Genomic DNA, 57,498 nt, shown 5'->3' with positions numbered 1-57,498 from the left:
CGGACGTTCTCGTAGACGCGCTTCGGCGCCCGGAATCCGCGAGTCACCCCCCTGTAGCCATCGTTCTTGAGCGTGAACTTGACCGTGTAGGTACGGCCGGGGCAGTAGGTCGTCTTCGTCGTCTTCGTCGTCGACGACGAGTTCTTAGCGAGCCCGTCGCCGATGCCGGTGAGGGCGTAGTACTTCAGCCCGTTGTCCGAGAAATCGGCAAGCGCGGCGGCCGGAACGACCGCACCAGCGACTGTGGCTGCAGTGATCACAATCGTCAGAGCGCGGTGGCGAGGTCGACGCGCCCTCCGTCCTGTCCGCATGTTGAGTTTCAAATCAGAGCGCGGCATTGAGCGCCAGACTCTGCTGGGGTTCGCCTCACGCGTCGAGGTTCACCTTTCGGGGAGGGCCGGCGAGACGAACGAGCCCGTCGATTTCCACGATGAACGCGGGACGCCAGCGGCCCGCCCATCCCTTGACGACAGGCAGCCCCGGTCGCCGCGTCTCGCGAGCAGAACCGAGTTCGTCCACCCCGTCCACTCACGGCGGCGGCACAAGCCCGACGCGGATCGCCCAAGCGACGAGCTGCGGCGTGGTGCGCACGCCAACGCGATCTCGCGCGACGCGGAGGTGCCGGCGGATCTGCTGAGGCCCCATCTGAAGGCAGGCAGCGATCTCGAGATCGGTGAGCCCCTCGCAGCGCAACGCGATGACCTCCATCTGTCGGCTGTTGAGGCCGGCATCGTCGAGGTTCGGGGCCTCGCTGTCTGCATCGTGCTCGGCGTCGTCGACCGCCGCACGCCGCAGGTCGTCGCCGGACTGCGCACCGGCCACAGCGTCGGGGGGATCCGGAGTCGTCCACGCCTGCACCCGGACCGGTGGCGGGTCGACGGGATCGACGGTGAGTGCGTGGTGCAGGCGCAGCATGTAGCGCGCGAGCTGCTCGATGATCAGCCAGAACACGACGGGGATCACGACCGCGGCGATCACGTCGGCGTTGAGCCAGTTGCCGTCCAGTGCCCGGGGTAGACCGAGACCGATCGCGGCGATCACGGCGGCGACGGCGGTCCATCGCAAAGGGACCGCCACGCTCAGGACGCCGAAGAGCAGCGTCAGCGCGTAGAACATCTGCTGGTTGTGCACGCCCATCAGGCCACAGCCCACCGCGAACCCGACCGCGGGGAGCAGCACCAGCGGCGGCCGCAGCCGCAGGGCGCGATAGACCGCCACCCGGTGGCGGACGGCCACCAGCTCGCCGATCAGCACCGCGACGCAGACCCCGACCGAGACGCCACGGTGGCCCCCGGACTGCAGAGCCACGAGCAGCAGCGCGTAGCCGGCGGTGCCTGTGGCAACCACCAGGCCGACGCCGAAGACGCCGCGGTAGACCAGCTCGGCCAGCTCGACGAGCTCCGCCGGACGACGGATCTCCAGCCGACGCGCCTCGGCCGGCCTCGTGACGACGGGAGCCACGGACTGGTCGTTCACGTCGGCTGCCGCCAGGACCGCACGATCAGGTGCTCGATGGTTCTCGCCCCGACCCGCTTCTTGGCGTTGGCGATGTGCTCGTAGACCGTGTCGTTGGCACGACCGGTCAGCAGCGCGATCTGCTGGGGCGTGTGGCCGTCAGCCAGCAACGAGACGACGACGCGCTGGGCCGGCGTCAGCGGATCCGGGTCAGGACGGGGACCGGGGAGCTCCAGGACACGACGGCCGGCCACCAGCGCGCGCAACCCCGGGGTCGCGGCGCCGTCGCCGTGGCGCATCCGCCACAGCGCGCCCCCGGCATCGACGAGCACCGACCGAAAGACGCCGGCCAGCGCCAGCGCCGCCATGACGACCACCAAGGGGTTCAGGACGTCCGTGACCAACGTGTAGCGATCCGGGCCCGCCACGACGTCGTGCAGCGTCGTGTCGGCGATCAGCATCCCGGCGAGCACCGAGGCGCAGAGCACCGCCGCCATCGCCAGGACCGAGACGGCACCGACGGTCACCGTCAGTGCCCAGCCCAACCAGCTGGCCTCGGTCCGCAGCGGGCTCTCCGTGCCGCCCGTGATCGCGGTCGTGATCGCACTGGCCAACGCCACCGCGAGCACGACCTGCCACGGACGTCGGCGCAACAGGCGCACCGTGACCGGCGCAACCACGAACGCTGTCACCCACACGCTGACCCATGCGAAAGCCAGCGCCACGGTCCCGACATTCCGGAACGGGACGAGCGTGACGACGAGCGACACCACCGAGCTGGCGCAGCCGAACGACAACGTCAAGCGCAGCAGCCGGATCGTGGCCGTCTCGACGACCGTCTGGTGTCGATCCGATGATCGGTCTGGCGCACCCATGCGGCGGCGAGTATACGGACGACGCACCCCGCTTTCCCGTGCAAACGACCCGATTCAGTCCCTGGAACGAGCCCTCCCCGAAAGGTGAACCTCGACGAAAGACACCGGTCCCGCGAGTCTCCAGCACAGATGCGGCGCCACGTCTTCCGTCCGATGACCGAACGGCCGGGGCGCATCCGTTGATCCCGTCCCGCCGACCGACTTCCTCATGCTAATCCGGCATGACCGGCGATCGTCCGACATGCAACGTCGAGACACCGTACGCGACGCCGCCGCGCCACGAATCCGAAAGACCTTGATGCTTCGCCCACTCTCCGCGCTCAGCGCCAAGCGCCGAAACGACGCGCCAGCCCGCCGCTTGACGGCAGCCGTCTTTACGATCGCCGCGTTCGTGTCGACGGCGTCCGCTGCGGCCGCCGCCCCTCCGACGCCGGAGTTCACGGCCACGTGGGAGCATGCCGACCGGCTGCTCGCCCAGTCAGACCTGTTGGGTGCCGAGGCGACGATCGAACCACTGCTGTCTCAAGCGGCAACGCTGGACGCCGAGCCAACCCGCCTCTGGTTCGACCTCTCCGCGACGCGGATCCTGGCCGTCACGGGCCGGTACTCCGAAGCAAAGCGCTTCGCAGCCGACGCCCTCGCCCAGCAGAAGCTGGCGATTCAGCAGTACGCCGTGCCCGACGACGGTGACCTGCCCGCCAATTTCGCCCCTCTCGGCACCGCCGAGGAGTTCGGTGCGTCGAACAGCCGGTGCGACAGAGGGTTCAAGCTCTCCGGCGGAGTGGACGGGTGGGTTGGCTTCTTCGGGTATGCCGGCGACTTCGGCGGCCAGTCGGCCTCGAGTCTCGCGACCGGCCAAGGTGTGAAGAAGATCGTCAACACATACACCGCGGCCATCAAGACCGGGCCGCTCGACTTCAGCGGGCCTCCTGTCGAGGGCGGCGGGACCCTGATGCCGTCCTATTTCGGCGGCGTCACGCCGTACCGTGCCTACTTCCACCAGCACGGGAGCCCGGCAACATCGTGCGGCTTGTTGCAGGTGCGAGGCAGCGGCGCCCCGTTTCGCAAACTCTCGTACACCCTCCACGGAAACACGATCACCAAGACCGAGCAGCCCTCTCCGTACGTCGCGGCGATTCCGGCAACCACCCCGATCGTTGCCAAGCGCCGGATCCCGGCGCGAGGCCGCTTTGCCGTGCAGGTGCTCAATGCTGAGGGCAAGCGCGTCACCGCCACCTGGACCCTGATCGGCAAGCGCAAGACGACGCGCCGGACCACCGGCACGGTACGCCACAAGCTGGCCACGATCCGGGCGCCCCGCCAGCGCGGCCGCTACGACGTCAAGTTCACGGTCGCTCACGACCAACGCGTAGTCACGTTCGTCGGCTCCGTCGGCGTCGGCACGTCGGCCCCGAAGTCCGCGACGACCCTCAGCCCGGGCCAGGGGCCCCGCGGCTAACACCAGAGACATCGTCGGGTGATCCCAGAGCATCGTTTGCGAACAGTGGTGCACTGTGGCCGAATGACGACTCTGCCTGGTGCCCACGCCCACGGCCGCCGTGCCCGCCCAAGGCGACACCGTGTCTGACGCCGAAGCCCTGACTCGAGTCGCTCGATGAAACGGCGAGGTCTCAGCGACCGAGGTAAGCGAGTCGGGCTTGCGGGCAGCGTGGCGCGGATCCCAGATGGTCACGCCGTGACCCCGTCGCTCATCGCGGCGATGAAGCTGCTGGACGGCTCGCTCTCGTGGGCGTGCCGCTGCCAGCCCCCGACGTTTGTGAGGCTCTGTCCCACGATCCAGAGCACCGGCCGCGGATCGCTGCGGCGCTCTATCCCAGCCTGCCGAACGCCCGGACCGAGACGCAAGCACGACGCTCAGGCTGATCAGCCGCCGCACGTCTGCGTTCCCCTCCGGCGACGCGATATCCGCGACAGGCCTGCCCAGACTCGGAGGCCTCTGCCCACCATCTCCGGGGTGCTGAACCCCCGACGATCCACCCACAACGTCGCCAGGAGCCCCGCTTTCCCGTGCAAACGAACCGATTCAGCCGCTGAAACGGGCCCTCCCCGAAAGGTGAACCTCGACGCAAGACGCCGCCCCGGCGAGTCTCAAAAACGATGCGGCGCCACGTCTTCCGTCCGAGGGCCGAACGGCGGTGACGCATCCCTCCGTCCCGCTGACCGCGACCCCCGTCCCAATCCGACATGAACCGTCCATCGTCCGACACGCGTCCCCGAGACGCTGCAGGCGACGCCGCCGCGCCACGAATCCGAAAGACCTTGATGCTTCGCCCAACCCGTCCTGCGCCCGTCCGTACCCGGTCCCTCCTGCTCGTCATCGGACTCCTTCTCGCGTTCGTGTCGGTGGGCGGCTCACCGCCGGCCGCATCCGCAGATGGCGCGCCGACGAAGCTCTTCTGGTCCGACGCCGCCGCCGGCACGATCGGCAGCGCGAACACTGACGGCACGAACGTCGACGACACGTTCGCCGACACGGGGGCCTACCAGCCGGATGCCGTCACCTCGGACGGGACGCACCTGTTCTGGCTCGATGGCGCCGCAGGCACGATCGGCCGCGCCAACGTCGACGGGACGAACGTCCAGCGGCGGTTCATCGAGTTGTCCCCCGACTCACGGCGCCGCTCGTACTACTCCCTCACCAACGACGGCACCCACCTGTATTGGAGCGTCGCCAGCCGCCACTCGATCGGTCGCGCCAATCTGGACGGCACCGACGTCGACAACGACTTCGTCACCGAAAGCGACGGCGGCACGTACTGGCCCACGAGCCTCGCAGTCACCGCGAACCACCTCTACTGGGCGGAGTCCGACGGCGACGCCTCGATCAGCCGCATCTCCTTGGCCACCCGAGAGGTCGACGCCAACCTCGTCACCACTCCCAGCAACATCGGTGGCATCGCCATCCAGGGAGACCACCTCTACTGGACCAGCGCCACGGCCGTCGGCCGCGCCAACCTCGACGGCAGCAGCCCCGAGCCCGCCTTCATCACCGGCGCCGACCAGAACCCGGGCGAGATCCGCGCCACGCCGACGCACCTCTACTGGCAGAACGGCAGGACCGTCGCTCGCGCCAACCTCGACGGCACGAGCGTCCAGCAGCAGTTCGCCGCGACGGGCTCCAGCCCGCGAGGTCCGCTCGCCCTGGACGCCGGACACCTCTACTGGACCGACTACGTCACCGGCCTCGGCCGCATGGCGATCGACGGCAGCGACGTCACGCCCCACTTCCTCGGAGTCCTCCAGCAGACCGGTGGCCTGGCCGCGGCCTCCAGCACGACCTACTGGGGAACGAGCCAAGCGTACGGCGCGATCGGGCGGCTCAACGCCGACGGCAGCAACCTGACGCCGAACCTCATCACCCCGACCCCGCTCGCCGGGGCGGTCCCCGAGATCGCCGAGGACATCCACCAGGACATCGCAACAGACGGCAAGCACGTCTTCTGGTGGTCCTTCTACGGCATCAACCGCGCCAACCTCGACGGCACCGGCGCCACGCGGTGGGTGGTAGGCACCGACGGCGGCGGCGAAGCACCGACGCTCGCCGCGACCGACCGCTTTCTCTTCTGGGGCGGCGCCGACGGCGACAACCGAGAGATCGGCCGCGCGAACATCGACGGCACCGACGTCCGCAACAGCCTCCTGACGGCCGGGCACCGCATCGAAGCCCTCGCCGCCAACGACCACTACGTCTTTTGGACCGAAAAGGGCGTCGACGCGATCCACCGCGCCAACCTCGACGGCACCGGTACCCGCGACGACCTCGTCACGGGCATTCACCCCACCCAGCTGACCGCTGACGCCGCCCACGTCTACTGGACCGACGAGGCAGCCGGCCGAATCGGCCGAGCGACGACCGACGGCGCGACCGTCCAGGACAGCTTCATCACCGGCCTCCGCGATCCCTCCGCGATCACCGTCGCCACGGAGCCGATCCCCCTCGACACGACGCCGCCCACGATCAGCATCACCACACCGGCCCAAGGCCAGGTCTTCACCGCCGGACAAGCCGTCGCGAGCATCTATGCCTGCAACGACGAGACCGACGGCAGCGCCGTCGCACACTGCAGCGGCCCCGCGACCGTCGACACGACCACACCGGGAACGAAGACGTTCACCGTCACCGCCACCGACGCTGCGGGCAACACCAGCACCACATCCACGACCTACAGCGTCCAAGCGCTTCCCTCCGACACCTCGCCGCCGCCGACGACGACTTCCGCGACGCCGCCGCCGTCCAACCCTCCGCCGTCGAACCCGCTGCCCGGCACGAAGCCGCCGGTCAAGGTCGTCCCCGTCGCCAGCGCCAAGCTCGCCGCGAAGTCCGTCAAGCACGGCAAGAAGCTCACCCTGAAGCTCAAGAACGTGCCCAACAAGGCCAAGCTGGCCATCAGCTGGAAGCCCAGGCGGGGCAAGACGATCCGCGGCACCGTTCGCGCGAAGCCGAACGCTGCACGCTTCACGGCACCGAAGAAGAAGGGCGCGTACCGCCTGACCGTGCGCTACGGAAGCAAGACCCTCCTGAACAACAAGAAGGTCACGGTCCGGTGAACCACGTAGGTCGGCTGCGGCGCAGCATCACGAAGCGGGTATGGCGCCGGACGCCGGTCATGGCGCTGACCTTCGTCGCGGGACTGCTCGCCTTTTCGCACGCAGCACAAGCCGACGCCCCGCGGTGGTCCGCGCCAGTCAAGATCGCGACGGTGACCAGTCCGGTCGGCGACGCAAGCGTGATCGCGCCGCGCGTGGCGACAGGCCCCGATGGCACCTCAGCGATCGCGTGGTTCGAGTACGTCGCGGTGTCTGCGGATCCGTCGGCTCTCGGTCGCATTCGCGTGATGCTCTCATCGGTCTCACCGACCGGCACCGTTCGAGCGCCGATCGAGCTCGACAGCGGCTATTCGCCAACCAGCGCCCCATCACCCGATCTCCCGACCGTGTCGTTGGGCGGTTCGCCACAGATCGCCGTTGGACCGGGAGGTGCCATCTCAGCTTCATGGCAAACCGCCGCGACCGGCTGCGAACCTGGTGCCTGCGCCCAGCGCGTCAAGCTCGCCCAAATCGGTGCCGACGGCTCGCTGCGGCGCGAGACGACCGTCACGAATCGCGGCATCATCACCGTGGACGGACCCGCGCCAGCAATCGCCATCGATGGAGCGTCCCGAACCTGGCTCGCGTGGAACTCCGTCGATCCGGGTTCGTCGGAAGACCCAAGCTTGCACGCCACAGGCGTGACCGCCGATGGTGAACGCCTGGACGACATCTCGCTTGGCACCCTCCCGAATGGAATAGTCGGCACGCCGACGATCCGCGCGCTCGAGGACGGCAACGTCGGTGTTGCTTGGGCCAACATCCCTGCCCAATCAACGTCGCTGGTGGCGCATTTTCGCCGAATCTCCGCCGCCGGCATCGCTGGCCCAGATCTCCTCACCAGCAGCGTGCCGAGTTGGAGCGAGACGGCCCAACTCGCTATCGGTGGCGATGGATCGCTCGTTGGGGCCAGCAACGATTACGCCTTCGGCGAGATCCAACGCATGGCACCCGACGGCACCGTCTCAGCACCGATCCGCTACTCATCGTCCCTCTACAACCTCGATATGAGGACTACCGTGGATCGCGTCGGGCGTGTCTGCACCGCGACAATGATCGGAAGCCTCTACGCCAACGGTGTCTACATCGACCGACTTGACCCTGCCGGCTTCCCGCAGCCTCGCGTCGCGATGCCGGCCTCGTCGCAGAGCCTCACCTACGCGCAACCAGGCGGCGTCGCCCAACTTAGCGATGGCTCCTGCGCCTTCTCCTACACGGCCTCCACGGGAGCTATCGACTCGTCCAGCAGCGAGACGCTACGCACCGGTCTGGCCCTGGCGATCGCGACCGGAGCCGGAGAGGTCACGGATGTCACCCGCCTCGTAGATCCCGCCGGAATGACGAAACGCGACTTCGTTATATCCGGCAGCCAACCGATCGATGCGTCCCCGGACAACGTCGTCACGACAGCGTGGACTACGGGGAGTTGGACGGAAACCTCGGACGGCAGAAAGCAGGGCCCGCGAGACATCTGGGTGTCGCGGCACTTGCCTGCCGGAGCAGGGTCCGGCGTGCGCGCCGACCCGATTGGGGCGCCACTCGAGGACTCCGCTGAAGGCCCCTCCCGGGGCCCCTCAGGCCCACTCAACGGCAATCCGTACTGTCAGGGTCTTTCGAGTGCCTTGTGCCTTCAGCGCCCCACGTATGCGACTAGCTCAAACCCCGGAGCGCCGCGCAAAGCGTGCGACCCCGGTGATGACGCCGGCTGGATCAATGTCTCTGGTACGACGATCGCCTGCATCTTCACCGGGGACATTTGGGACGACCCGAAACTGCTCTCCGCCAAACAGAAGTGCATTTTCAACATTTCAATCGATGCCGTCGCCTTCACCCGGCTTCTCAAGGCGAAGAAGTACGTGACGGCTATCGAGACGGCGAAGAACTCGCTCAGCAAGGCCGTGGCTCAGATCGGCAAGGTCGCATACCCAGGAAAGACAACGAGGGATGCGAAGGTCGTTGACGACCTCAAGACGAGCCTGTCCATCATCCACTCACCAAACGACGCCCTTCTGACCGTCGTATCCTCGCGCAGAGTGCTCGATGCGCTCATCCTCAAGCTCGGCAGCAGTAGCGCGGCGGCACTCAAGCTGGCACGGGGACTTGCCGCCATCGAGGAAGCTATCGGGCTCGCGATCGACACCGTCACTGGTGTTCAAGACCTCAAGGACTGCGCCGTAGCCTTCGCCGGACCGTAGGTATTGCGTAGATTCCGGAAATGCCACATACCAGTTGCAGATCATGACCGTATTTACCCATCCACTACCAACCACCCGTAGCGCACGAGTTAGCCTTGTGGCGCTCGTCATCGTAGCGATCGTTGGCCTCGGTGTTGTCGCGATCTCTGACGCGGCGCCGCGCAAGCCGCTCAAGTACAAAGCTTGGGTCGCTGCCAGCGCAAAGTCATCAGGCTGTCTGGGACGCCCCGGCGTCTACGCCGACCTCGACACCGTCGTTAAGCCCCGTATCAAGTTGGCCGATGAGAAGAGGCTGGCAAAGCGCAACAAACCCACCGGCGTACGTCTTGCAATCGGATCCAAGACCTACCGCATGAAGCTCGACACAGCAACTTCGGTCGTCAGCTATGGACGGATTATTTGGGGCCTCAAGCCCGTACACCTGAAACCGAAGCAAGCAAAAGCGCTTATGGGAGAGCGCGCGTCCGTCTCTTACAAGTTGGGGGATAAGACATACCGCACGAATGGGATCAAGGTCGTGGACGGTGACTGCAAGCCAGTGTTCTGAGTCACAGGCACTCGTGTCCCCAGTCTAGTCTCGAGATCCAAGACTCGCGCTGCTGACTCCACAGGACGCGACCTCCATTGGCAGGCCAACAGCAGCCATACATGGCTGGGCTGCCATGTGTAGCACGTTGACCCTCGCCCGCGGCACGCTTCGTTCTCCTTGGATGCTGTGGAAGACGCATCCTTTGAACGCCACTACGCCCGCTCCCGGTACCAGTCCGCCACCCGGTACCCGTCCTCGTCGATCAACGCGATGAACTCCTCACCCGCCTGCAGCCAGTGGCCGCAGGCGCTTCTTGGGTTCTCCGGCGCTGCTTGGGTGAACGCCCGAGGCGGCTTTCGTCGTTCTGCCGTAGCTGGATTGCCCAGGCGTTGCCGGTCGCGTCGACCTGGTCGTCAGTGAGCTGCGCACTGGCCCAGAAGATCCAGACGCACTTGAGCGCCTCCCAGCGCTCGCTGTCGGGGACTAGTGCATTGCCCGGCAGGCCTACTGCCGAGCCAAGGCCCAGGTCCGCCGCCTCTTCAACCAGGCGCACTTCGAACGGATCGAGATCGACAACGAACGCGTCCGCCGGGCGCCGCTCAAGGCCCCGTTCTCCGCCTATTTGCAGCGCCCAGACGGCTCCGACAGCCCGACTCGCGCCCGCAACACCCCGGAAGCCGTCCTGGGTCGCATGAACGCCGAGAACGGCCGCGAAACGCAAACCGGCGCCCCCTTCTTCGGGGACGCCGGTTCGAACTTCGCTTCTATGGTGGAGACGGCGGGAGTTGAACCCGCGTCCGCGACCGCGCCAAGGGCGACGTCTACGAGCGTAGTCGGCGTATCTGGATCTCACGCTCCGTCGGTCCCGTCGACCCACGTCCGAAGCGCCAGCCCTCCTGAAGTGTCCCCGGCGCGACGAGGGCGTCCGCGCAAGGTGATCCGGCTGAGTTGATACCGGGAACCCCCACCGCCGGCGAACAGGGCCCGATACCTCACCTACCTAGTGTGTGCTAGGCAGCGAGGGCGTACTCGTGAGAGTCCGCATGTGTGTGTTGTGGGGGTGTTTAACGAGGCCTCCCCCACCTCGGCTCGCAATCACCCCCGCGAACCGACCGCGTCGAAGCCTGTCGCCCCCGGAGGTGTCGCCCGACCTGCGGACGAAGTCCCAGTGTAGCGCGATCCACCCCGCCGCTCGACCGCCCCGGGGCCCGACCGCGCCTCGTCGGCGCCGGCCGTCTCAGCTCCGAACGGGGGCGCGCGAAGGGGCGGCCCGCGACATCAGTCCGTCTGCTCTCCGCCGGCCGCCGGGAACTCCTCGGAATCCCCCGGGGCCTCGACCGCGTCGCCCGGGGACCCCAGGGGGTCCCTCTCGGGCGGTGCTATCTCCTCCGGTATCGGCCCGTCCAGCTCCTCGGCGTCGTCGAGCCAGCCCGCCGCGGCGGCGACGCCGGCGATCACCGGCGTGGCGAGGAACGCGCCCGCCAGGCCGAGCAGCGCGCTGCCGGCGCCGACGCCGAGCAGCACCGTCATCGGGTGCAGCCGCACGGACCGCCCGATGAGGATCGGCTGCAGGACGTTGCCCTCGATCTGCTGCACCACCAGGGCCACCACGAGCGCGCCGATGGCGCCCTCGAGGCCCTTCGTCGACAGCGCCACGAGGATCGCCGCGAGGCCGGCCACGATCGCGCCGACGTACGGGATGAACGCGACGACGAACGTCAGGACGCCCAGCGGCACCGCGAGCGGGACCCCGATGATCGTCAGGCCGACGGCGATGCCCACGCCGTCGATCACCGCGACGATGACCTGCGAGCGCACGTACTGGGTGATCGCGGTCCAGGCGCGGCGGCCGCCGTCGTGCCAGGAGACGCGGCGATCGGCGGGCGCGAAGCGCAGGAACCCGCGCCAGAAGCCCGTCCCGTCGATCAACAGGTAGATGAGCATGATGATCGCCAGGAAGATGCTGGCGGCGACGTTGACGACGCCCTGCGCGGCCGAGATCACGCCGTTGCCGAGCTGGCCGCCGATCTCGCCGATCGAGTCCTGGAGCTTCTTCGTCAGGTCCCGGGAGTACTTCTGGATGTCCTGGTCCTTCAGGCCCAGGTCGTGCAGGACGTTGGGCAGCTGCTTGATGCCCTTCTCCACCTGCTTGGAGATGTCCTCGGCCTGGCTGACGATGTCCGGGGCCACCAGCGTCAGCAGCCCCGCGACCACGACGATCAGCAGCACCACGGTGGAGATCGCCGAGAGGAAGCGCGGGAACCGCAGCTTCGTGTGGAGGAACGCCGCCACCGGCGTCAGCAGCGCCGCGAGCAGCACCGCCACGCAGAACGGCAGCAGGATGAACTGGAGCTTGCCCCAGACGAGCAGCAGCCCGTAGCCGACGACGCCGATGACACCCAGCCGCAGCGCGGTGAGGCTCAGGCGCTCGAGGGAGACCCGCTGCGCCGGATGGCCGGGGCCGCCTGGGCCGTGTCCCTCGGTGCTCACGCCGACATCTTCCCGGACCGGTCGGCCGGTGCCGTTGCGGCCGCGTCGTCCGCCCGGGCCACCGTCCCCGGCCGGAGATCCGGCGCGCCCTGCGACGGCCGGGCGCCGTCGGACGCCGGGGCCTGCGGCCCGGCGGGCCGCGTCGCGCGCAGGACGAGGACCTCCCAGCCGCTCGCCCGGTGGCGGGTCGTGCCGACCACGCGCATCCCGAGCCGCTCCCCCACCCCCAGCGAGCGCTCGTTGTCGGGATGGACCAGCGCGACGGCGCTCTGCAGCCCCAGGTCGTCCCAGGCGACCCGGAGGGCCGCGGCGGCCGCCTCGCTGGCGTAGCCGTACCCCCACGCGTCGCGGGCCAGGCGCCAGCCGACCTCGACGTCGCCCGTGGCCGACCGCGGGCCGCCCCAGGCCGGCGCCGTCAGGCCGCAGAAGCCGAGGAACGCCCCGTCCTCGCCGCGCTCCACCGCCCACACCCCGCGCCCGCTGCGCAGCCACTCCCGCCGCAGCCGAGCGCGCAGCGCGTCGCTCGTGACGGGGTCGAGGACCCCCGACGCGATCCAGCGCATCACGTCCGGGTCGGCGTTCATCGCGGCGAACGGCTCGCGGTCCGCGGGGCGCCAGCCGCGGAGCAGGAGGCGCTCGGTGCGCAGCTGCGCCGGGGCGATCCCCGGGAACGCGCCGGGGCGTCGGGCGGCGCCGGACGCGGCGTCGGGGTCCGGCTCCATCACGGCGACGGTAGCGGTCTCGTAGGCTTCCCGCATGAGCACGAGCGTGGAGCACACCGACGTCGCCTGGGACCTGGAGACGCTGGTCCACGGCGAGGGTCCCGACGGCGTCCTGCGCCTGCTCGACGAGGCCCAGGCCCAGGCGGACGAGTTCGCGTCGGCCTACCAGGGCAAGGTCGCCGAGATCAACGCCGCCGGCCTCGCCGCCGCGATCGGCGAGCTCGTCGAGCTGACCGACCTCGTGGGCCGCGCCGGCTCCTACGCGTCGCTGAAGTTCGCGGAGGACACCGCCAAGCCCGAGCACGGCGCGCTGCTGGCCGCGGTCGAGGAGCGGGGCACGGCCATCCAGACGAAGCTCCTGTTCTTCGAGCTCGAGTGGACCGCCCTGGACGACGCGCGCGCCGAGGAGCTCCTCTCCTCGCCCGGCATCGAGAAGGCGCGCCACCACCTGCGGACGGTCCGCAAGGAGAAGCCGCACATGCTGTCGGAGCCGGAGGAGCGGATCCTCGCGGAGAAGTCGTCCTCCAGCCGCGGCGCGTGGGACCGCCTGTTCGACGAGCTGACCTCGGTCATCGAGGTGGAGCTGCCGGGCGAGGGCGGGGCGACGCAGACCGTGCCGCTGGACGTGGCGCTGTCCCAGCTCACGAGCCCGGACCGCGAGGCCCGCAAGACGGTCGCCGAGGCCGTCACCAAGGCGCTGGAGCCCGGCCTCCGCACCCGCGCGTTCATCTTCAACACCCTGCTGCAGGACAAGGCCGTCGAGGACCGCCTGCGCTCCTTCCCCAGCTGGATCGCGTCCCGCAACCTCGCCAACGAGGCCAGCGACGAGTCCGTCCAGGCGCTCGTCGACGCGGTCCAGGAGGCCTACGACGTGCCGCAGCGCTGGTACAAGCTGAAGGCCCAGATCCTCGGCGTGGACAAGCTCGCCGACTACGACCGCATGGCGTCGGTGTCGCAGGCCGACGAGCAGGAGTTCTCGTGGGAGGAATCGACCGAGATGGTCTACACCTCCTTCGACGCCTTCGCGACGGAGATGGGCGACGTCGCGCGCAAGTTCGTGAACGAGGGCTGGATCGACGCCCCCGTCCGTCCCGGCAAGCGCGGCGGCGCGTTCTGCGCCTACACGGTGCCCAGCCACCACCCGTACGTGCTGCTGAACTGGACGAGCCGCCGGCGCGACGTGCTGACGCTCGCCCACGAGCTCGGCCACGGCATCCACGCGTACCTCGCGCGCGGCCGCGGGCCGTTCGAGCAGACCACGCCGCTGACGCTGGCGGAGACCGCCTCGGTCTTCGGCGAGACGCTCGTCTTCGACCGCCTCGTCGAGCAGACGACGGAGCCCCAGGCGCGCCTCGGCCTGCTGGCCGAGCAGATCGAGGGCTCGATCGCCACGATCTTCCGCCAGACCGCCATGAACCGCTTCGAGCACGGCGTGCACACCGCGCGCCGCGAGGAGGGCGAGCTGTCCGTCGAGCGCTTCGGGGAGCTCTGGTACGAGAGCCAGGCCGCGATGCTCGGCGACGCCGTCGACATCACCGACGGCTACCGCTCCTGGTGGTCCTACGTCCCCCACTTCATCGGCACCCCCGGCTACGTCTACGCGTACGCCTACGGCCAGCTGATGGCGCTGTCCGTCTACGGGAAGTACCGCGAGGAGGGCCCGTCCTTCGCACCGAAGTACCTCGAGCTGCTCGGGACCGGCGGCTCGAAGTCCCCGGAGGACCTCGTCGCGATCGCCGGCCTCGACCTCGCCGACAAGGGCTTCTGGCGCAGCGGCCTGGCGCTCGTCCGCGACCAGCTCGACCAGGCCGAGCAGGCCGCTCGCGACGCCGGGAAGATCTAGGCCTTCCACTCGGCGGTGCGCTCCGGCGAGGCAGACGCCAGCGCCTCGCGGAGGCCGTCCGCGTCGGCCTGCAGGCCGTAGCTCGGGGAGCCGGGCTGCTGGCGCCAGGACTCGTCGAGCTCGCCGGCGTCGACCGGCTCGAAGCCGAGTTCGGCGACGATCGCCGAGACCGCGACCTTCGCCTCCGGGTCGTCGCCCGCGACCGGGATCGCGAAGCGCGGGCCGTCCGGCTCGCCGACGTCGAGGATCCGCTGGGAGTAGACGCCGTTGAAGACCTTGACGACCGGGCGGCCCAGCTGCTCGGCGACGTACTGGCTCTCCGTCTGCCCGTCCTCGATGGCCGCGATCCGACCGTCGCGCTGCTGCGGGTAGTAGTTGTTCGTGTCGATCACGACCGCGCCGGGCGCGGCCGCGTCGAGGATGTCGCCCGGCAGCTGCGCGACGTTGACGAGCGGGATCGTGACGATCACGAGCTCGGCCCCCTCGGCGGCCTCCGCGGCGAGCACGGGCGTCACGCCGTCGACGGCCGCGAGCTCCGGCAGCGTCTCCGGGCCGCGCGAGTTCGCGATCCGCACCTCGTGGCCGAGCGGCCCGAGCCTGCGTGCGAGGTTCCCGCCGATGTTGCCGGCTCCGATGATTCCGATCTTCATGGACCTGGTCTTATCGGACCGGGGCGTGCACCTCGCGGCGCTCGGCGATCTTGCGCCCCAGCGGGTGGGCCGAGCCTCGCCGCAGTCCGAGGCGGCCCCGTACGCGAGAGGCTCGGGTCGGGGCCCGCTACCGACTCCGCTCCCGCAGCGCCCGCTGCATCTCGCGGTTCATGTCCCGCTCCTTCATGTCCTGGCGCTTGTCGGCGACGTTCTTGCCGCGGGCCAGGGCGATCTCGACCTTGATCCGGCGGTCCTTCGGGTAGATCCGCGTCGGAACGAGGGTCAGGCCGTTGGTCGTCGTCTGGCCGAGCAGGCGGTCGATCTCCCGCCGGTGGGCGAGCAGCTTGCGCGGCTTGTCCGGCAGGTGGTTGTTCAGCGCGGCCGGGGCGTAGGGCTCGATCCGGAGGTTCTGGATCCAGAGCTCCTCGCGGCGGACGTCGACGTAGGCGTCGCCCATCATGCAGCCGTGGGTGCGCAGCGACTTGACCTCGGTGCCGGTCAGGACGATCCCGCACTCCAGCCGGTCGAGCAGCTCGTACCGGAAGCGCGCCTGCCGGTTGTAGCCGTAGTCGCCCTCCGAGGGCTTCTTCTTCTTGCCCTTCGCCATGAACCAGCGAGCGTACCGCCGGGGTCCCCCGCCCCGTCGCTCGCCTGCGACACGGCGTCCGCGCCACCGGGTTCGATCCTCGACGGCCGGACGGTCAGCCGACGGCGATCAGCGACACGCGGCCGCGCTCGGGCTCCACGCGCTCGACCGACACCTCGACCGGGTCGCCGACCTTGATCGTGGCGCCGGACCGCGAGCCCGCGAGGATCGTCCCGAGCTCGCCGAGGTCCCACCAGTCGTCCTGCAGCCGCCGGACCGGCAGGAAGCCCTCGAACGCCTCGTCCGGCAGCCCCGCGCCGCCGAAGCGGACGAACGCGCCGCCACCGGAGAGCCCGGAGACCTCGCCCTGGAAGACCGCGTCCCAGCCGCGCTCGAAGAGGATGCGGTGCAGCAGGAAGGCGCGCGTGATGGCGTCCGCGTTCCGCTCGATCTGCATCGCCTCGCGCTCCGTGGCGGAGCACCAGATTCCGAGCTCCTCGAGGCGGCTGGAGGAGCCCGCCGGGGCGTCCTCCCCCGCGCCGACGAGCGACAGCACGGCCCGGTGGGAGATCAGGTCGGGATAGCGGCGGATCGGCGACGTGAAGTGGCAGTAGTGCCGCAGCCCGAGGCCGGCGTGGCCGAGCCCCTTGGGCTCGTAGCGCGCCTGCTGGAGCGACCGCAGCACGAGGAACGACAGGCCCGCCCGGCCGTGGCCGGTCTTCCGCACGTGCGCGTCGACGCGGCGCGAGAGCTCCGCGACGGCGGCGGAGGCGTCCTCCTTCGACGCGATCCCGCGCGCCCCGCCGTCCCCCGCCCAGAGCGACGACGGCAGGGTGATCCCGAGCGACGCGAGCTGCTCGACGAGCGTCTCGACCGACGACGGCTCCGGGAGCCCGTGGACGCGGTGCAGCGTCGGCGTCCGCGACTCGGTCAGCAGCTTTGCCACCTGTTCGTTGGCGGTGACCATCAGGTGCTCGATCAGGCGGTGCGACTCGGTCGCGTGCTCGACGACGATGCCCGTCGGGTGGCCGGCGTCGTCGAACGTGAACTGGGGCTCCCCGGTGTCGAGCTCCAGGGCGTTGGTCGTCTGCTCGCGTCGGTCCTGCAGGGCGAGGGCGACCCGGCGGGCCACGTCCAGCGGCCGGCCCCAGGGGTCCTCGGCGCGTTCCTGGCCGCCGAAGACGCGGTCGACCTGCTCGTAGGTCAGGCGGGCGTCGGAGCGGATGACGGAGCGGAAGACCTCGGCGCGCAGGACCGTCCCGCCGCGGAGGTCGAGCTGGACGGTCACCGCGAGCCGGTCGACGCCCGGGACGAGCGAGCACGCGTCGTTGGAGAGCGCGGGCGGCAGCATCGGCTCGACGGTCCCGGGGACGTAGACGCTGGTGCCGCGCCAGCGCGCGTCGCCGTCGATCGCGCCGCCGGGCCGCACGAACGCCGCGACGTCGGCGATGTGGACCCAGACCCGCACCCCGTCCGACGGGATCGGTGGACCGTCGGCCGTGCCGCCGGTGCCCGCCACGGAGGTGCCGCGCGACCCCGCCCCAGGATCCCCGGATCCCGCTTCCCGACCTTCCCGACCGTTCGTGACGGTCCCGGCCGGCCCGTCGGGGTCGTCCCCCGCCACGGCGCTGATCGCGTCGTCGAAGTCCTGGGCCGTGGAAGGGTCGATCGTGAAGGTCGGCAGCGTCCGCAGGTCGCGGCGCGGCGGCGCGGGCGGTCCGGCGTCCCAACGGGCGGCCGGGCCCAGCTCGCCGGCGACGCCCTCGGCCTCCATGCCGACCTCGCGGGCCACCCGGCGCGGCAGGCCGCGGTCCAGCAGCAGCGCCTCGAGGACGTCGCGGGCCACGTCCGGGGAGCCGATCTCGCGGACCACCCGGTGGCCTCGGGAGCGCCGTCCGCCGCCCGCGGGCGCGAACAGGGCGATCCGGCCCTCGCCGAGCTCGCGGGCCCCCTTCTCGACGGTGACCGTCCGCGAGGGCCGGCCGCCGTCGGGGAACAGCGGCTCGGCGACGAAGACCTTGCCGCGGCGCCGCAGGACGCCCACGACCGGGGCGACGTGCGACTCGTCCCGCCAGACGTCGCGGGGCAGCGCCGGCTGACCGTTGCGGGTGCGCTCCGGCGTGCCGCGCTCCTCCGCGGTCGGGACGCGCGCCTCGCGCTGCAGGGCGGCCCGCCGCGCCGCGCGGTTGGGGGGCGTCGGCTCCCCGCCCGCGTGGCGCTTGCTCGCGGGGCGCGGGGCGGCCGGGCGCTTGGAGCTCGGTCCGGGACCCCGTCCCTTGCTCCGCCCCTTCGGACCCTGCCGCTTGCCGCTCACTGCTTCAGCTTCGCAGCCTCGCGCAGCGCGGCATCGAGCCCCTCGTCCTTGTTCGGCGTCTTGGGGTCGTCCTTCGCCGTGATGTCCGGCGCGAGGCCCTTGCCCGGGGCGGTGCCGTTGCCCGACTGCGTCTTCTTGTCCCCGAGGTTGCGGCCGTCGGGGGTGAAGAACTGCCCGGCGGTGATGTCGAGCGCGCCGCCGCTGGCCAGCGGCTCGACCCGCTGGAAGACGCCCTTGCCGAACGTCCGCGTGCCGACGATCGTCGCGCGCCCCCGGTCCTGCAGCGCGCCGGTGACGATCTCCGCCGCCGACGCCGACCCGCGGTCGACGAGGACGACGAGCGGGACCTTCGGGAACGCCGGCTTGTCGCCCGCGTCGTACGGCGTGGTGCCGACGGTGCGGCCCTTCAGCGTGACGACGTTGCCGCCCTTCAGGAAGAGGCTCGCGAGGTTCTGCGCCTCGTTGACGAGGCCGCCCGGGTTGGCGCGGAGGTCGAGGACGAAGCGCTTGGCGCCGCGGTCCTGGAGCTTGAGGAACGCCTGGCCGACCTGCAGCGCCGAGTCGTTCGTGAACTGCGCCAGGCGGACGACGGCGATCTTCTCGCCGTCCTCGGTCCGCATCGCCGAGTCGACGATCGGGATCTTCACCGGCTTGCGCTGCGACGTGATGTCGAGCGTCCGCTCCTTCTTGCCCTTCTTGCGGACGACCTGGAGCTTCACCGACGTGCCCGCCGGGCCGCGGACGTTCGCCGACGCGCGCTCGGACGTCAGGCCCTTGAGCGTCTTGCCCCCGGCGACGGTGATCAGGTCGCCGGCCTTCAGGCCCGCGGCCTTGGCCGGGGAGTCCGGGTAGACCTTGACGATCAGCAGGCCGCGCGCGTCCTGGGAGACGACGACGCCGATGCCGTCGAAGCTGTTGTCCTGGCTCTGCTTGAACTGCGTGTAGGACTTCGGGTTCAGGTAGGACGAGAAGCGGTCGTCGAGGCCCTTGACCATGCCGTCGATCGCGTCGTCGCGGAGCTCGGCGTCCCCGGGGTCCTTGTAGTACTGGTCGCGGATGACGCCGAGCGCCTCGTTGATGGCGCCGGGGCCCTTGTCGTCGACCACCCAGCCGCGGACGAAGCCGGGCAGCTTCTGGGGATGGCGGCCGCCGGTGTAGGCGCCGAGGACGAAGATCGCGGCGAACACCACGAAGGCGGCGAGCACCCCGAGGGCGACCCGGATGATGCGGGCGGAAGCAGATGACACACGCACAGCATGCCGAGCCGGTGTAATGCGCGTGTCAAGGCCCACACAGCGGGGTCCCCGCGGCCTCGTCCGCGACCCTCCCGAGACCCCGGAACGACCGAGGGGCGGGGCCGCACAGGGCCCCGCCCCTCGGCGAGCGTTCGGGCCCGCGGCACCGGGCCGCGGCGGGCGGTCAGACGCGCAGGAAGCGGCGCAGCGAGAGCCCGGATCCCGCGGCGGCGACGCCGATCGAGGCCAGCACCAGGATCGCGATCAGCGGCCCGAACTGGATCATGTCCGGCCGCGAGATCAGGGTCGCGATCCCCTCGAGCTGGTTGAGGATCGTGAGCTTCGCCAGGCCGAGCAGGACGATCGCGACCAGGCCGCCGACGGCGCCGAGGATCAGCCCCTCGATCACGAACGGCCAGCGGATGAACGAGTCCGTCGCGCCGACGAGCTTCATCACCTCGACCTCGCGTCTGCGGGCGAACAGCGACAGGCGGATGGTGTTGGAGATCAGCAGGATCGACGCGATCACCAGGAGCCCGCCGAGCAGTCCGAGCGACAGCTTCACCGCCCCCGTGATCTTCACGATCTTGCCGGCCTCGTTCTTGGACTCCTTCGTGCTGCCGATCTTGGAGTCCACGTAGGTCGTCTTGCCGCTGACGCCCGGCTTCTTCAGCGCCGCGACGATCGCGGTGCCGTTCTTGGCGTCGTCCGGCGTGATCCGGAACGTGTCCGGGAGCGGGTTGACCTTGCCCAGCAGCTCGTACGCGGCCGGGTTGAGCTTCTTCTGCTCCTCGTACGCCTGCGCCTTGGAGACGAGCTTGTAGGACTTCACGTGCTCGGTCTTCTGGATCAGCGTCTGGACTCGGGCGACGTCCGCCTTGGTCGCGTTGGTCTTCATGAAGACGTTGACCTGGATCCGGTCGCGGACGTCGGCGGCGGCGCCGTTGGCGAGCTGCACCGCCGGGATGAAGATGCCGAGCACCAGGGTGGTGATCAGGACCGCCATCAGGGCGGCGAAGCTCGGGATCGGGTTGCGGCCGATCGAGCGGAGGGCTTCCTTGAGGAAGAAGGAGACGCGGTTCATGTGGGTCCTCGGTGGGGCGGTTCTCGGGCGGCGGGCGGGTGGCCGCTAGTCCGAGAACGCCTCGTCGAACAGGTCGGAGGGCGCGTCGCCGCGGCGCTGGCGGCGCTGCGGGGCCGGCGCGGGCTCGTCGCGCAGCAGCGCGCCGAACTCGGCGGTGGACTCCCCGATCGGCTGGCCGCCGTAGCCGCCGGCGATCTCGTCGCGGATGATCCGACCGGCCGACAGCTCGATGACGCGGCGGCGCATCCGGTTGACCATGCCCTCGTCGTGCGTCGCGACGACGACCGTGGTGCCGGTCTTGTTGATGCGGTAGAGCAGCTGCATGATCCCGATCGTCGTGTCGGGATCGAGGTTGCCGGTCGGCTCGTCGGCCAGCAGCAGCGGCGGGTGGTTGACGAACGCGCGGGCGACGGACACGCGCTGCTGCTCGCCGCCGGAGAGCTGGTGCGGGTAGTGGTGCAGCTTCGTCGACAGGCCGGTCAGGCGCAGGATGTCCGGCACCTGGCTGCGGATCTGCTTGCGCGACGCGCCGGTGACCTGCAGCGCGTAGGCGACGTTGTCGTGCACCGTGCGGTTGGGCAGGAGCTTGAAGTCCTGGAAGACCACGCCGAGGTTGCGGCGGTAGTACGGAACCTTCTTGCGCGTGATCTCGGAGAGGTCGCGGCCGGCGACCCGGATCAGGCCGGAGTCGGGCTCCATCTCCTTCAGCAGGAGCTTCATCAGCGTCGACTTGCCCGCGCCGGTCTGGCCGACGAGGAAGACGAAGTCGCCGCGGTGCACGGAGAACGTCGCGTCGGCGACGCCGGCGTGGCTGGAGTCGTACTTCTTCGTCACGCCGCGGAACTCGATGACCGCGTTGGGATGCGACGGACGGCCGCCCACCGGGGACGTGGTGCCCTGGGCCCCTTCACGGGGACGGGGGACGCCGTCCAGACGGGCGCGCTCGCGGGCCTCGCGGTGGCGCAGGGAGTTCGAGCTCGAAGCAGCCATACAGTCCGGAGAGTTGCACCGGAGCGGCCCGAATCCTGCACGTCGCCGTGCACTGCAACGCGGCTTGCGTCGTCCCGACGGCCTGACGGCGGCGCCCCGGCCGACCGCCGACGGCGGCCCGCCCCGACGGCCGGCGGCATCGCGCCGGCCGCGTGACCCGCGTGGCCCTCAGCCGAACGTGAAGGCGTACGCCTGGACGCCGGGCGCCAGACGCAGGTCCAGGCGGTGGTGCCCGGCCTGCGGCAGGTCGATCAGCTCGTAGAGCCGCTGCGTCCCGACCTTCACGGTGCCGCCGTGGACGTCCGCCCCCGCGCTCGTCGACCCGACCGGCCGGCCGTCCAGCGAGACCCCCACGGGCGCCCCGGACGACGCGGATCGCAGCACGAGATAGACGTGCTTCGAGGTGAAGTCCAGCGCGATCCGAGAGCCCGACCTCGCGGTGACGTGATCGCCCGAGAACGCCCAGCCGCCGCCGAACGCGATGCCGTTGGCCGGCAGCGACGAGGACACCGCCCCGAGCTCGTGCGGGCCGTTCGACGGCTCGCCGCCCACGATCCGGTCGGCCCGGTCCGTCCCGAGGTAGGACTCCGGCGTCTGGACGTCCGGGGACGCCTCGATCGCCCCCAGGTCGCCGCCGCGGCCGCCGGGCGTGTGACCGGCCTCGTCCAGCAGGGTGCGGATCGCGGCCTCGGTCTGGTCGTCGTGGCCTTCCCCCTCGGTCGTGTAGCGGACGTTGCCCTGGGCGTCGACGAGGTACTGCGCCGGCCACGCCTGGTTGCCGAACGCGTTCCACGTGGCGAGGTCGTTGTCCTGCACCACCGGGTAGCGGATCTTCTCGCGACCGATCGCACGCTGCACGCTCGTGGCGCTCTTCTCGAACGGGAACTCCGGCGAATGGATCCCGACGATCACCAGGCCGTCCTTCGCGTACCGGCTGTAGAGCGTGTCGAGCGCCGGGATCGTGCGGATGCAGTTGATGCAGGTGTAGGTCCAGAAGTCGACGAGGACGACCTTGTGCTGCTTCTGCAGGCCCGCGAACGTCAGAGGCCGGCCGCCGGGGGTGTTGAACCACTGCTGGGTGCCCTGAAACGGAGGCACCGGGGCGAGGATCGGCAGGGAGTCGGGGTCCACGCCGTCGACGAGTCGCTTCCCTCCCGGCGCGGGCGTCGTCGCGGCGGCCGCGGCGGCGGCCTGGATCCGCCCCTCCTTCCCACCGCGAAGGTCCTTCAGGCGCGACTGGACCGCCGCGGACCGCTCGAGGCCGCTGGTCGGGGTCACGAGGGCCTGGGGCAGGTGCTTGCCGATCGACGAGGTGAAGTCGCGGTCGAGGTTCGTGATCATCGCGACGGCGACGAGCACCATGATCCCGCCCATCGCCGCCTGGAAGTTGCCGCTGCGCCGGGAGAGCGGCCGCGTCAGCCGCCGCCCCCCGAGCATGAGGACGTAGAGGACGATCCCCGTCCCGGCACCGTAGGCGAGGGCGATCGCCAGCCGCTCGACGCTGAACGACTGCGACGCCGACGTCGTGATGACGCCGGTCAGGATCGGGCCGGCGCAGGGGAAGTAGACGAACCCCAGGCCGGCGCCCAGCACGATGCCCGTGCCGAACCCCTCGCCGGTCCGCTGCCGCGGCGCGGGCGCCAGCCGGCTCGCCCAGCCCTCGACCCTCGCGGCCAAGGACGGCACGATCAGGACGACCCCGAACACGGCCAGCGTGATGATCGCCAGGACCCGGATCAGATCGTTCGGCAGTCCCAGCGCCGAGATCACGTACGACAGCAGGACGACCGAGATCGTGAACGTCGCGGTCAGCCCGACGACGATCCCGAACGGCCGGCGCCGGCCGCCCGAGGCGCCGCCGGCCAGCACGATCGGCAGCACCGGCAGCACGCACGGCGAGACCGCCGTGGCGGCGCCGGCGACGAACCCGAAGAGCAGGAGGAGCAGCATCTGACGGTCGGTCTCCGGACGTGGGGCCTGCGTTACGGCGTGCGCGGCCGGGTGGATCGTTCGCGGGCCCCGACGGCACCACCGGTCGGCGGCGCACTGCGGAGAGTACGACCGTCGTCGACGCGCGGATGCGGCAGAGCGGGAGCGCGCCGCGCCCGGCTGCCGCGAGGTCCGTCCGCCCACGCGATACGGTCGTCCCGATGCCGCAGAACGCCTCAGTCGCTCCCAACGGCCTGCCGATCCACCGGATCGCGCTCCCGGGGACGCGCACCCTCACCGCGCTGGTCGCCTTCGACGCCGGGGCGCGCTCCGAGCGGCCCGAGGAGAACGGCATCGCCCACTTCCTCGAGCATCTCGTGTTCAAGGGCGGCGAGACCTTCGACCACTACCGCAAGGTCAACGAGACCGCCGAGCGGATGGGCGGCGTCCTGAACGCCTTCACGTCGCACTCGCTGGTCGCGTTCCACATCACCGTGCGCGCCGAGTCCGCCGACGAGGCCCTCGACCTCCTGACCGACTTCTCCGGCCGCCCGCTGCTGGACGCCGAGGAGCTCGACAAGGAGCGCGGCGTCGTGATCCAGGAGATCGCCCGCTACAACGACCAGCCCTCCGCGCTGGCCGAGATGCTGCTCGACAAGGCGACGTTCGGCGACCACCCGCTCGGGCGCTCCGTCCTCGGCCCCGAGGAGCACCTGAAGACCTTCACCCGCGACCAGGTCGTCGGCTTCCGCGACCGCCGCTGGGCCGGCGCCAAGGGCGGCGCCTTCCTCGTCGGTGCGCTCGACCACCTGCCGTCCGACGAGCGCCTCGCGGAGCTCTTCGGTCGCTTCCCCGACGTCGCTGAGCCCGGCCCCGTCGAGGACGCGCCGGCCCCGAGCGTCGACCGCGTGATCGAGACCCGCGACACCAACCAGTCGCACCTGCGCCTCGCCTACCGCCCCGACCTCGACGCGAACGACCCGAAGGTCCGCGCCGCGCTGTCGATCTACGGCACCCTGCTCGGCGGCTCGATGGGCTCGCGCCTGTTCGACGAGATCCGCGAGCAGCGTGGCCTCGCCTACTCCGTCTCCGCCTCCGCCTGGTCGCTGGGCGACATCACGCAGCTGCAGCTCTCCGCCGGCCTGGACTCGACGAAGACGCTCGAGGCCTACGCCCGCATGCGCGAGATCGTCCAGGAGCTGCACGACGACGGCCCCACCGCCGAGGAGGTCGACCGCGCCCGGGCCTACACCGCCGGCCGCCTCGTCCTCGCGTTCGAGAACAGCGGCGCGGTCGCCCGCCAGGCCGCGAGCCAGTCGATCGTCCACGGCGAGACGTTCGACGCCGACGTCACCATCGCCCAGATGGACGCCGTCACCCTCGACGAGGTCCGCGAGGTCGCCCGCGCGATCGACCCGGCCGTCGCGTCGGTCGCCTGCGTCGGCCCGCACGAGGCCGGCGACTTCGACTGGGACAGTTGAGGCCGGGCCCCGCCCCGAGCGTCGCGGGCAGGACCGCACCGGGCTGCGGCAGGGCTCGCGCCACCCGGAGGAGGCCGGGCCCCGCCCCGAGCGTCGAGGGTGGCCCGCGTCAGCGGGCGGCCGGCAGATCCCCCACCCAGGTCGCGACGTCGATGACGCGCGCCTGACGCGGGAAGACCTTCTCGGTCAGGACGCGGTGGACCTCGTCGTCGCGGTCGCCGCAGCCGTCGGCGAGGACGACGAGGCCGAAGTCGAGGTCCGACGCCTGCCGCAGCGTCGAGAGCACGACGCCGCTCGTCGAGATCCCGGCGAGCACGAGGTGCCCGATGCCCTGGGCGCGCAGGACGACGTCGAGGTCGCTGCCGGCGAACGCGGACACGCGGCGCTTGGTCACGACGACCTCGTCGTCCCGCGGCGCCACCGACGGGTGGAACGCGACGCCGGTCGGGACGCGCCCGGCGTCCGCGAGGCCCGCGAACATCTTGTTGTGGAGCGAGAGCTCGGGGGCCCCGGCGCGGAACTCGACCTTGACGAAGATCACCGGGATCCCGGCCGTCCGCGCGCCGTCGACGGCGGAGGCGACCCGTTCCAGGAGCCCCGTCCCCTCGAACCCGTCGGCGATCCCCGCCTGCACGTCCATGACGAGGAGGGCGGTCCGGTCGTGCTTGCTGCTCATGTGGACCTCCTACCCCGGACCGGGCGGACGGGTGCGCGGCCCGGCGCGGCCGGGAGCGGCACCGCGCCCGGATCCCGGGGACGCCACCGCCCGGGTCCCGGGCGGCTACTCGCCGCCGAGCGGCGCGTTCGCGTCGCGGCCGACCTGGATCATCCGCTCGATCGGCAGCTGCGCGCGCTTGGCGACGTCGTCGGGGACCTTCACGAGGCCCGTGCCGTCGCGCAGGCAGTCGCGCACCTTCTCGAGCGTGATCATCTTCATGTAGCCGCAGGACGCGTTCGCGTTGGCGGGCACGAAGTCGACGTCCGGCGCGGCCATCCGCAGCGGGTGCAGCATGCCGGTCTCGGTCGCCACGATCGTCGTGCGGCGCTTGCCGTCCGCGGCCGGGCCCTTGGCGGCCTCGACGTGCGCGAAGTCCAGCATCCCGCCGGTCGAGAGCATGTGGACGCCCGAGGAGTCGACGTCGCCGGCGGCGACGTACTCCATGGCCTGCGTCGAGCAGCCGCACTCCGGGTGGATCAGGAACTCGGCGTCGGGGTGCTCGCCGCGCACGCGGTCGATGTCCGACGGGCGGATGCCGGCGTGCACGTGGCACTCGCCGTCCCACACGTGGAAGCTGCCCGGCTGGTGCGGGACCTGCTTCTCGACGAACGAGCCGAGGAACATGTCCGGCCCGAAGAGGATCTCGGTGTCCGGGCCGTGGTCGCGGTAGATGCGCTCGACGACCGGCACGGCGTTGGACGACGTGACGCAGTAGTCGGTGAGCGCCTTGACCTCGGCGGTCGTGTTGACGTACATCACCGTGATGGCGCCCGGGTGCTTCTCCTGCCAGCCCTTCAGCTGCTCGGGCGTGATCGAGTCCGCCAGCGAGCAGCCGGCGTCGACGTCCGGGATCAGGACCGTCTTCTCCGGCGAGAGGACCGAGGCGGACTCCGCCATGAAGTGCACGCCGCAGAAGACGATCAGCGGCGCGTCGGTCTTCGCGGCCTCGATCGAGAGGCCGAGCGAGTCGCCCACGACGTCGGCGACGTCCTGGACCTCGGGCAGCTGGTAGTTGTGGGCCAGGATCACGGCTCCCTTCTCCGCGGCGAGGGCGCGGATCTCCTCCGACAGGGCCTTCAGGTCGTCGGCGGGGAGCGCCGGGATTCCGGCGCGGACGGGGTCGTCGGCCATGGGCAGCGAGATGCTCACGTGCGGGGCTCCAGGATCAAGGACAGGTCCAGAACGGGTGCGGAATGGGTGAGGGCACCGGCCGAGATGAAGTCTACGCCGGTCGCCGCGATGGCCCCGATCGTGGCCAGGGACACGTTGCCCGAGGCCTCCAGCGGGACCCGGCCGCCCGACAGCGCCACGGCCTCGCGGAGGTCCTCGTGGCTCATGTTGTCGAGCAGGATGCGGAAGCGCTCGAGGCCGAGGTCGTCCGCGGTGCGCAGCGCGACCTGCACCTCGGCGAGGTCCTGGCACTCGACGACGAGCGGCAGGTCCGGGCGGTGCGCGGTCGCGGCGCGGACGGCCTCCCCCACGCCCCCGGCCATCGCGGCGTGGTTCTCCTTGATCAGGATCTCGTCGAAGAGCCCGATCCGGTGGTTCGCGCCGCCCCCGGTGAGCACGGCGCGCTTCTCGAGCAGTCGCATCCCCGGGGTCGTCTTGCGCGTGTCCAGGACGACGGCCCTCGTGCCCGCGACGGCGTCGGCGTAGCGCCGGGTCATCGTCGCCACGCCGGACAGCCGGCCGACGATGTTCAGCGCCGTCCGCTCGGCCGCGAGGATCGAGCGGGCCGAGCCCTCCGTGGCCAGCACGGGGCCGTCCTCGCGCCAGACACCCTCGTCCGTCAGGGGCTCGAACGTGAGCTCCGGGTCGACCGCCCGCAGCACGCGCTCGAAGGCGTCGAGGCCGGCGACCACGCCGGGCGCCTTCTGACGCACCGTCGCGCGGCCGCGCAGGTCCTCGGGGACCGTCGCCTGCGCGGTGACGTCGCCGGCGTCGCCGAGATCCTCGGCCAGCGCCCGGGCGATCAGATCGTCCAGCGCGGCCGTCGTGTCGAGGGTCACCATCGTCCTCGGAGGATAGGCAGCGGGCGACCGGGACCAGTCTGCGACCGGTCCTGCGGGTGCCCCGAGCCCCGCCGCAGTCCGACGCGCCCCGACCCGAGACGCTCGGGGCGGGGCCCGCACGCCACGCGGGTGCCCCGAGCCCCGCCGCAGTCCGACGCGCCCCGACCCGAGGCGCTCGGGGCGGGGCCCGCACGTTCTCCCTAGAGCCCCATCACCTTGGCGATGATGTTGCGCTGGATGTCGTTGGTGCCGCCGAACGTCGTGGCGACCATCGAGTGCGCGACCTGGCGGGCGATCGGGTACTCCGTCGCGTAGCCGTAGCCGCCGTGGAGCTTGAAGACGGCGTTGACGGCGCGCTCGGCGGTCTCGGTGGCCCAGACCTTCGCCATCGAGGCCTCCTTCGGGAACAGCGCCGTCGGGTCGCGGTCGACGTCGGCGGCGACCTTGTAGATCAGGAGGCGCGCGAGCTCGACCTCGGTCGCGATGTCGACGAGGCGGTGCTGCTGGACCTGGAACGTGCCGATCGGCTTGCCGAACTGCTTGCGCTCCTTCGCGTACGACAGGCCCTCGTCGAGCGCGAGCTGCGCCTGACCCAGGCCGAGGGCGCCGATGATCAGGCGCTCGACGTTCAGGCCCGACATCAGCTGGATCCAGCCGTTGCCGGCCTGGCCGAGCAGCGCGTCGTCGGGAGCGAAGACGTCGTCCATGTAGACGTAGTTGACCTCGCGGTGCCCGTTGATCGTCTCGATGCCGTCGACGCGCACGCCGTCGGCCTTCGGGTCGATCCAGATCATGCAGAGGCCCTCGTGCTTGGCACCGTCCGAGGACGTGTCGCGGCAGACGATGAGGATCCGGTCGGCGATGTGCGCGTTGGAGATCCAGACCTTCACGCCGTTGAGCTTCCAGCCGCCGTCGACCTTCTCGGCCGAGGTGCTGAGCGCGGCGACGTCGGAGCCGGCCTCGGGCTCGGACATGGCGATCGCCTCGACGCCCCCCGCGGCGATGTTGCCCAGGACGAGCTCCTGCTGCTCCTGCGTGCCGAACTTCTGCGTCGCGCCGGCGACGATCAGCGACACGGGGTACGCCCCGATCGGCGCCTGGCGGCGCATCAGCTCCTCCAGCAGGATCATCTCCTCGACGATCCCCGCCCCGCCGCCGCCGAACTCGTCGCCGATGCTCGGGGCCAGCAGCCCGGCCGCGCCGAGCGTCTTCGACAGCTCGAAGCTGTGGTGGGTGGTGTGCCCCGCGGTCAGCGTCTCCCGCTGCTCCGACGTGCCGGCCTCGCGCTTGAACGTCTCGCGCAGCGCGTCGCGGTAGGCCTGCTGCTCGTCGGTGAAGGTGAAGTCGATGGCCATCGAGGGGCTCCCGGGGTCGTGGTCGCCACGCCGAGCGGACATGCCCGGCGTAGGAGGTGCCACATCCTACTCTCCCAACTGGCTGGCTGGCCAGCCGGAACCCCCTCACCGACGGCCTGAGTCCTGCCGAACGCCGACGCGCCCCGGGCGGGCGGGAATCGCATCAGTCGGGACGGGGCCCGGTCCCCCACGGTGGCCCGAGCCTCGCCGCACCCCGTCGCGCCCGTACCCGCGACGCTCGGGACGGGGCCCGTCCGCCGTCCTACGCGTCGGCGGCGGCCTGCGGGGCCGACTCGGCCTGGCCCGCCTGCTGCAGGAGCCACGCGCGGACGAACTCGTCGAGCGCCCCGTCGAGCACGAGCTGGACGTTGCCCGTCTCCACGCCGGTCCGGAGGTCCTTGACCATCGTGTACGGGTTGAGGACGTAGGAGCGGATCTGGGAGCCCCAGCCGACGTCCTGCGACTCGCCCTTCTCCTTGGCGATCTCCTCGGCCCGCTCGCGCTCGGCCTGCTCGACGATCTTGCCGTAGAGCATCTTCATCGCCATGACCTTGTTGGCGGTCTGCGAGCGCTCCTGCTGACAGGCGACGACGATGCCGGTCGGCAGGTGCGTCAGGCGCACGGCCGAGTCGGTCTTGTTGACGTGCTGGCCGCCGGCGCCGGACGCGCGGTACGTGTCGACGCGGAGGTCCTCGTCGCGGATCTCGATGTCGCCGACCTCGTCGACGACCGGCGCGACCTCGAGCCCGGCGAACGCGGTCTGCCGGCGGCCCTGCGAGTCGTACGGCGAGATGCGGACGAGGCGGTGGACGCCGCGCTCGGCGCCGAAGAGGCCGTAGGCGTGGGCGCCGGCGGCCCGGAACGTCGCGGACTTGATGCCCGCCTGCTCGCCCTCGGAGACCTCGAGCACGTCGACCTTGAAGCCGCGCGACTCGGCCCACTTCATCTCCATGCGCAGGACCATCTCGGCCCAGTCCTGGGCGTCGGTGCCGCCGGCGCCGGCGTTGATCGTCACGAGCGCGTCGCCGGCGTCGTAGTCGCCCGTGAAGAGGCGCTCCTCCTCCAGCCCGTCCAGGCGCTTCTCGACGGAGTCGAGCTGGCCGACGAGCTCGGCCTCCATCTCGTCGTCCTCGGCGGCCATCTCGAGCATCTCGCCGAGGTCCTCGAGGTCCTGCGCCAGGCCGTCGTTGACGGCGAGCTTCGCGGACGCGCGGGAGTACTCCGAGTTGACCTTCGTGGCGTGGTCCTGGTCGTCCCAGAACCCCGACTCGGCCATCTCCTCCTCGAGCTCGGCGACCCGGGCGCGCAGCTCCGAGGGCCGGAGGTGCGGCTCCAGGTCGACGAACCGCCGGCGGGCGACGCTGAGACGTTCGGGAGCGGTTTCGGGGACGGCCATCACCCCCGACTGTACCGGCCCCGAGCGGGAGCTCGGGCTTCGGGCCCGCGGTCAGCGCCGGTCGCGGGTGACGGCGATCGGGACGCGGCCGCCGCCGAGCTCCGCGCGGCGCTCCGGGGCGTTCTCGGCCGCCACGTCGGTGCGCAGGAGCCCGTAGATGTCGACGTCGCGGCGGACCTCGCCGCCGAGGCGGTCGATGACGAGCCCGCGCAGCGTCCCCTCGTGGGCGAAGCCGGCGCGCTCGGCCGCCATCCGCGAGGCGTCGTTGCCCTCCCAGATCCGCACCTCCACCCGCTCGAGGCCGAGCGGGCCGAGCGACCAGCGCGACAGCAGCCGCAGCGCGGTGGTGCCGACGCCCGCACCACGAATCCCGGGCGTGACCCAGCAGCCGATCTCGCCGGCGCGGTGGCGCCAGTTCAGCGTGACGATGCCGATCGCGCCGATCAGCAGCCCGGAGTGGGCGTCGGCGATCGCGAGCTCGAGGGCCTCGCCCGCCTTCTCGCGGGAGCGCATCGCGGCGATCCAGCCGCGCGCGTCGGACTCGCGGTACGGCGCGGGGACGCGGGTCCAGCGCTGGATCGCCTCGTCCTGGCACGCCTCGGTGATGGCCGGGACGTCACCGCCGCGCAGCGCGCGGAGCATGACGCCGCCGGAGCGCAGCGGTGGGCTCGGCGTGCGGAGGGACGGCATCCCGACCCAGGATAGGGCCGGACCCGGCCGCGTCGAGCGCCGGTCGGGTGAAACTCCCGGCCGGCGTCTCAGACGTTCAGGCGTTGGCGCCGTGGCACTTCTTGTACTTGCGGCCCGAGCCGCACCAGCAGAGCTCGTTGCGCCCGAGCTGGTCGTGGTCGGCCAGCACGCGCTGCTGGACGGCCGGGGCGGCGTCGGGCTCGTCGTCCTCGAGGCCGCCGTACGTCGCCAGCGCGGCGGAGTCGACGTCGCCGGCGAGCTCCTCGAGCGACGTCGCCTGGCCGCCGCTGCCGCCGAAGTAGTCGTAGGACTGGGCGGGGCGGCCCTGGCCGGGCGCGGCCGGGTCGGTGATCTGCTCCTCGACCTCGATCTCGACGTTGAAGACCATCTGCGCGAAGTCGCCCCAGATGGACGCCATCAGGTCCTGGAAGAGGTCGTAGGCCTCGTTCTTGTACGCGACGATCGGCTCGATCTGGGCGTAGCCGCGGAGGTGGATGCCCTCGCGCAGGTAGTCCATGTCGTAGAGGTGCTCGCGCCAGCGCTGATCGATGATCGACAGCAGCAGGTAGCGCTCGACCTGGCGCATGAGCTCCTCGCCGATCTCCTCCTCGCGCGTGGCGTAGGCGGCGATCGCGTCCTCGTGGAGCTGGCGCTGCAGCTCGTCGCGGTCGGTGCTGTCGGGGTCGAGGGCCTCGCGGTCGACGCCGACCGGCCACAGGGCCTGGAGGGCGTCGAACAGGCCGTCGACGTCCCAGAGCTCGAAGTCCGACGCCGGCAGGTACTCGTCGATGGCGCGCGTGATGACGTTGCCGAGCTCCTCGTGGGCGTCGGAGCTCATGTCGCGACCCTCCAGGATCTGGTCCCGGTAGGCGTAGACGACGCGGCGCTGCTCGTTGATGACGTCGTCGTACTCGAGGACGCGCTTGCGGATCAGGAAGTTGCGCTCCTCGACGGTGCGCTGGGCCTTCTCGATCTGCTTGGTCAGCATGCCGGCGGAGATCGGCAGCTCGTGACCCTCGTCGTCCACGGCCTGGAAGCGGTCGAGGATCTTGTAGATGCGGTCACCAGCGAAGATCCGGACGAGGTCGTCCTGGGCCGAGAGGAAGAAGCGCGACTCGCCCGGGTCGCCCTGGCGGCCGGCGCGGCCGCGGAGCTGGTTGTCGATGCGGCGCGACTCGTGGCGCTCGGTGCCGCAGATGAAGAGGCCGCCGGCCTCCATGACGATGTCGCGGTCCGCCGCGCAGCGCTCCTTGACGGCCGCGAGGTCGGCGGCGAACGCCTCGTCGTAGCCCTCGTCGCCGGGGACCAGGCCCTTCTGGCGCAGCTGCTTGCGCAGCAGGTGCTCCGGGTCGCCGCCGAGCTTGATGTCGACGCCGCGGCCGGCCATGTTCGTGGCGATCGTGACCGCCCCGGGGCGCCCGGCCTCGGCGACCGTCTCGCCCTCGATGGCGGCGAACTCCGGCTTGGCGTTCAGGACCGTGTGCGGGATCCCGGCCTTCTGGAAGAGCCCGGAGAGCAGCTCGGAGACCTCGACCGACACCGTGCCGACGAGGACCGGCTGCTGGTTGGCGTGCCGCTCGACGACCTCGCGCGTGACGGCGGACCACTTGCCGTCCTTCGTCTTGTAGACGTCGTCGTTGCGATCGATGCGGGCGACGGCCTGGTTCGTCGGGACGGGGACGACGCCGAGCTTGTAGATCTTCTGGAACTCGGTGGCCTCCGTCATGGCCGTGCCGGTCATGCCGCCGAGCTTCTTGTACATGCGGAAGTAGTTCTGCAGCGTGACCGTGGCCAGGGTCTGGTTCTCCTCCTGGACCGTCACGCCCTCCTTCGCCTCGACCGCCTGGTGCAGGCCCTCGGACCAGCGCCGGCCCTCGAGGATGCGGCCGGTGTGCTCGTCGATGATCGCGACCTCGCCGTCGATCACGGCGTAGTCCTTGTCGCGCTTGTAGAGCGACTCGGCCTTCAGCGACTGGTTGAGGTGGTTGACGAGGTGTCCGTTCTCGGCGCGGTAGAGGTGGTCGATGCCGAGGAACCGCTCGGCCTTCTCGACGCCCTGCTCGGTGACCGCGACCGTCTTGTGCTTCTCGTCGAACTCGAAGTCGTAGTCGGCGACGTACTCCTTCTTCGTCTTCGGGTCCATCCCCTCGGGCTTCTTGCCCGTCGTCATCGTCTTCGCGAGCTTCGCGAACGTGAGGTAGAGGTCGGCCGCCTTCTCCGGGGCGCCGGAGATGATCAGCGGGGTCCGCGCCTCGTCGATGAGGATGTTGTCGACCTCGTCGACGATCGCGAAGTTGTGCATCGCGACGGGCTTGCCGTCCTCGCCGATCCGGCCGCCGTGCTGGACCTTCTCCTCGAGCGACTGCGCCATGTTGTCGCGCAGGTAGTCGAAGCCGAACTCGGAGTTCGTGCCGTACGTGATGTCGGACGCGTAGGCGGCACGCTTGTCCTCGTACGCCTGCTGGTTCTGCAGCACGCCGATCGAGAGGCCCAGCGCGTTGTAGAGCCGGCCCATCCACTCGGCGTCGCGCGCCGCGAGGTAGTCGTTGACCGTGACGAGGTGGACGCCGTTGCCGGGCAGCGCGTTGAGCGCGATCGCCAGCGTCGCGGTCAGCGTCTTGCCCTCGCCCGTGCGCATCTCGGCGATCGAGCCGCCGTGCAGCACCTGGCCGCCGATCAGCTGGACGTCGAAGTGCCGCATGCCGAGCGTGCGCTTGGACTGCTCGCGGACGACCGCGAAGGTCTCCGGCAGTAGGTCGTCGAGGCTGCGGCCGTTGCGCGACTGCTCGCGCAGGCCCGTGAAGCGCTCGAGCAACTCGGCGTCGTCTGCGAGCTCGAGCTCGGGCTCGAAGGCGGTGATGCGTGCGACGCGCTTCTCGTACTCGCGCAGCAGCTTGCCCTCGCCGATGCTCAGCGCGCGCGAAAGAATCCCCATGAGGCCAGCGTACCAGCGGCCTTCCGTTGCCCACCCGCCTCCCCCGCGGGGACCGGCGATCGTCCGACCACGAGGACGCTGACGGGGTCGATCGTGTCGGCCCCGGAACGACCAAACGCCCTCGGCACCACCCGTGGGGCGGCGCCGAGGGCGTCGGGGACGAGACGTCGGGGATCAGGCGGGCGGGGCAGCGCCCTCGGCGCTGGAGCGGCGCGCCTGGACGGTACGGCGGGCGTCGCGACGGTGGCGGCGCTGGACCTTGTGGCGCTTCACCTGCCGCGTCAGCTCCTCCTCGATCAGGTGGATCGCGTGCTTCATGTCGCGACTGGAGTCGTGGGATCGGAGCGTCACCCCCTTGAGTCGCAGCGTCGCCGAGGCCTGGAAGGGCTCGGCGATGGCCGGGTTCCGGGCCTCCGACAGCTCGATCTCCAGCTCGGCGAACTCCGAGACCTGGGCATCGACCTTCCGGAAGCGACGCGTGACGCAGTCACGCATCTCCTCAGTGACCGGGTAGTTGCGACCCTTCACTTCGATCCGCATGGCGCTCCTTTTTGGGGTTGGAATCCAGCGGTAACGCGAAGGTAACAGCCCCCACCCGTGCGGCGCAAGGGCTGCCGACGCGTCGGCAGCGCCCGTGCTATGGACGGGTGGCGCTGGCCTTCCTCGGCGGACCCTGCTAGCGCCAGCGCGCCACTGGCGTACGGCGTCCCGACCGGCCCGGAAGCGGACCGCGGACCGCGGTAAGTCGGCCCCCGCCGGTCGGCGTCAGTCGTCGTCGCGTTCGCGGTCGACGGGGGCGTCGCCGTCGATCGCGTCGAGCGCGCCGAGGAGCTCGCCGACCCGGCAGACGAGGAGGCGCTCCTCCTCCACGTCGATCCAGGTGCCGGCCGCCGCGGGGAAGACCACGTGGTCCCCGGGCTGCACGGGCATCCGGACGCCCGCCTGCTGCCACCAGTCCAGTCCGGGACCGACGCGGAGCACGATGCCGTGCTGCGGCGGGGGCTCGTGGGACCCGGGCGGGATCACGAGCCCGGAGCGCCGGACCCGGTCCGGATCGAGCTCCTTGATGACGACGCGGTCGAAGAGGGGGCGCAGCTGCTGCTTCATCGCTGGGCGCAACGGTAGTCGCTCGGTGCGCACGGCTCCACGTGGCGGGCGCCGAGGGCCCCGGGACGGGCGGGTGCCGCGCGGCACGCCCGGCGCGTCCCGGGCGCTCCATGCCGGGTCATCGCAGCGTCCGCAGGGCCGTCAGCGCGGTGACCCTCCGCGCGCCACCGTCGTGCAGGACCGCCGCCGCGGCGCGGAGCGTCGCCCCGGTCGTGTGCACGTCGTCGACGAGCAGCACGCGGTCCGGCGGCGGTGCGACCAGCACGGGGCGCGGCACGCGGCGCCGGCCCGCGCGGCTCTGGTGGTGCTGGGCGACGGCGGCGCGCGGGCGCGCCAGCACCGGCAGGCACGGGACGTCGAGCGCCGCGGCGACCGCCACCGCGAGCAGCCTCGCGTGGTCCTCCCCGCGCCGTCGCCCGCGCACCGGGTCGGCGGGCACCGGGACCACGGCCTGGACGGACCCGGTCACGCGGGCGGGCGCGCGGGCGGTCATCGCCGCCGCGAACCACGACGCCACGCGACGGGCGGCGCGCTCCTTGCCCGCCAACGCCAGCGACCGGGCCGGGCCCTCGTACGCCAGCGGCGCCCAGGCGGCACGGAAGGCGGCGCCGCGGGCCGGGCAGCGACCGGGAGGGCACGGGCCCGGCAGACCGCAGCGCGCGCAGCCGCCGACGCCGAGCCAGGGCAGGGCCCGGCGGCAGCCGTCGCAGAGCAGGGCGCCGGCGCGCGCGGCCGGCGCGCGGCAGTGCAGGCAGCGCTCCGGGACGACGAGGACGGCAAGCAGGTCCCGGGCACGTGGCACGCTGCCATCCTGCCCGGGAGGGGTGGGTCGGAAGAAGGGCCGGAGTGCAACACTTCGCAGTCGTGTCGCCGCCAATCACCTGGGGTGTCGAGCCCGCTCCGCTGATCCTCGCGTGCATCCTCTGGGCGGTCTACATCCGCCGGTGGATCACGGTGCGCCGCTCCTCCGACCGGGCCCAGGCGCCGGTCTGGCGCCTCGTCTGCTTCTTCTGCGGCGGCCTGACGATCGTGGTCGCCCAGGGCAACCCGATCGACGGGCTCGGCGACCACCTCTTCATCTTCCACATGATCCAGCACCTGCTGCTGCTGGACGTGTTCCCGCTGTTCACCCTGTTCGGGCTCAATCGCGTGATCATGCGCCCGATCACCCGGCGGGTGCAGTGGATCGAGCAGCGCATCGGGTTCCTCGCCAAGCCGTGGTTCGGCCTCGTCGGCTACACGCTGGGCATGTGGATCTGGCACGCGCCGGTCCTCTACGACGCCGCGAGCCGCCACGACTCCATCCACCTGCTGGAGCACATGACGTTCACGACCGTCGGCTTCCTCTACTGGTGGCACCTGCTCCGCCCGATCCCGTCGCGCGACCGCATGACGAGCATGGGGCCGATGGCCTACATGGGCGTCACCAAGGTGACGGTCGGCCTGCTCGGCATGGCGCTGACGTTCGCCCCGCGGGCGCTCTACAGCTTCTACGACGACCAGCCCGCCTGGTGGAACCTGGCGCCGACCACGGACCAGATGATGTCCGGCGCGCTGATGGCCACCGAGCAGGTCCTGATCATGGGCGTGGCCTTCGGCGTCCTCTTCATGCGCGGCCTGCGCGAGGCCGAGGTCCAGGCGCAGCGCGAGGAGCGGCTGATGGACCGTGCCGAGGCCAAGGCCGCCGCGGACGACGCCGCGGCGGAGGCGGACGCCGAGGCCGCCCGCCGCGCCGCCGACACGGGCTTCATGCGGATCTGACGCCACTCCGCGGCACTCCGCGGGTGCGCCTACGCCTACGCGGGCGGCACCCGGGGTCGATCGTCCTCCTACGAGGCGCTCAGGCGGGTGTCGGTGCGCGGGCGCAGCGACGCGACGATGCCGGTCGAGCCGGTGATCGCCTCGATGAGGATCGTGTTCGCCTGGATCGTCGTCCCGGGCAGGACGATCGAGCGCTTGATCGCGGCGCCCTCCCCCACGACGACGCCGTCGCCGAGGACGAGCGGGCCCTGCAGGCGCACGCCGGCGCCGATCTCGACGTCCCGGCCGACCCAGACCGGGCCCTCCACCAGCGCCGCGGCGTCCAGCGACGAGCCGGTGCCGACCATGATCGCGTCGGGGCCGGCGTCCGGGAGCGCCTCGAGGCGCAGGGCGCCGCTGAGCGCGTCGAACGTGCCGTTGCGGAGCTCGTCGAGCGCGCCGACGTCGTTCCAGTACTCGTCCATCTCGTAGACGTGGAAGGGCACGTCGGCGGCCAGCAGGGCCGGGAAGACGTCGTTGGCCCAGTCCACGAACGGGGTGTCCGGGAAGTAGTCGAAGATCTCCGGGGAGAAGATGTACATCCCGCAGTTGGCGAGGTCCGAGAGGGCCTCCGCGGGATCGGGCTTCTCCTGGAAGCCGGTGATCCGGCCGTCCTCGTCCGTCAGGACGACGCCGTACTCGCTGGTCTCCGTCACGCGCTTGACGCAGAGCGTCGCGACCCCGCCGGCGGCCTCGTGGCGCTCGACGAGCTTGGAGACGTCCAGGTCGGTCAGGGCGTCGCCGGAGAGCACGAGGAAGGGCTCGTCACCGAAGAAGTCCTTCGCGTTGCGCACGCCGCCGGCGGTGCCGAGCAGCTCCGCCTCCTGCACGTACGTCAGCTCGTCGCCGAAGTAGTCCCGGATCGTGTCCGGGAAGTAGTGCAGGTTCGCGACGATCCGGTCGATCCCGTGGTGGTGCAGGAGATCGACCGTATGGGCCATGGCCGGTCGATCCAACAGCGGGACCATCGGCTTGGGCAGCTCGAAGGTGAGGGGCCGGAGTCGGGTTCCGAGACCGGCGGCGAGGACCATGGCGGGCAGCACCTCGGCTACGCTACCGCACCCTCTGGGGCCATGGCCCATCCGATCGCACAGTCCCGGGGCCCGGTTCCTAGCCGAAGATTGGGACGGTCGTGCGGTCGGCGTGGCCCCGACCGCGTACGCCGCCTCAATCGTCCTCGGCCAGGCGCTCCTTGAGGCGCTGGATCACGTCGACCGGCGCCGGATCCGTGCCGCGCAGGACCGCCAGGTAGAGCGACACGAGGTCGCCCAGGAGCACCAGGGAGAGGACGCGCTCGACGGCGGTCTCGCCCCGTGACTGGATGCGGAAGACACCGGCGGACTGGTCGCGGATGAGTTCCGCAGTGAGCTCGGCGCGGCGCACCAGGCGCGGGTGCGCGTCGCAGTCCTCGAGCAGGACGGCGGAGAGCTTGCCGACGCTCGCGGCGGCGCTCCAGCCGACGATCTCGTTGTGGTCGACCTCGGGGAGCTCGCCCCAGAACGCCGGGACCTCGGCGTTCTCGTTGATCTGGCACTTCCAGCGGTACGCGACCGGCGCCGTGAGGCCCATGCCGGTGATCACCGGGACCGTGCCGTGCAGGGCGCGGGCCAGCGTCTTGGCCTCGCCGTCGTCGGGGCCGCCCGGGCCCCACTCGCCCGCGAGGGTGTCCAGCGCATCGGCGGCGACGTCGAGCTCGGCGCGGAGCGACGGGCCGGCGCCGCAGGCCGCGGCCGTCTCCAGGACGGCGACGAGCATGTAGCCGACGGCGGCGCGGGGCTGCAGGCCGCCGGCGACGGGGATCACGGGGACGCCCTCCTCGCGGGCGAGGCGGCCGAGCTCGCCGCCCGAGGTCACGACGACGCGGCGCGCGCCGATGACGCCGGCGGCCTCGAAGCACGCGAGCGTCTCCTCGGTGTCGCCGCTGTAGCTGGCGCAGAGGACCGTGGTGTCGTCGGTCGTCCACGGCGGGAGCTCGTAGCCCTTGGCCGAGAGGATCGGCCGGCCGGCCTGGTCGGCGAGCGCCGCGCGCGCGAGGATGCCGCCGACGGCGGAGCCGCCCATGCCGGCGACGACGAGGCCGCCGCGGCTGTCCCAGCTGCCCAGGTTCGCGGACTCGGCCTTCCACATCGCATCGCGGAGGTGGTCGCCCATCGCCAGGGTGTCGGCCACCTGGTCGGACGGATCGACGGCCGCCACCACGGCGGCGTCGAGAACGGAGGTGGATGCGGTCTCGGTCATCACCGAGAGCATCGCAGAGCCCCCGCGGTCGTGCCGCCGATCGTGGCGCGGCGCCGCGCGGACGGCGCCCCGGAAGGCGCGGGGCTCAGAACCAGACGGCGCCCGGGGCGAGCGTCGCGCCGGGGCCGACGCGCATCCCGTGCGACAGGACGTTGCCGTCGCCGACCTGCGCGCCGTCGCCGACCATCGCCGCGTCGGACATGATCACGCCGGTACCCAGGACCGCGTCGACGCCGACGACGCAGTCGCGCAGCCGCGAGTCCTTGCCGACCTTCGCGCCCGCGAGCACGACGGCGTTCTCGAGGATCACGTTCTCGCTGATGACGGCGCCGGGGCCGACGACGGAGCCCGTGCCGACGGTGACCCGCGGCCCGATCCGGGCGTCGCGGTCCACCAGCGCGGCCCGGTCGACGACCGAGCCCTCGCCGATCACCGCCGACGGGTCGACGGGGCCGTCCCGCAGGCGCTCGGCGACCTTCGTGCGCACGCGCCAGGAGAGGATGTCCTGCGTGCCCTCGAGGTAGCGCTGCGGCGTCCCGATGTCCATCCAGTAGCGGCCGCGGTGCACGCAGCCGTACAGGCCGTTGCCCACGAGCTTCGGCCAGACCTCGCGCTCGATCGAGACGAGGCGGTCCTTCGGGATCAGGTCGAAGACCGACGGCTCCAGGACGTACGCGCCGGCGGAGATCAGGTCGGTGTCGATCTGCTCCGGGGTGGGCTTCTCGAGGAATCCGCGGACCGAGTCGTCGGGGTGCAGGCGCACGAGCCCGTACGCCGTCGGGTCCTCGACCGGGACGAGGGCGAGCGTGCCGACGGCGCCGGTCTGCTCGTGGGCGACCATCTGGGCCGTCAGGTCCATGTCGGTCAGGACGTCGCCGTTGAGCATCAGGAAGCGCTCGTCCCGCAGGTGCGGCTGGGCGTACCAGAGCGCACCGGCGGTCCCGCGCGGGGACGGCTCGACGACCCAGGTGATGTTCAGCCCGTAGCGCCGGCCGTCGCCGATCTCCTCGACCATCGCGTCCGCGAGGAAGCCGCAGCACATGATCACGTCGGTGATGCCGTGCGAGGCGACCCACTCGAGCATGTAGGCCATGAACGGCCGGTCGACCAGCGGGACGATCGGCTTGGGGCGGTTGGACGTCAGGGGCCGCAGGCGGGTCCCCTTCCCGCCGACGAGGATGACCGCCTGGGTGGAGGGCACCGACTCAGGCCTTGGAGACCGGCTGCGCGACGGGGCGGTGGGCGGGTCGGCCCATCCCCTCGTAGCGGAATCCGGCCGCCGCGGCCGCCGCGCCGTCCAGCGCGTTGCGACCGTCGACCAGCACGTCGCCGGCCATCGCGCCGATCAGCGCGTCGAAGTCCAGGTCACGGAACTCCTGCCACTCCGTCACCAGCACCACCGCGTCGGCGTCCTTGGCCGCCGACAGCGCGTCGTCGGCCAGCTCGACCCCACGCAGCATCGGCCGCGCGACGTCCGCCGAGATCGGATCGAACGCCACGACCGTCGACCCCGCCGCCTGCAGCCGCGCCGCCAGCACCAGCGACGACGCCTCGCGCATGTCGTCCGTGTTCGGCTTGAACGCCAGACCCAAGAGCGCGATCCGCTTGCCGACCAGCGTCCCGAGGTGCTTCTCGAGCTTCCCGATCACGCGGCGCTTCTGCAACTCGTTGACCTCGATCACCGAGTTCAGCAGCTGGAAGTGGTACCCCGAGTTGCCGGCCAGCTGCTTCAGCGCCGTCACGTCCTTCGGGAAGCACGACCCACCGAACCCGATGCCCGCGTTCAGGAACTTCGGGCCGATCCGCTCGTCCAAGCCCATGCCCTTGGCGACCTCGACGACGTCCGCGCCGGTCTCCTCGCACACGTTCGCGATCTCGTTGATGAACGAGATCTTCGTCGCCAGGAACGCGTTGGAGGCGAGCTTCACCATCTCCGCCGACGCGATGTCGGTCCGGACCAGCTCGCCCAACGGTGCCGCCGGACCCCGACCGCCGTGCTCGCTGTTGAGGAGCGGCCGGTACAGATCGACGACCGCGTCGCCGGCCCAGTCGCCGTCGTCACCGACGACGACGCGATCCGGACGCAGGAAGTCGGCCACCGCGGTGCCCTCCTTCAGGAACTCCGGGCACGACACGTACCGGAACCCCGACTTGCCCTGCGCCTCGAACTCGCGCTTGATCGCCTTGCCCGTCCCGACCGGGACCGTCGACTTCATGATCAGCGCGTGCGAGTCCGACGCCGGCATCGCACCGACGACCGCGTGCACCGCGGAGAGATCCGCGTCTCCGGAGTACGTCGGCGGCGTCCCGACCGCCACGAACAGCAGTCGCGCCCGATCCAGCGCCTGCGAGATGTCGGTCGTGAACGTCAAGCGCGAGCGGTTCTTCGCCACCAGCTCCGCAAGACCGGGCTCGTAGATCGGGATCTCCCCCGCCTCCAGCCGCGCGATCTTCTCCGCATCGATGTCGACACACACGACATCGCTGCCGAGCTCCGCAAAACCGGCCGCCGTCACCAACCCGACGTATCCGGTACCGATCACACCGATGGGCTCACGCGCTGCGGACATAGACCCGTGAGGGTACACCGCGCGCGCGGCGGGCGGCCTCACGCGGCCCGGGACGGAAACGTCGTTAGCCGCCGCCGTGCGGGCCGTCGGGCGCCCCGGCCACGGCGGCGGGGACCGACCGCAGGAACTCGACGAGCGCGCTGCGGTAGCGCGCCAGCGACGCCACCGAGACCCACTCCTCGGGGCCGTGGTGGCCGTTGCCGCTGGGACCGAACTCGACCGCGGGGATCCCGGCCTCGAGGAACGCGAACGCGTCGGACGCGCCGTCGCGGCCGACGGCCATGCCGGCGCCCTCCCCCGTCGTGGCGACGGCGTCGCGCAGCGCGACCACGAAGGGGTTGGACCGCGAGACGACCGCGGGGGCCCGCTCGAGCACCTTCAGGACCTCGACGTCCGGGATCGCGCGGATCTGCCGCAGGATCTCCTTCGGGTCCTGGCCGGGGACGAAGCGGATGTCCACCGTGATCTCGCAGCGGTCCGGGACCATGTTGAAGGCGTCGCCGCCGCGGATCCGGGAGAGGTTGATCGACGGGCGGTCGTAGAGGTCGCTGCTCTGCCGGCTGAACGGCAGCGTCTCGATCCGGCGGAAGACGTCGAAGGCCTTCAGGGCGGCGTTGTCGCCCAGCCAGGGCGTGGAGCCGTGGGCGGAGACGCCGTGGACCGCGAGCCGCACCGCGAGGACCCCCTTGGCCTGGACGCCGATGTGCAGCTCGGTCGGCTCGCCGGTGATCGCGAAGTCCCCGTGCAGCACGCCCGCCTTCACGAGCGCGTCGGTCGAGCGGCGGTCGACCTGCTCGCTCTCCTCGTCCGGGACGACCACCAGGTGGACACGGACGGCCGACATCGGCGTCGCCTCGCCCCGGTCGCGGATCTCGGCGGCGCAGTCGCGGACGGCGCAGAGCATCGCCGAGAGCCCGCCCTTCATGTCGTACGTGCCGCGGCCGTAGAGCCGGTCCCCGTCGCGCGTGGGCGTGAACTGCTCGTCGTGGGCCGGGACGACGTCGAGGTGCCCGTGCAGGATCACCGTCGGGGCGCCCGGTGCATCCGAGCCGATCGTCGCGAGCAGCACGGGCAGCCCGTCGTGATCGCGCTCCGAGGCGTCGATGCCGTGTGACTCCAGCCAGCCCTTGACGAACCCCCCGGCGGCCCGCAGGCCCTCCGACTTCGAGGTGTCGTACCCGACCAGCCGCTCCGTGAGCAGCCGTTCGTCCATGGACGGAGGATAGGTGGGCGCCGCGGACGCCGTCGCCCGGCGACGCCCCCGCCGGCCGTCCGCGGGCGCGGCGCGACCCCGCGCCGGCGCCCGCACCTGCGAAGATGGCCGTCTTCACCACGACGGAGGACCGGATGAGCGACATCGAGCACCCCAACAAGGACCACGAGGACGAGAACATCAGCCTCGTCCCGAGCACCGTCAGCTTCGCCGTGAGCGCCGTCGTCGCGCTCGTCGGCATGTTCCTGATCCTCATCTACAACTACAACGGCGGCTTCTAGCCCCCGGCCTCCGCTCCGGCCGCGCGGCCGGAGCACCGCGGGCGGAGCCCACGACGACGAAGGGCCCGGATCGCTGCGATCCGGGCCCTTCGTCGTTCCCGCCGGTGGCGGCCCCGGAGGGCCGCCCGCCTAGCGCTTCTCGAGTGTGTCGGCGAGCTTCACGAGCGCGTCGGCCCGCTTCTTGCCGGCGAGCGCAAGGCGGTGCTGCTCGGTGCCCGGCTCGGACTGCTCGAGGCGCGCGACGGCCTTGGCCTGGCGGTCCTCGGCGTCGGCACGGTCGTACTCCTCGACGGGGAAGGCCTCGTCGACGAGCAGCAGGACGCCCGTGTCGCCGGCGACCTGGATGTAGCCGCCGGTCTGGACGAAGCGCTTGACCTCGCCGTCCTCCGGCAGGTACAGGCGCAGCTCGCCGGCCTCGAGGCGGCCGAGCAGGGGCTGGTGCTTGCGGAGCACGCCCAGCTCACCCGAGACGGTGCGCGTCGAGATCTGCTGGACCTCGCCCGAGAACACCTGGCCCCCGGGCGAGAGGACGTCGGCCTGGAACGGCGTGTACGCCATTCCGATCAGCCCTTCTTGGCGGCCTCGACGACGTCGTCGATCGAGCCCTTGAGGAGGAAGGCGGACTCGGGCAGGTCGTCGTGCTTGCCCTCGAGGAGCTCCTTGAAGGACCGCACGGTCTCGGCGATCGGCACGTACTGGCCCGGGGCGCCGGTGAACTGCTCGGCGACGTGGAACGGCTGCGACAGGAAGCGCTCGATCTTGCGGGCGCGCTGCACGAGGATCTTGTCCTCCTCGCCCAGCTCGTCGATGCCGAGGATGGCGATGATGTCCTGCAGCTCCTTGTAACGCTGCAGGATCTCCTTGACCTGGTTCGCGATGTCGTAGTGCTCCTGGCCCACGACCTCGGGCTTCAGGATCGTCGACGAGCTGTCGAGCGGGTCGACGGCCGGGTAGATCCCCTTCTCGGAGATCGCGCGGGACAGCGACGTCGTGGCGTTCAGGTGCGCGAACACCGAGGCCGGCGCCGGGTCGGTCAGGTCGTCGGCAGGCACGTAGACGGCCTGCACGGACGTGACCGAGCCCTGGCGGGTCGACGTGATCCGCTCCTGGAGCTGACCCATCTCGGACTCGAGCGTCGGCTGGTAGCCGACCTGCGACGGCATACGACCCAGGAGCGCCGAGACCTCGGAGCCGGCCTGGACGAAGCGGAAGATGTTGTCGATGAAGAGCAGCACGTCCTGGCCGCCCTGCTCACGGAAGTACTCCGCCATCGTCAGACCCGTCAGGGCCACGCGCATGCGGGCTCCGGGCGGCTCGTTCATCTGGCCGAAGACGAGCATCGTCTTGTCGATGACGCCCGACTCCTGCATCTCCAGGTACAGGTCGGTGCCCTCGCGGGAGCGCTCGCCGACGCCGCAGAACGCGGACAGTCCGCCGTGCTCCTGCGCCAGGTTGTTGATGAGCTCCTGGATGAGGACGGTCTTGCCGACGCCGGCGCCGCCGAACAGGCCGATCTTGCCGCCCTTGGCGTACGGGGCCAGCAGGTCGATGACCTTGATGCCGGTCTCGAACATCTCGGTCGTCGGCGTCAGGTCCTCGACCTTCGGCGCGGGACGGTGGATCCCCCACAGCTCGTGCTCGCCGAGCTCCGGGCCCTCGTCGATGGTCTCGCCGAGGACGTTGAAGATGCGGCCGAGGACGGCCGTGCCGACGGGCACGGAGATCGGGCCGCCGAGGTCGCGGACCTCGACCCCACGAGCCAGGCCGTCGGTCGAGTCCATGGCGACGGCGCGGACGCGGTCGTCGCCCAGGTGCTGCTGGACCTCGAGCACGAGCGTCGAGCCGTCCGGCATCGTCGTCTCGATCGCGAAGTTGATCTCGGGCAGCTTGTCCGGGAACACCGCCTCGATGACGACGCCCTGGATCTGCTCGACCCGACCGGTGTTGGTAGCGGTTGCGGCTTCCATGAGTTCTTCCTTACTCGGTGCGAGCGGAGGTGGTGGACGGACCGACGGGCTCGGCGACGAGCGTGGTCGGGGTGCTGCGGATGCCGGCGGAGGCGGCGGAAGCGACGCTGGAGTGCAGCATCAGTTCAGGGCCTCGGCGCCGGCGACGATCTCCATGATCTCCTGCGTGATGTCGGCCTGACGGGCGCGGTTCATGGCCAGCGTCAGGTTCTTGATCACGTCGGCGGCGTTCTCGGAGGCGCTGCGCATGGCGCTCATGCGGGCACCGTGCTCCGAGGCGGCGGACTCCAGGAGGGCGCGCAGGAGCGAGACCTGCACGAACTCCGGGACGAGCTCGGCGAGCAGCTCGGCCGGGTCGTCGGGCTCGTACTCGACCATCGCCTTGGCGCCCGTGGGCTCCTCGGCGGCGGGCTCGTCGGCGACGTCGTCGTCGCCCCCGACCACGCTCGCGGCGGCCAGCGGCAGGAGGGTCTCCTGACGGACCTCCTGCACCAGCGGCGACACGTAGCTGTTGTAGAAGACCTCGACGCGGTCGATCTTGTCGTCGACGAACGCCCCGACCAGATCGTCCGCGATGTCGCTCGCGTTGCGGGCGGACGGCGCGTCGGTGAAGCCGGTGTACTCGCCCGCCAGCTCCTTGTTGCGGAACGTCAGCGACGAGACGCCGCGGCGACCGCTCGCGTAGAAGACGACGGTCTTCCCCTCGGCCTCGAGCTCCGCCGCGCGGGTGAGCCCGGCGCGGAGGATCTGCGAGTTGAACGCGCCGGCCAGGCCGCGGTCGGCGGTGACGAGCACCAGTCCGACCGTGTTCTCCTGGTCGTGCGTCCGCAGGACGGGCTGCGACTGCAGCTCGCCTGCGCCGGCCGCCGCGGCGGCCTGGCGGGTCATCCGGCGCAGGGCGTCGGCGTACGGACGCAGGGAGGAGGCCCGGTCCTCGGCCTTGCGCAGGCGCGCGGCCGAGACCATCTCCATCGCCCGCGTGATCTTGCGGATGTTCTGAACCGACCCGATGCGGGCCTTGACGTCACTCTGCGCCATGGGCTAGCTCCTCTCGGCTCGTCGGGACGGCGCGCGCATCAGGCCGTGGCCGTCTCGAGCGGCTCGCCGTCCTCGTCGAGCTCGTAGCCGAAGTCCTGCTCGGTGAACTTGGCGACGAAGTCCTTGGCGGCGGCCTGCGTCTCGTCGGACCAGTCGCCGTCGTCGATCTTCTTCACGACGTCGGCGATGGAGCCGGCGGCGGCCTCGATGAGGCGCGACTGGTACTCCTCGACGCGGTCGGCCGTGATGCGGTCGAGGTAGCCGTTGGTCGCGGCGAAGATCTGCAGGACCTGCTCGCCGACGGTCAGCGGCGAGCGCTCGCCCTGGTTCAGCGTCTTCACGAGGCGCTCGCCCCGCGACAGGGTCGCGCGGGTGTCGGCGTCGAGGTCGGAGCCGAACTGGGCGAAGGCCTCGAGCTCGCGGTACTGCGAGAGCGCGAGCTTCAGGCCGCCCTGGACCTTCTTCATCGGCTTCGTCTGCGCCGAGGAGCCGACGCGCGACACCGAGATGCCGACGTTGATGGCCGGGCGGACGCCCGAGTAGAAGAGCTTCGGCTCGAGGAAGATCTGGCCGTCGGTGATCGAGATGACGTTCGTCGGGATGTAGGCCGACACGTCGCCCGCCTGCGTCTCGATGATCGGCAGCGCCGTCATCGAACCGCCGCCGAGCTTGTCGGACAGCTTCACCGAGCGCTCGAGCAGGCGCGAGTGCAGGTAGAAGACGTCGCCCGGGTACGCCTCGCGGCCCGGCGGGCGGCGCAGCAGCAGCGACATCTGGCGGTACGCGAACGCGTGCTTCGTCAGGTCGTCGTACACGGCGAGCGTGTGCCCGCCGTTGTAGAGGAAGTGCTCGGCCATCGCGGCACCGGCGTACGGCGCGACGAACTTGATCGGCGCGGCCTCGTCGGCGGACGCGGCGACGATGATCGTCGTGTCCAGCGCGTTGTTCTCGGCGAGCGTCTGGGCGATCTGCACGACCGAGGCCATGCGCTGACCGATGGCGACGTACACCGAGATGACGCCGGAGTCCTTGTTGTTGATGATCGCGTCGATCGCGACGGACGTCTTGCCCGTCTGGCGGTCGCCGATGATCAGCTCGCGCTGGCCGCGGCCGATCGGGATCATGGCGTCGATCGCCTTGATGCCCGTCTGCAGCGGCTCGGTGACCGGCTTGCGGGAGATGATGCCCGGAGCCTTGAACTCGAGCGGACGGGTCTCCGTCGTCTCGATCGGGCCCTTGCCGTCCAGCGGCACGCCGAGCGGCGAGACGATGCGGCCCAGGAGGGCGTCGCCCACCGGGATCTGCAGCTGGTTGCCGGTGCGCTTGACGGTGTCGCCCTCGACGACCCGCTGCCAGTCGCCGAACAGCACGGCGCCGACGGAGTCGGCGTCGAGGTTCAGGGCCAGGCCCGTCACGCCGTGCGGCAGGTCGAGCATCTCGAACGAGCCGGCGTTGTCGAGGCCGTGGATGCGGGCGATGCCGTCCGCGACGGACAGCACCGTGCCGACCTCGGTCAGCGACGCGGCGCCGGCATCGAGACCCTCGATGCGGCTCTTGAGGATGCTGGTGATCTCATCAGGCTTGATCTGCATGGTGCAGGGCTCCTACGGAAGTGGCGATCGACGACGGCGGACTACGCCGTCGCCACCTGTCGACGCAGGTTTTCGAGTCGTTGACGGATGGAGGCGTCGAGGATCTGGTTCCCGACGCGCAGCACGATGCCGCCGATGAGGTCCGGATCGACCTCGGTGGTGAGATGGACCTCGCGGCCCGTTCCCTCGCCGACCTGGCGGCCGATCCGGGCGGTGGTCTCCTCGTCCAGCTCGATCGCGGTCGAGATCCGGACGGGCAGGACCTTGTGGAGGTCGTCGTAGCGCGAGTCGAACTCACGACGGACCTCCGGCAGCAGCGAGAGCCGCTGGTTCTCGACCATGACGTCGAGGAGGTTGGCGACGATGGGTTCGGCGCCGTCGATCGCCCGACGCAGCCCGTCGCGCTTCTCCGTCGAGGAGAACTGCGGCGAGGCGAGGAACAGCTGGAGCTCGCGGGACTCCGAGAGCGCGTCGACGATCTGGCCGAGCTGCTCGCGCACCTCGGAGATCACGTCGCGCTCCTGGGCCACCTCGAACAGCGACCGGCCGTACACGCGGGAGATCTGGTCCATCGTCCTACCTCCGCTGCTCGCCGCTCAACGCGGAGAAGTCGAGTCCGTCGAGTGCATCCTCGATCAGGCGACGCTGGTCGTCCCCGTCGAGCGTCTTGCCGGTGACCTTGGCCGTGGCCAGGATCGTGAGGTCGGCGACCTCGGAGCGGATCTCGCTGATCGCGCGACGCGTCTCGGACTCGATGTCCTTGCGCGCCTGCTCCAGGATCTCCTCACCCTTGGTCTTCGCATCCTCGCGGGCCTTCGCCTCGTGGGCGTCGGCGGACTTCCGGGCGCGCGTGAGGATGTCCTCGGCGTGCGTCCGGGCCTCGAGGAGGTTCTGGCGGTTCTCCGCGGCGAGCTGCTCCGCTTCCTTGCGGTCGCGTTCAGCGGCCTCGATCGACTCGGCGATCGCGGCCTGGCGCTTGTCGAGCGCCTCACCGATCTTGGGGAACGCCACCTTGGCCAGGATGATCCAGGCGAGGACGAAGACCAGCAACGTCCAGATCATCGTGCCGGTCGTCGGCGAGACGAGGAAGCTACCGCCCTCGTCCTCCGCGCCGGCCTCGGTCGCGGCGAGCGCGATGGTGGAAAGGAGCATGCTCAACCCGGCTTAGAGGAAGAAGGCCAGCAGGCCCGCGACGAGGCCGTAGAAGAACACGGCCTCCGTGAGGGCGAAGCCGAGCCACTGGATGCTCGTGATCTCGTCCTTGAGCTCCGGCTGGCGCACGAGCGCCTGCACGACGCTGCCGAAGAGGTAGCCGATGCCGATGCCGGCGCCGGCGGCGCCGAGGCCGCCGCCGAGGGCGAGGGCGATGGCCTTGCCGGCGTCGGACGCGTCGTCCACGGCGGCGAGCTGCGTGATGATCGTCAGGTCCACGGTACTGCTCCTTTGATGACTCAGTGGGACTCGGACACGGCGCCACCGATGTAGATGGCCGTGAGAGTGGCGAAGATGAAGGCCTGCAGGGTGGCAACCAGCCCGATCTCGAAGAGATAGAGCAGGATGCCGGCGGGAAGGGCGATGATGCCGACGACCTCGAGTCCGAGCAGGACGGCCAGGCCGCCGCTCATGAACAGGATGATCAGGTGGCCGGCAAGGATGTTGGCGAAGAGACGCACGGAGAGCGAGATCAGGCGCATGAAGTTCGACATGAGCTCCAGCACCCAGATGAACGCCGCCATGGGACCGTGGACGCCGGCCGGCACGAGGCTCTTGAAGTAGCCGGCGAAGCCGTGGACCCGGATGCCCTCGAACGTGTAGAAGACGAACACGAGGATCGCGAGGACCAGCGGGACGGAGAGGTTCGCCGTCGCCGCGTACAGCGCGAAGCTCGGGACCGCGACGCCGAGGACGTCGAACGTGTGCTCCGAGTTCGTCGGCAGCGGGATGTAGCCGATCAGGTTCGAGAACCAGATGAACAGGAAGAGCGTCGCGATGAAGGGGAACCACTTCGTCGCCATGCGCTGGTCCATGTTGCCGCCGGCGACGCTCTTCATCTGCTCGTAGATGAGCTCGATGAGGGTCTGCGTGCGGTTCGGCTTGGCCTGCATCCGGTTGGCGATGTAGACCATCGTGCCGATGGTGAACACGCCGGCCAGCACGATGTACAGGACGGCCTTGTTGATCGACATGAAGCCGAGGTCGATCCACGGATCGAGCTTGAACTCGTTCTCCGGCTTGAACGGCGAGTCGTCGATCCGGCTGAAGCCGAAGATCGCGACCACGATGACCATCAGGGCGACGTAGATGCCGAGGCCGGAGAAGACCTTCGCGCGAGTGCTCATGCGTGGACAGACTTCCTGTCGGTGGTGCGGGTCAGGAGGGTGACGGCCAGGTAGACCGTGAAGGCGACGAGCATCGTCGCCGCGGCCGCGGCGCCGTCGCGGCGGTCCACCGCGACGCCGCAGAGGACGATCGCCAGGCAGATGAGCCAGACGCGCGCCATCATCGCGACGAAGTTGAGCTTCAGGGCGGCGCGGGGGTCGTCCTGCGCCTGGGCCTTGCCCTCGACGAGGCCGGCGACGACGCGCTGGACGATCCACACGACGGTGGCGACGACGCAGCCGACGACCGGCGCGCCGAGCAGCAGCACGATCGGTAGCGCGGCGACGACGAAGGCGATGTCGAGGAGGCGGATGTTCAGCACGGCGGGCCCATCGGGACGGCCTGCGTCATCGGAACCGGGCGATCACCGCGGCGGTCCCGCCGAACAGCCCCAGGAACGCGCCCACCATCAACCCGAGCCCCAGCGATCCGAGCAGCGCGCCGAGCGCGCCGAAGATCGCCAGTCCGAGGACCATCGCCGTGACGATGGTCATCCCCGCGACGGCTCCGCCCGCAGGCGGTCGATCGGGAGCGGTCATCGGGGGACTCGCAGGTGTGGGATGGATGCGCCATGTGGTGCGTTCCGCCGGCTGCGTCGGATCCGTTCGGATCGGCAACGCAGAGCTCCCCTCGCGGACCGCTGCGTTGCAGCGGTGAGGAGGGGTTCGGCGGCGGTGCCCCACCATATACAAGTCCCAGGGGCCGTGTCGCCTGCTTCCCAGCGGGTTTTCGGGGTTTCGTGCCGCCTTGTGCTAGTGCTTGTGCGAGGCGTCACGAGCAGTGGTGGCCCCGGATACGAAGATGGCGCGTTCACACTCGTAGGGCGGGCTCGCGGGCGTATACGCGGAAGTCCTCGTATCTCCAGTATGTGACGGGCGTCCGCCGCCCCCGAGGGCCGTTCCCGGCGGGGTCCGCGGGGGGCTCGTGTCAGAACGCGCAGGCCCCGACGACCTCCTGCCACCACCCGGCCTCCGCGTCGTCCGGGGCGCCCTGCAGCTTGCGTCGCGCGGCCCCCTGGACCGCCTGACGGGACCCGACGATCGCGATCGCGCCCGAGACGGCATAGCGTCCGTCGGCCAGGACGACCAGGGCGCCGGGCCGGTCGCGGCGCAGTCGCAGGCGCTCCACGACCTCCACGCCGGTGACCGACGGGGGCTCGGCGGGGTCGCCGTCGCGGGCGTCCCAGGGCCCGGCCCGGAAGATCGGGCGGAACGCGGTGTGGCGGCGGACCGGCCGGACGACCGGGCCGACCGGGCCGTCCCGCCAGCGCTCCACGAGCCCCGGGATCTGGTCGGCGACCTCGCGGCGGAAGAGGACGTGGAGCCGGTCGTCCTGCTCCAGCGTCGTCGAGCCGCGGGGCAGGAGCGCCTCGTCGCCGCGGACCAGGACGTTGACCAGGGCGTCCCGGGGCAGCCCGAGGTCCTTGACGCGGGCGCCGACCATCGCGTCGCCCTCGCGGACGTGGACCTCGACGACCTCGGCGCCCAGCTCGCGGATCGCCATCACCTCGACCAGGGGGCGGTCGATCGCGGGCTGGGTGGTGGTGACGCCGAGCCGCACGGCGAGTCCCTCGAACGTCACGCCCTGCAGGATCGTCGTGAGCACGACGACGAAGAAGACGATCGACAGGAACTCGTCGGCGCGCGGGACCCCGGCGATCACCGGGAAGGTGGCGAAGACGATCGGGACCGCTCCGCGCAGGCCGGCCCAGGAGACCGCGATCTGCTCGCGCGCGGTGAACCGCAGCGGCGTCAGGATCGCCATCACCGAGATCGGCCGGCCGAGGAAGAGCAGCGCCGCGGTGATCACGAGCGACTCGGCCCACACGTCGCCCAGCGAGTGCGGCGACACCAGCAGCCCGAGCGCGAGGAACATGCCGAGCTGCGCGACCCACGCGATCCCGTCGTGGAAGGCCGTGATCGACCGCTTGCCCTGGATCGGGAACGACCCGAGGATCAGGCCGGCCGCGTAGGCGGAGAGCAGGCCCGAGCCGTGGAGGTTCGCCGCGACCGCGTACGCGAGGATCGCCGTGGCCAGCGAGGCCACCGGGTAGAGCCCCTCGCTGGCGAGCCGGGCGCGCTGGAAGGCCTGCACGGCGAGCAGGCCGATGATCGTGCCGACGACCGCGTCGATCGCGAGCTCGCTCGCCATCGTCAGGAAGATGTCGAGGACCGACCCCTCCCCCTTGCTGAGGTCGATCAGGCCGATGACGAGCAGGGCCGTCACCGGGTCGTTCATCCCGGCCTCGCCCTCGAGCGTCCGTGCCAGGCGCTTGCGCAGCGTCGACCCGCGCAGCAGGGCGAAGATCGCCGCGCCGTCGGTCGACGCCACGATCGCCCCGAGCAGCAGGCCCTGCTCGAAGTTCACGTCCAGCGTGACGAACGCGACGGTGCCGACGACCGTCGTGGTGATCAGGACGCCGACCGTGGCCAGGAGCATCGCCGGCACCGCGACGGGCCGGATCTCCTTGAGGCCCGACGCCAGGCCGCCCTCGAAGAGGATCAGGACGAGCGCGACGAGCCCGACGTCGCGGATGAGCTCCGCGTCGCGCGTCTCGATGATCGCGAGCTCGTCCGGGCCGGCGAGGACGCCGAGGAGGAGGAAGACGACGAGGGCCGGGACGCGTAGTCGTCCCGCGAAGAGCGAGGCCGCGAGACCTGCGACGAGCAGGACCCCGGCGAGGAGCAGGAGCTCTTCGAGCACCCCGCCGATCCTAGACGAGCGCCGACGCGCCTCGTTGTGCCGCTTGGACAGTGCGGCTCGTGGCCACGTCCTCCGGGCGGGAGGACGGGGCGCGCGGCCGGTGTGGGCACGTCGCGGAGCGCGGAGCGCCCCCGCGGTCAGTCGTCGAGCTTCTCGAACTCGCGCTTCTGCGCGCCGCAGACCGGGCAGGACCAGTCGTCGGGGATGTCCTCGAACGCGGTTCCCGGGGGAATGCCGCCGTCGGGGTCCCCCTCCTCCGGGTCGTAGATGAAACCGCAGGGCTCACAGATCCATTGCTGCACGCGAGAGTTGTACCGCTTGGGCGCGCGCGGACCCGGCTTCCCTGTCGTCCGGCGCTGGACGTCGGGACAGCGGGCCGGACGCTACCCTCGCCCGGTGGCATCGACCCCCCGCCGCACCGACGGCACCCCGAAGCGCGAACGGATCCAGCGGGACGTCCTGCGCGCGATGGAGGACCTGCTCACGGAGGGCGAGACGTACGCCGACATGGGCGTCGAGCGGATCGCAGGGCGCGCCGGGATCTCGCGGACGTCGTTCTACTTCTACTTCCGAGACAAGCGCGAGGTGCTCGAGCGCCTGACGGTCACCGTCGCCGACGAGCTCTACGCCGCGGCCGACATCTGGTGGTCGGGCACCGGTATCAGCCACGAGGCGCTCCTGAGGTCGATCCGCGACGTGTCGGCGCTGTTCGTCCAGCACGGTCCGCTGCTGCGGGCGATCGTCGAGGTCGGGACCTACGAGCGGGACGTCGCCGAGCACTGGCGCACGCTGATCGAGCGCTTCGTCGACGCGACCGAGCAGCGGATCGTCCTGGAGCAGGCCGCGGGCAACGCCCCGGCGTTCCCGGCGCGGCCGACGGCGTTCGCGCTCGTCTGGGGCGTCGAGCGCTCGCTCTACCAGCAGTTCGTGCAGGGCGACCCGTTCGACCCGGAGGAGCTCGTCGAGGCGATCTCCACGTCGTGGCTGCGCGCGATCTACGGCCGCCTCGACCCCGGCGTCATCGACCGGACCTGAAGCCGCCCCGCGCCGCCGGCCGAGCGACCGCCGCCCGCCGCTCCGGACCGCCACGACCTCCCGCGGCCGGTCAGTCCGCGCCACCGACCGGACGGTGCTCGCCGGTGATCGCCGAGAACTCGCCGGTCTCGAGCGCGTGGGCGACGTCGGCGTCGATCTCGTCCTCCGTGACCTCGGGCCGGCTGCGGCGCAGGCGCAGGGCGTCGAGCCGCCGCAGCTTGAGGATCTCGAGCACCGTCACCAGGTAGAACGACACCGCGAGGCAGCCGAGGAGGATCAGGCCCATGACCGTCGTCCAGAGCACGTCGAAGTGGCCGCGGTTGTCCGAGTACGGGACGAACCGCAGCGCGACCGCGAGCCCGGCCAGCGACCCCGCCCACAGGTAGAGGTAGGCGACCGTCCGCCGCGGGCTGAAGCCGATCCGGCTGAGCCGGTGGTGGAAGTGGTTCTGGTCGGCGTTGTAGATCGGGACGCCGGACTTCAGGCGCTTGAGCACGACGAACGTCGTGTCGAGCACCGGGAGGGCGAGCACCACGAACGGGACGACGAGGGCGAGGACCGCGTTGGTCTTCACCGAGCCCTCCACCGCGATCGCCGCGAGCAGGTAGCCGAGCAGCATCGCCCCGGTGTCGCCCATGAAGACGCGCGCCGGGTGGAAGTTGTGGACGAGGAAGCCCAGCGCCGCGCCGGCGGTGGCGGCGGCCAGCAGCGCCGCGTGCCCGTAGAGGACGGAGCTGAGGTCCCAGGCGACGATGCCCATCGCGACGGCGGCGATCGAGCTGACCCCGGCGGCCAGCCCGTCGATCCCGTCGGAGAGGTTCACGACGTTCATCAGGACGACGAACCCGAAGATCGTCAGCGCGGTGCTCGGTCCGTCCGCGAACTGCACCGGACCCAGGAAGGGGAAGGTGATGTTCTCGACCTGGACCCCCTGGGAGACCGGGATCCACGCCGCCGCGACCTGGCCGACGAGCTTGATGCTCCAGTGCAGGTCGAAGCGGTCGTCGACCGCGCCCACGACCGCGATCATCACCGCGCCCAGCAGGATCGCCCGGAGGTTGTCCGCCTGGGGCATGCCGTCCGGCATCTCCAGCAGCACGGCGACGACGACGGCGACGAGGATCGCCAGGCCGCCCAGGAGCGGCGTGCCGCCGGCGGCGAGCCCGCGGTCGCTCGGCCGGTCGACCGCGCCGACCACGACCGCGGCGCGGGCGACGAGCGGGGTCAGCGCCGCGCTGATCGCGAACGCGACCAGCAGCCCCACGATGGGATCGCGCCAGGTCATCCGCGAGGCACTCTAGAGGCGCGGAGCACGGCACCCGTCCCGCGGGCTCCCCCGCGGGACGAGGACGATCACCCCAGCTGGGTGTAGAGCGGGTACGCCTGGGCGACGGCGGTGACGCGGGCGGCGAGCTCGTCCTTGACGGCCGCGAAGGCGGCGTCGTCGCCGGTGAGGGCGGTGCCGATGACCTTGCCGACCTCGCGGAACGCGTCGACGTCCAGGCCACGGGTGGCGAGCGCGGAGGTGCCGACGCGCAGGCCGCTGGTGACCATCGGCGGGCGCGGGTCGAACGGCACGGCGTTGCGGTTGACGGTGATGCCGACCTCGTGGAGGCGGTCCTCGGCCTGCTGGCCGTCCAGCTCGGTCTCGCGGAGATCGACGAGCACGAGGTGCACGTCGGTGCCGCCGGTCAGGACGTTCAGGCCGGACTCGGTGGCGAGCAGCTCCTCGGCGAGGACGCGGGCGCCGTCGATGGTGCGCTGCTGGCGCTCCTTGAAGGCGTCGGACGCGGCGATCCTCAGCGCGACGGCCTTCGCGGCGATGACGTGCTCCAGCGGGCCGCCCTGCTGGCCCGGGAAGATCGCCTGGTCGATCTTCTTCTGGAACTCCTGCTTGCAGAGGATGATCCCCGAGCGCGGGCCGCCGAGGGTCTTGTGGACCGTCGTCGTGACGACGTCGGCGTACGGCACCGGGTTGGGGTGCAGGCCCGCGGCGACGAGGCCGGCGAAGTGCGCCATGTCGACCCACAGGTACGCGCCGACCTCGTCGGCGATCTCGCGGAAGCGGGCGAAGTCGAGGTGCCGCGAGTAGGCCGACCAGCCGGCGACGATCATCTTCGGCTTCGTCTCGCGGGCGATCCGCGCGACCTCGTCCATGTCGATGAGCGAGGTCTCCTTGTCGACCTCGTACGCGACGATGTCGTACAGGCGACCGGAGACGTTGAGCTTCATCCCGTGGGAGAGGTGGCCGCCGTGGGCGAGCGACAGGCCCATGACGCGGTCGCCCGGCTGCAGGAGCGCGTGGTAGACGGCGTTGTTGGCCTGCGCGCCGGCGTGCGGCTGGACGTTGGCGTGCTCGGCGCCGAACAGGGCCTTGGCCCGGTCGATCGCGAGCTGCTCGATGACGTCGACGTGCTCGCAGCCGCCGTAGTAGCGCCGGCCGGGGTAGCCCTCGGCGTACTTGTTGGTCAGCACCGAGCCCTGGGCCTCGAGGACGGCCTGGGGAACGAAGTTCTCCGAGGCGATCATCTCCAGCGTGTCCTGCTGGCGCTTGAGCTCGTCGGCCATCGAGGCGGCGACCTCGGGGTCGACCTCGGCCAGCGAGGCGGTGAAGAAATCTGCGGGCAGTTCGGACACGGGCGTCTCCTTCGGGAACGTGCGGTTCGGGTGCCCAGACGCGCGGCGGTGCTGCTTCGTCGCTCCCCGGTGGTCGTTTCCACCCGTGGCGCCAGTCGCGACGAAGGGGGAAGCCTACCGGTCGCGCGGCGGATCCCCCAGGCGGGTCAGGTCGTCGGCGCGACCGGCGGGATGTCCGACCGATGGGATTCCCGCCCGCCCGTGCCGTCGCTCCCGGGCGGGTGGGCGTCGTCCGACGTCGAGGACCCGTCGATCAGTGCGTCGGCGCGACCGGCGGGATGTCCGTCGACGCCGGGGCCGTGCCGTCGCCCCCGCCCTCGACGTCCGCGATCTCGCCGATGCGGCGCTCGTGGCGGCCGCCCTCGAACTCGGTGTCGAGGAAGGCGGCGACGATCGCCTCGGCCGTGGGACCGTCGATGCGGGCCTGCGAGAGGCCGAGGACGTTGATGCCGTTGTGCTTGCGGGCCATCGACGCCTCCTCGGCGTCGTGGGCGTTGACCGCGCGGATCCCGGCGATCTTGTTCGCCGTGATCGTGACGCCGTTGCCCGAGCCGCAGACGACGACGCCGCGCTCGGCCTCGCCGGCGGAGACCGCCCGGGCGGCCTTGGCCGCGTACTCGGGGTAGTCGGTCGACGCGTCGGACGTGGTGCCGGCGTCCAGGACCTCGTGGCCCTGGGCGCTCAGCGCGGCCTTCACGTGCTCCTTGAGGGAGAACCCGGCGTGGTCGGAGGCGACGGCGATCCGCATGGCCGCATCGTAGAGCGGGCGGGGCGCAGGGGACCTCGCGGCTCGCAGTTCCTCGTCGAGACCGTGACCCTCGTCGTCGTCGTGCTCGTCCTGCGGCG

The 57,498-nt window shown here is 71.1% G+C and carries 51 protein-coding genes, 1 other RNA gene, 1 pseudogene and 1 riboswitch (1 of these 54 only partly in view); of the genes and pseudogenes, 9 read left to right on the top strand and 44 right to left on the bottom strand.

Translation table 11 applies throughout. From position 1 onward, the window contains the following. The 3 genes from AB0L40_RS00615 to AB0L40_RS00605 all read right to left on the bottom strand — a co-directional run. Positions 1-260, bottom strand: partial view of a hypothetical protein gene (locus AB0L40_RS00615; RefSeq protein WP_364347640.1) — the beginning only. It extends 346 nt beyond the left edge of the window; only the first 260 of its 606 coding nucleotides appear in the window; it begins with the start codon at positions 258-260; its stop codon lies beyond the left edge, outside the window. A 268-nt stretch (positions 261-528) separates the two neighbouring features. After that, complete coding sequence (locus tag AB0L40_RS00610; RefSeq protein WP_364347637.1) at positions 529-1,461, bottom strand: helix-turn-helix transcriptional regulator; 933 nt, start codon at positions 1,459-1,461, stop codon at positions 529-531. An 11-nt stretch (positions 1,462-1,472) separates the two neighbouring features. Next, positions 1,473-2,330, bottom strand: a complete 858-nt coding sequence (locus tag AB0L40_RS00605; protein ID WP_364347634.1) for a helix-turn-helix transcriptional regulator — start codon at positions 2,328-2,330, stop codon at positions 1,473-1,475. Between the two features lie 241 nt (positions 2,331-2,571). Between AB0L40_RS00605 and AB0L40_RS00600 the strand changes: the two genes are divergently transcribed. The 4 genes from AB0L40_RS00600 (at position 2,572) to AB0L40_RS00585 (ending at position 9,680) form a co-directional block, all read left to right on the top strand. Beyond that, on the top strand, positions 2,572-3,789 hold the full coding sequence (locus AB0L40_RS00600) for a hypothetical protein (RefSeq protein ID WP_364347631.1): 1,218 nt from the start codon (positions 2,572-2,574) through the stop codon (positions 3,787-3,789). A gap of 905 nt (positions 3,790-4,694) precedes the next feature. Continuing rightward, positions 4,695-6,899, top strand: coding sequence for a hypothetical protein (locus tag AB0L40_RS00595; RefSeq protein ID WP_364347628.1), 2,205 nt, complete (start codon positions 4,695-4,697; stop codon positions 6,897-6,899). 59 nt (positions 6,900-6,958) lie between these two features. Further along, positions 6,959-9,133 (top strand): hypothetical protein, encoded by a 2,175-nt coding sequence (locus tag AB0L40_RS00590; protein ID WP_364347626.1) that lies wholly within the window; start codon positions 6,959-6,961, stop codon positions 9,131-9,133. A 97-nt stretch (positions 9,134-9,230) separates the two neighbouring features. Next, the gene (locus tag AB0L40_RS00585) at positions 9,231-9,680 is read left to right on the top strand and encodes a hypothetical protein (RefSeq protein WP_364347623.1); all 450 of its coding nucleotides are present in this window, start codon (positions 9,231-9,233) and stop codon (positions 9,678-9,680) included. A gap of 244 nt (positions 9,681-9,924) precedes the next feature. Here the strand turns inward: AB0L40_RS00585 and AB0L40_RS00580 are convergent, their stop codons facing one another. The 4 genes from AB0L40_RS00580 to AB0L40_RS00565 form a co-directional block, all read right to left on the bottom strand. Continuing rightward, complete coding sequence (locus tag AB0L40_RS00580; protein WP_364347620.1) at positions 9,925-10,383, bottom strand: hypothetical protein; 459 nt, start codon at positions 10,381-10,383, stop codon at positions 9,925-9,927. 46 nt (positions 10,384-10,429) lie between these two features. Beyond that, positions 10,430-10,797, bottom strand: a transfer-messenger RNA (tmRNA) gene (gene ssrA, locus AB0L40_RS00575). Positions 10,798-10,940: 143 nt separating this feature from the next. Then, positions 10,941-12,152 carry an AI-2E family transporter gene (locus AB0L40_RS00570; protein ID WP_364347617.1) on the bottom strand — a complete coding sequence of 404 codons (1,212 nt, stop codon included), beginning with the start codon at positions 12,150-12,152 and terminating at the stop codon, positions 10,941-10,943. Further along, positions 12,149-12,874 carry a GNAT family N-acetyltransferase gene (locus AB0L40_RS00565; RefSeq protein ID WP_364347614.1) on the bottom strand — a complete coding sequence of 242 codons (726 nt, stop codon included), beginning with the start codon at positions 12,872-12,874 and terminating at the stop codon, positions 12,149-12,151. The genes AB0L40_RS00570 and AB0L40_RS00565 overlap by 4 nt, the downstream gene beginning before the upstream one ends. Positions 12,875-12,908: 34 nt before the next feature. Here AB0L40_RS00565 and AB0L40_RS00560 point away from each other — a divergent pair, with 34 nt between their 5' ends. Further along, positions 12,909-14,717 (top strand): M3 family oligoendopeptidase, encoded by a 1,809-nt coding sequence (locus AB0L40_RS00560; protein ID WP_364347611.1) that lies wholly within the window; start codon positions 12,909-12,911, stop codon positions 14,715-14,717. On the opposite strand, the pseudogene AB0L40_RS00555 reads toward AB0L40_RS00560, so the two are convergent. The 7 genes and pseudogenes from AB0L40_RS00555 to AB0L40_RS00525 all read right to left on the bottom strand — a co-directional run. Beyond that, a pseudogene (locus AB0L40_RS00555) lies at positions 14,714-15,388 on the bottom strand (NAD(P)-binding domain-containing protein); the annotation flags it as partial. The gene AB0L40_RS00560 and the pseudogene AB0L40_RS00555 overlap by 4 nt on opposite strands. Before the next feature lie 106 nt (positions 15,389-15,494). Next, positions 15,495-15,974: an SsrA-binding protein SmpB gene (smpB, locus tag AB0L40_RS00550; protein WP_364347608.1), complete on the bottom strand. Its 480-nt coding sequence runs from the start codon at positions 15,972-15,974 to the stop codon at positions 15,495-15,497. A gap of 94 nt (positions 15,975-16,068) precedes the next feature. Beyond that, complete coding sequence (locus AB0L40_RS00545; protein WP_364347605.1) at positions 16,069-18,267, bottom strand: RNB domain-containing ribonuclease; 2,199 nt, start codon at positions 18,265-18,267, stop codon at positions 16,069-16,071. After that, a complete protein-coding gene (locus AB0L40_RS00540; protein WP_364347602.1) occupies positions 18,264-19,514 on the bottom strand; it encodes a S41 family peptidase in 1,251 nt (416 codons plus the stop codon). Before AB0L40_RS00540 ends, AB0L40_RS00545 begins: the two co-directional genes overlap by 4 nt. 172 nt (positions 19,515-19,686) lie before the next feature. After that, on the bottom strand, positions 19,687-20,586 hold the full coding sequence (locus tag AB0L40_RS00535) for a permease-like cell division protein FtsX (RefSeq protein WP_364347599.1): 900 nt from the start codon (positions 20,584-20,586) through the stop codon (positions 19,687-19,689). Between the two features lie 45 nt (positions 20,587-20,631). Beyond that, entirely contained in the window at positions 20,632-21,576 is a 945-nt protein-coding gene (gene ftsE, locus AB0L40_RS00530; RefSeq protein ID WP_364347596.1) for a cell division ATP-binding protein FtsE, read from the bottom strand. Positions 21,577-21,744: 168 nt separating this feature from the next. Continuing rightward, the gene (locus AB0L40_RS00525) at positions 21,745-23,526 is read right to left on the bottom strand and encodes a redoxin family protein (protein WP_364347593.1); all 1,782 of its coding nucleotides are present in this window, start codon (positions 23,524-23,526) and stop codon (positions 21,745-21,747) included. 200 nt (positions 23,527-23,726) lie between these two features. Between AB0L40_RS00525 and AB0L40_RS00520 the strand changes: the two genes are divergently transcribed. Further along, on the top strand, positions 23,727-24,986 hold the full coding sequence (locus AB0L40_RS00520) for a pitrilysin family protein (protein ID WP_364347590.1): 1,260 nt from the start codon (positions 23,727-23,729) through the stop codon (positions 24,984-24,986). Positions 24,987-25,095: 109 nt separating this feature from the next. Here AB0L40_RS00520 and AB0L40_RS00515 read toward each other — a convergent pair whose 3' ends face one another. From AB0L40_RS00515 to AB0L40_RS00470, 10 genes are all read right to left on the bottom strand, one after another. Then, on the bottom strand, positions 25,096-25,662 hold the full coding sequence (locus tag AB0L40_RS00515; protein ID WP_364347587.1) for an isochorismatase family cysteine hydrolase: 567 nt from the start codon (positions 25,660-25,662) through the stop codon (positions 25,096-25,098). A 105-nt stretch (positions 25,663-25,767) separates the two neighbouring features. After that, positions 25,768-26,853, bottom strand: a complete 1,086-nt coding sequence (gene nadA, locus AB0L40_RS00510; RefSeq protein WP_364347584.1) for a quinolinate synthase NadA — start codon at positions 26,851-26,853, stop codon at positions 25,768-25,770. Then, entirely contained in the window at positions 26,850-27,716 is an 867-nt protein-coding gene (gene nadC, locus AB0L40_RS00505; RefSeq protein WP_364347581.1) for a carboxylating nicotinate-nucleotide diphosphorylase, read from the bottom strand. The genes nadA and nadC overlap by 4 nt, the downstream gene beginning before the upstream one ends. Positions 27,717-27,916: 200 nt before the next feature. Beyond that, on the bottom strand, positions 27,917-29,113 hold the full coding sequence (locus AB0L40_RS00500; RefSeq protein WP_364347578.1) for an acyl-CoA dehydrogenase family protein: 1,197 nt from the start codon (positions 29,111-29,113) through the stop codon (positions 27,917-27,919). Positions 29,114-29,333: 220 nt separating this feature from the next. Beyond that, entirely contained in the window at positions 29,334-30,467 is a 1,134-nt protein-coding gene (prfB, locus tag AB0L40_RS00495) for a peptide chain release factor 2 (protein ID WP_364347576.1), read from the bottom strand. Positions 30,468-30,518: 51 nt separating this feature from the next. After that, positions 30,519-31,157 (bottom strand): GNAT family N-acetyltransferase, encoded by a 639-nt coding sequence (locus AB0L40_RS00490; RefSeq protein WP_364347574.1) that lies wholly within the window; start codon positions 31,155-31,157, stop codon positions 30,519-30,521. Positions 31,158-31,233: 76 nt separating this feature from the next. Further along, the gene (gene secA, locus AB0L40_RS00485; protein WP_364347572.1) at positions 31,234-34,092 is read right to left on the bottom strand and encodes a preprotein translocase subunit SecA; all 2,859 of its coding nucleotides are present in this window, start codon (positions 34,090-34,092) and stop codon (positions 31,234-31,236) included. A 174-nt stretch (positions 34,093-34,266) separates the two neighbouring features. After that, positions 34,267-34,632, bottom strand: a complete 366-nt coding sequence (gene raiA, locus AB0L40_RS00480; RefSeq protein WP_364347570.1) for a ribosome-associated translation inhibitor RaiA — start codon at positions 34,630-34,632, stop codon at positions 34,267-34,269. A 225-nt stretch (positions 34,633-34,857) separates the two neighbouring features. Beyond that, positions 34,858-35,199, bottom strand: a complete 342-nt coding sequence (locus AB0L40_RS00475) for a co-chaperone GroES family protein (RefSeq protein ID WP_364347567.1) — start codon at positions 35,197-35,199, stop codon at positions 34,858-34,860. A 118-nt stretch (positions 35,200-35,317) separates the two neighbouring features. Next, complete coding sequence (locus AB0L40_RS00470; RefSeq protein ID WP_364347564.1) at positions 35,318-36,001, bottom strand: ComF family protein; 684 nt, start codon at positions 35,999-36,001, stop codon at positions 35,318-35,320. A 62-nt stretch (positions 36,002-36,063) separates the two neighbouring features. Here AB0L40_RS00470 and AB0L40_RS00465 point away from each other — a divergent pair, with 62 nt between their 5' ends. Further along, entirely contained in the window at positions 36,064-36,960 is an 897-nt protein-coding gene (locus AB0L40_RS00465; protein WP_364347561.1) for a cytochrome c oxidase assembly protein, read from the top strand. A gap of 68 nt (positions 36,961-37,028) precedes the next feature. Here the strand turns inward: AB0L40_RS00465 and AB0L40_RS00460 are convergent, their stop codons facing one another. The 5 genes from AB0L40_RS00460 to AB0L40_RS00440 all read right to left on the bottom strand — a co-directional run bounded on the left by AB0L40_RS00460 (position 37,029) and on the right by AB0L40_RS00440 (position 43,020). Continuing rightward, positions 37,029-38,042 carry an NDP-sugar synthase gene (locus tag AB0L40_RS00460; protein WP_364347558.1) on the bottom strand — a complete coding sequence of 338 codons (1,014 nt, stop codon included), beginning with the start codon at positions 38,040-38,042 and terminating at the stop codon, positions 37,029-37,031. A gap of 124 nt (positions 38,043-38,166) precedes the next feature. Next, on the bottom strand, positions 38,167-39,237 hold the full coding sequence (locus AB0L40_RS00455) for a bifunctional phosphoglucose/phosphomannose isomerase (protein ID WP_364347555.1): 1,071 nt from the start codon (positions 39,235-39,237) through the stop codon (positions 38,167-38,169). An 85-nt stretch (positions 39,238-39,322) separates the two neighbouring features. After that, on the bottom strand, positions 39,323-40,438 hold the full coding sequence (locus AB0L40_RS00450) for an NDP-sugar synthase (RefSeq protein WP_364347552.1): 1,116 nt from the start codon (positions 40,436-40,438) through the stop codon (positions 39,323-39,325). 4 nt (positions 40,439-40,442) lie between these two features. Continuing rightward, the gene (locus tag AB0L40_RS00445) at positions 40,443-41,807 is read right to left on the bottom strand and encodes a UDP-glucose/GDP-mannose dehydrogenase family protein (RefSeq protein WP_364347549.1); all 1,365 of its coding nucleotides are present in this window, start codon (positions 41,805-41,807) and stop codon (positions 40,443-40,445) included. Between the two features lie 64 nt (positions 41,808-41,871). Further along, positions 41,872-43,020, bottom strand: coding sequence for a M20/M25/M40 family metallo-hydrolase (locus tag AB0L40_RS00440; protein ID WP_364347546.1), 1,149 nt, complete (start codon positions 43,018-43,020; stop codon positions 41,872-41,874). A gap of 104 nt (positions 43,021-43,124) precedes the next feature. Here AB0L40_RS00440 and AB0L40_RS00435 point away from each other — a divergent pair, with 104 nt between their 5' ends. Next, complete coding sequence (locus AB0L40_RS00435) at positions 43,125-43,301, top strand: hypothetical protein (RefSeq protein WP_364347543.1); 177 nt, start codon at positions 43,125-43,127, stop codon at positions 43,299-43,301. A gap of 129 nt (positions 43,302-43,430) precedes the next feature. Here AB0L40_RS00435 and atpC read toward each other — a convergent pair whose 3' ends face one another. The 12 genes from atpC to rd form a co-directional block, all read right to left on the bottom strand. Beyond that, positions 43,431-43,859, bottom strand: coding sequence for an ATP synthase F1 subunit epsilon (atpC, locus tag AB0L40_RS00430; RefSeq protein ID WP_364347540.1), 429 nt, complete (start codon positions 43,857-43,859; stop codon positions 43,431-43,433). A 5-nt stretch (positions 43,860-43,864) separates the two neighbouring features. Next, entirely contained in the window at positions 43,865-45,268 is a 1,404-nt protein-coding gene (gene atpD / locus AB0L40_RS00425) for a F0F1 ATP synthase subunit beta (RefSeq protein WP_364347537.1), read from the bottom strand. 120 nt (positions 45,269-45,388) lie between these two features. After that, positions 45,389-46,306: an ATP synthase F1 subunit gamma gene (gene atpG, locus AB0L40_RS00420; RefSeq protein ID WP_364347534.1), complete on the bottom strand. Its 918-nt coding sequence runs from the start codon at positions 46,304-46,306 to the stop codon at positions 45,389-45,391. A 38-nt stretch (positions 46,307-46,344) separates the two neighbouring features. Then, positions 46,345-47,898, bottom strand: coding sequence for a F0F1 ATP synthase subunit alpha (gene atpA / locus AB0L40_RS00415; protein WP_364347531.1), 1,554 nt, complete (start codon positions 47,896-47,898; stop codon positions 46,345-46,347). Positions 47,899-47,939: 41 nt separating this feature from the next. Then, the gene (gene atpH / locus AB0L40_RS00410) at positions 47,940-48,470 is read right to left on the bottom strand and encodes an ATP synthase F1 subunit delta (protein WP_364347528.1); all 531 of its coding nucleotides are present in this window, start codon (positions 48,468-48,470) and stop codon (positions 47,940-47,942) included. A gap of 4 nt (positions 48,471-48,474) precedes the next feature. Then, positions 48,475-49,050, bottom strand: coding sequence for a F0F1 ATP synthase subunit B (gene atpF, locus AB0L40_RS00405; RefSeq protein ID WP_364347525.1), 576 nt, complete (start codon positions 49,048-49,050; stop codon positions 48,475-48,477). A 12-nt stretch (positions 49,051-49,062) separates the two neighbouring features. Next, on the bottom strand, positions 49,063-49,329 hold the full coding sequence (locus AB0L40_RS00400; RefSeq protein ID WP_051471712.1) for an ATP synthase F0 subunit C: 267 nt from the start codon (positions 49,327-49,329) through the stop codon (positions 49,063-49,065). Positions 49,330-49,349: 20 nt separating this feature from the next. Further along, entirely contained in the window at positions 49,350-50,237 is an 888-nt protein-coding gene (gene atpB / locus AB0L40_RS00395) for a F0F1 ATP synthase subunit A (RefSeq protein ID WP_364347522.1), read from the bottom strand. Next, positions 50,234-50,599 (bottom strand): hypothetical protein, encoded by a 366-nt coding sequence (locus AB0L40_RS00390; protein ID WP_364347519.1) that lies wholly within the window; start codon positions 50,597-50,599, stop codon positions 50,234-50,236. Before AB0L40_RS00390 ends, atpB begins: the two co-directional genes overlap by 4 nt. A gap of 25 nt (positions 50,600-50,624) precedes the next feature. Further along, positions 50,625-50,771: a hypothetical protein gene (locus AB0L40_RS00385; RefSeq protein WP_364347516.1), complete on the bottom strand. Its 147-nt coding sequence runs from the start codon at positions 50,769-50,771 to the stop codon at positions 50,625-50,627. Positions 50,772-51,204: 433 nt separating this feature from the next. After that, positions 51,205-52,980, bottom strand: coding sequence for a potassium/proton antiporter (locus AB0L40_RS00380; protein WP_364347513.1), 1,776 nt, complete (start codon positions 52,978-52,980; stop codon positions 51,205-51,207). A 137-nt stretch (positions 52,981-53,117) separates the two neighbouring features. Continuing rightward, complete coding sequence (gene rd / locus AB0L40_RS00375) at positions 53,118-53,282, bottom strand: rubredoxin (RefSeq protein ID WP_364347510.1); 165 nt, start codon at positions 53,280-53,282, stop codon at positions 53,118-53,120. Positions 53,283-53,376: 94 nt separating this feature from the next. Between rd and AB0L40_RS00370 the strand changes: the two genes are divergently transcribed. Next, positions 53,377-54,015, top strand: coding sequence for a TetR/AcrR family transcriptional regulator (locus tag AB0L40_RS00370; RefSeq protein WP_364347507.1), 639 nt, complete (start codon positions 53,377-53,379; stop codon positions 54,013-54,015). Positions 54,016-54,085: 70 nt separating this feature from the next. Here the strand turns inward: AB0L40_RS00370 and AB0L40_RS00365 are convergent, their stop codons facing one another. The 3 genes from AB0L40_RS00365 to rpiB all read right to left on the bottom strand — a co-directional run. After that, the gene (locus AB0L40_RS00365; protein ID WP_364347504.1) at positions 54,086-55,300 is read right to left on the bottom strand and encodes an MraY family glycosyltransferase; all 1,215 of its coding nucleotides are present in this window, start codon (positions 55,298-55,300) and stop codon (positions 54,086-54,088) included. Positions 55,301-55,368: 68 nt separating this feature from the next. Beyond that, positions 55,369-56,652: a serine hydroxymethyltransferase gene (glyA, locus tag AB0L40_RS00360; protein ID WP_364347501.1), complete on the bottom strand. Its 1,284-nt coding sequence runs from the start codon at positions 56,650-56,652 to the stop codon at positions 55,369-55,371. A gap of 25 nt (positions 56,653-56,677) precedes the next feature. Next, positions 56,678-56,761, bottom strand: a riboswitch (ZMP/ZTP riboswitch). Between the two features lie 144 nt (positions 56,762-56,905). Continuing rightward, positions 56,906-57,498, bottom strand: a 593-nt coding sequence (rpiB, locus tag AB0L40_RS00355; RefSeq protein ID WP_364347498.1) for a ribose 5-phosphate isomerase B, incomplete at its 5' end; no start/stop codon positions are given.

Origin of the sequence: Patulibacter sp. NPDC049589, assembly GCF_040675535.1 — a bacterium.
Taxonomy (GTDB): Bacteria; Actinomycetota; Thermoleophilia; order Solirubrobacterales; family Solirubrobacteraceae; genus Patulibacter.
Note: the sequence above shows the minus strand (reverse complement) of the source record. Positions and strands in the feature narration are given on the sequence as shown.

Excerpts from the sequence above, each read along its gene's own strand:
- AB0L40_RS00605 (WP_364347634.1), bottom strand. The coding sequence starts at position 2,330 with ATGGGTGCGCCAGACCGATCATCGGATCGACACCAGACGGTCGTCGAG.
- AB0L40_RS00600 (WP_364347631.1), top strand. The coding sequence starts at position 2,572 with ATGCAACGTCGAGACACCGTACGCGACGCCGCCGCGCCACGAATCCGA.
- AB0L40_RS00590 (WP_364347626.1), top strand. The coding sequence starts at position 6,959 with ATGGCGCTGACCTTCGTCGCGGGACTGCTCGCCTTTTCGCACGCAGCA.
- AB0L40_RS00565 (WP_364347614.1), bottom strand. The coding sequence starts at position 12,874 with ATGGAGCCGGACCCCGACGCCGCGTCCGGCGCCGCCCGACGCCCCGGC.
- AB0L40_RS00560 (WP_364347611.1), top strand. The coding sequence starts at position 12,909 with ATGAGCACGAGCGTGGAGCACACCGACGTCGCCTGGGACCTGGAGACG.
- smpB (WP_364347608.1), bottom strand. The coding sequence starts at position 15,974 with ATGGCGAAGGGCAAGAAGAAGAAGCCCTCGGAGGGCGACTACGGCTAC.
- AB0L40_RS00535 (WP_364347599.1), bottom strand. The coding sequence starts at position 20,586 with ATGAACCGCGTCTCCTTCTTCCTCAAGGAAGCCCTCCGCTCGATCGGC.
- ftsE (WP_364347596.1), bottom strand. The coding sequence starts at position 21,576 with ATGGCTGCTTCGAGCTCGAACTCCCTGCGCCACCGCGAGGCCCGCGAG.
- AB0L40_RS00525 (WP_364347593.1), bottom strand. The coding sequence starts at position 23,526 with ATGCTGCTCCTCCTGCTCTTCGGGTTCGTCGCCGGCGCCGCCACGGCG.
- AB0L40_RS00520 (WP_364347590.1), top strand. The coding sequence starts at position 23,727 with ATGCCGCAGAACGCCTCAGTCGCTCCCAACGGCCTGCCGATCCACCGG.
- AB0L40_RS00515 (WP_364347587.1), bottom strand. The coding sequence starts at position 25,662 with ATGAGCAGCAAGCACGACCGGACCGCCCTCCTCGTCATGGACGTGCAG.
- nadC (WP_364347581.1), bottom strand. The coding sequence starts at position 27,716 with ATGGTGACCCTCGACACGACGGCCGCGCTGGACGATCTGATCGCCCGG.
- AB0L40_RS00500 (WP_364347578.1), bottom strand. The coding sequence starts at position 29,113 with ATGTCCGCTCGGCGTGGCGACCACGACCCCGGGAGCCCCTCGATGGCC.
- prfB (WP_364347576.1), bottom strand. The coding sequence starts at position 30,467 with ATGGCCGTCCCCGAAACCGCTCCCGAACGTCTCAGCGTCGCCCGCCGG.
- AB0L40_RS00490 (WP_364347574.1), bottom strand. The coding sequence starts at position 31,157 with ATGCCGTCCCTCCGCACGCCGAGCCCACCGCTGCGCTCCGGCGGCGTC.
- secA (WP_364347572.1), bottom strand. The coding sequence starts at position 34,092 with ATGGGGATTCTTTCGCGCGCGCTGAGCATCGGCGAGGGCAAGCTGCTG.
- raiA (WP_364347570.1), bottom strand. The coding sequence starts at position 34,632 with ATGCGGATCGAAGTGAAGGGTCGCAACTACCCGGTCACTGAGGAGATG.
- AB0L40_RS00475 (WP_364347567.1), bottom strand. The coding sequence starts at position 35,199 with ATGAAGCAGCAGCTGCGCCCCCTCTTCGACCGCGTCGTCATCAAGGAG.
- AB0L40_RS00455 (WP_364347555.1), bottom strand. The coding sequence starts at position 39,237 with ATGACCGAGACCGCATCCACCTCCGTTCTCGACGCCGCCGTGGTGGCG.
- AB0L40_RS00445 (WP_364347549.1), bottom strand. The coding sequence starts at position 41,807 with ATGTCCGCAGCGCGTGAGCCCATCGGTGTGATCGGTACCGGATACGTC.
- AB0L40_RS00440 (WP_364347546.1), bottom strand. The coding sequence starts at position 43,020 with ATGGACGAACGGCTGCTCACGGAGCGGCTGGTCGGGTACGACACCTCG.
- AB0L40_RS00435 (WP_364347543.1), top strand. The coding sequence starts at position 43,125 with ATGGCCGTCTTCACCACGACGGAGGACCGGATGAGCGACATCGAGCAC.
- atpC (WP_364347540.1), bottom strand. The coding sequence starts at position 43,859 with ATGGCGTACACGCCGTTCCAGGCCGACGTCCTCTCGCCCGGGGGCCAG.
- atpD (WP_364347537.1), bottom strand. The coding sequence starts at position 45,268 with ATGGAAGCCGCAACCGCTACCAACACCGGTCGGGTCGAGCAGATCCAG.
- atpG (WP_364347534.1), bottom strand. The coding sequence starts at position 46,306 with ATGGCGCAGAGTGACGTCAAGGCCCGCATCGGGTCGGTTCAGAACATC.
- atpA (WP_364347531.1), bottom strand. The coding sequence starts at position 47,898 with ATGCAGATCAAGCCTGATGAGATCACCAGCATCCTCAAGAGCCGCATC.
- atpH (WP_364347528.1), bottom strand. The coding sequence starts at position 48,470 with ATGGACCAGATCTCCCGCGTGTACGGCCGGTCGCTGTTCGAGGTGGCC.
- atpF (WP_364347525.1), bottom strand. The coding sequence starts at position 49,050 with ATGCTCCTTTCCACCATCGCGCTCGCCGCGACCGAGGCCGGCGCGGAG.
- atpB (WP_364347522.1), bottom strand. The coding sequence starts at position 50,237 with ATGAGCACTCGCGCGAAGGTCTTCTCCGGCCTCGGCATCTACGTCGCC.
- AB0L40_RS00385 (WP_364347516.1), bottom strand. The coding sequence starts at position 50,771 with ATGACCATCGTCACGGCGATGGTCCTCGGACTGGCGATCTTCGGCGCG.
- AB0L40_RS00365 (WP_364347504.1), bottom strand. The coding sequence starts at position 55,300 with ATGACCTGGCGCGATCCCATCGTGGGGCTGCTGGTCGCGTTCGCGATC.